At 61.9% G+C, this 54,963-nt stretch carries 58 protein-coding genes and 1 tRNA gene (2 of these 59 cut by a window edge); 31 read left to right on the plus strand and 28 right to left on the minus strand.

Going from position 1 to position 54,963, the window contains the following annotated elements:
* Positions 1-781: the 5' portion of a DNA repair protein NreA gene (gene nreA, locus GJR99_RS05685; protein ID WP_151110131.1), read on the minus strand. The gene continues 485 nt to the left of window position 1, outside the view; the window shows 781 of its 1,266 coding nt (coding positions 1-781); the start codon lies at positions 779-781; the stop codon falls past the left edge of the window.
* A 120-nt stretch (positions 782-901) separates the two neighbouring features.
* Positions 902-1,885 carry a transcription initiation factor IIB gene (locus tag GJR99_RS05690; RefSeq protein ID WP_151110133.1) on the minus strand — a complete coding sequence of 328 codons (984 nt, stop codon included), beginning with the start codon at positions 1,883-1,885 and terminating at the stop codon, positions 902-904.
* A gap of 117 nt (positions 1,886-2,002) precedes the next feature.
* Between GJR99_RS05690 and rnhA the strand changes: the two genes are divergently transcribed.
* Both rnhA and GJR99_RS05700 read left to right on the plus strand, forming a co-directional pair.
* Positions 2,003-2,596 carry a ribonuclease HI gene (gene rnhA / locus GJR99_RS05695; RefSeq protein ID WP_151110135.1) on the plus strand — a complete coding sequence of 198 codons (594 nt, stop codon included), beginning with the start codon at positions 2,003-2,005 and terminating at the stop codon, positions 2,594-2,596.
* Positions 2,589-3,149, plus strand: coding sequence for a DUF7108 family protein (locus GJR99_RS05700; RefSeq protein WP_151110137.1), 561 nt, complete (start codon positions 2,589-2,591; stop codon positions 3,147-3,149). The genes rnhA and GJR99_RS05700 overlap by 8 nt, the downstream gene beginning before the upstream one ends.
* Positions 3,150-3,173: 24 nt before the next feature.
* Here the strand turns inward: GJR99_RS05700 and GJR99_RS05705 are convergent, their stop codons facing one another.
* Positions 3,174-3,533, minus strand: coding sequence for a PadR family transcriptional regulator (locus GJR99_RS05705; protein WP_151110139.1), 360 nt, complete (start codon positions 3,531-3,533; stop codon positions 3,174-3,176).
* Between the two features lie 339 nt (positions 3,534-3,872).
* Between GJR99_RS05705 and GJR99_RS05710 the strand changes: the two genes are divergently transcribed.
* The 4 genes from GJR99_RS05710 (at position 3,873) to GJR99_RS05725 (ending at position 7,524) form a co-directional block, all read left to right on the plus strand.
* Complete coding sequence (locus tag GJR99_RS05710) at positions 3,873-4,406, plus strand: inorganic diphosphatase (protein ID WP_151110141.1); 534 nt, start codon at positions 3,873-3,875, stop codon at positions 4,404-4,406.
* Positions 4,407-4,870: 464 nt separating this feature from the next.
* Positions 4,871-5,785 carry a rhomboid family intramembrane serine protease gene (locus tag GJR99_RS05715; protein ID WP_151110143.1) on the plus strand — a complete coding sequence of 305 codons (915 nt, stop codon included), beginning with the start codon at positions 4,871-4,873 and terminating at the stop codon, positions 5,783-5,785.
* A gap of 1 nt (position 5,786) precedes the next feature.
* Positions 5,787-6,581, plus strand: a complete 795-nt coding sequence (locus GJR99_RS05720) for an endonuclease V (protein WP_151110145.1) — start codon at positions 5,787-5,789, stop codon at positions 6,579-6,581.
* Positions 6,582-6,681: 100 nt separating this feature from the next.
* A complete protein-coding gene (locus GJR99_RS05725; protein WP_151110147.1) occupies positions 6,682-7,524 on the plus strand; it encodes an SDR family oxidoreductase in 843 nt (280 codons plus the stop codon).
* A 38-nt stretch (positions 7,525-7,562) separates the two neighbouring features.
* Here the strand turns inward: GJR99_RS05725 and GJR99_RS05730 are convergent, their stop codons facing one another.
* Positions 7,563-8,768 (minus strand): ArsA family ATPase, encoded by a 1,206-nt coding sequence (locus GJR99_RS05730; protein WP_151110149.1) that lies wholly within the window; start codon positions 8,766-8,768, stop codon positions 7,563-7,565.
* Between the two features lie 130 nt (positions 8,769-8,898).
* Here GJR99_RS05730 and GJR99_RS05735 point away from each other — a divergent pair, with 130 nt between their 5' ends.
* The gene (locus tag GJR99_RS05735; protein ID WP_151110151.1) at positions 8,899-9,432 is read left to right on the plus strand and encodes a CinA family protein; all 534 of its coding nucleotides are present in this window, start codon (positions 8,899-8,901) and stop codon (positions 9,430-9,432) included.
* A 92-nt stretch (positions 9,433-9,524) separates the two neighbouring features.
* Positions 9,525-10,052, plus strand: coding sequence for a metal-dependent hydrolase (locus GJR99_RS05740; RefSeq protein ID WP_151110153.1), 528 nt, complete (start codon positions 9,525-9,527; stop codon positions 10,050-10,052).
* A 21-nt stretch (positions 10,053-10,073) separates the two neighbouring features.
* Here the strand turns inward: GJR99_RS05740 and GJR99_RS05745 are convergent, their stop codons facing one another.
* Positions 10,074-10,808 (minus strand): PHP-associated domain-containing protein, encoded by a 735-nt coding sequence (locus tag GJR99_RS05745; protein WP_151110155.1) that lies wholly within the window; start codon positions 10,806-10,808, stop codon positions 10,074-10,076.
* Between the two features lie 128 nt (positions 10,809-10,936).
* Here GJR99_RS05745 and GJR99_RS05750 point away from each other — a divergent pair, with 128 nt between their 5' ends.
* Positions 10,937-11,239, plus strand: coding sequence for a DUF7565 family protein (locus tag GJR99_RS05750; protein WP_151110157.1), 303 nt, complete (start codon positions 10,937-10,939; stop codon positions 11,237-11,239).
* A gap of 166 nt (positions 11,240-11,405) precedes the next feature.
* Here the strand turns inward: GJR99_RS05750 and GJR99_RS05755 are convergent, their stop codons facing one another.
* The 6 genes from GJR99_RS05755 to GJR99_RS05780 all read right to left on the minus strand — a co-directional run bounded on the left by GJR99_RS05755 (position 11,406) and on the right by GJR99_RS05780 (position 17,298).
* Positions 11,406-11,858 carry a transcription elongation factor Spt5 gene (locus GJR99_RS05755; RefSeq protein WP_151110159.1) on the minus strand — a complete coding sequence of 151 codons (453 nt, stop codon included), beginning with the start codon at positions 11,856-11,858 and terminating at the stop codon, positions 11,406-11,408.
* 1 nt (position 11,859) lies between these two features.
* On the minus strand, positions 11,860-12,033 hold the full coding sequence (locus GJR99_RS05760; protein WP_004044219.1) for a protein translocase SEC61 complex subunit gamma: 174 nt from the start codon (positions 12,031-12,033) through the stop codon (positions 11,860-11,862).
* A gap of 146 nt (positions 12,034-12,179) precedes the next feature.
* Positions 12,180-13,313 carry a cell division protein FtsZ gene (ftsZ, locus tag GJR99_RS05765; protein WP_151110161.1) on the minus strand — a complete coding sequence of 378 codons (1,134 nt, stop codon included), beginning with the start codon at positions 13,311-13,313 and terminating at the stop codon, positions 12,180-12,182.
* A gap of 187 nt (positions 13,314-13,500) precedes the next feature.
* Entirely contained in the window at positions 13,501-14,820 is a 1,320-nt protein-coding gene (locus tag GJR99_RS05770) for a D-aminoacyl-tRNA deacylase (protein ID WP_151110163.1), read from the minus strand.
* A gap of 60 nt (positions 14,821-14,880) precedes the next feature.
* Positions 14,881-16,239 (minus strand): sodium:calcium antiporter, encoded by a 1,359-nt coding sequence (locus GJR99_RS05775; RefSeq protein WP_154325946.1) that lies wholly within the window; start codon positions 16,237-16,239, stop codon positions 14,881-14,883.
* A gap of 87 nt (positions 16,240-16,326) precedes the next feature.
* Positions 16,327-17,298: a calcium/sodium antiporter gene (locus tag GJR99_RS05780; protein ID WP_151110165.1), complete on the minus strand. Its 972-nt coding sequence runs from the start codon at positions 17,296-17,298 to the stop codon at positions 16,327-16,329.
* 145 nt (positions 17,299-17,443) lie between these two features.
* On the opposite strand from GJR99_RS05780, the gene GJR99_RS05785 reads away from it, so the two are divergent.
* From GJR99_RS05785 to GJR99_RS05805, 5 genes are read left to right on the plus strand one after another with little or no spacing between them, the layout of a single operon-like run.
* Entirely contained in the window at positions 17,444-18,253 is an 810-nt protein-coding gene (locus GJR99_RS05785) for a shikimate dehydrogenase (protein WP_151110168.1), read from the plus strand.
* Positions 18,254-18,298: 45 nt separating this feature from the next.
* Positions 18,299-19,180 carry a helix-hairpin-helix domain-containing protein gene (locus GJR99_RS05790; RefSeq protein WP_151110170.1) on the plus strand — a complete coding sequence of 294 codons (882 nt, stop codon included), beginning with the start codon at positions 18,299-18,301 and terminating at the stop codon, positions 19,178-19,180.
* Between the two features lie 57 nt (positions 19,181-19,237).
* Complete coding sequence (gene pabB, locus GJR99_RS05795; RefSeq protein ID WP_151110172.1) at positions 19,238-20,734, plus strand: aminodeoxychorismate synthase, component I; 1,497 nt, start codon at positions 19,238-19,240, stop codon at positions 20,732-20,734.
* Positions 20,735-20,753: 19 nt separating this feature from the next.
* On the plus strand, positions 20,754-21,431 hold the full coding sequence (locus GJR99_RS05800; RefSeq protein ID WP_151110174.1) for an anthranilate synthase component II: 678 nt from the start codon (positions 20,754-20,756) through the stop codon (positions 21,429-21,431).
* Positions 21,428-22,312 carry an aminotransferase class IV gene (locus tag GJR99_RS05805; RefSeq protein WP_151110176.1) on the plus strand — a complete coding sequence of 295 codons (885 nt, stop codon included), beginning with the start codon at positions 21,428-21,430 and terminating at the stop codon, positions 22,310-22,312. The genes GJR99_RS05800 and GJR99_RS05805 overlap by 4 nt, the downstream gene beginning before the upstream one ends.
* 47 nt (positions 22,313-22,359) lie before the next feature.
* Here the strand turns inward: GJR99_RS05805 and GJR99_RS05810 are convergent, their stop codons facing one another.
* Positions 22,360-22,776 (minus strand): Rieske (2Fe-2S) protein, encoded by a 417-nt coding sequence (locus GJR99_RS05810; protein WP_151110178.1) that lies wholly within the window; start codon positions 22,774-22,776, stop codon positions 22,360-22,362.
* Between the two features lie 233 nt (positions 22,777-23,009).
* Between GJR99_RS05810 and GJR99_RS05815 the strand changes: the two genes are divergently transcribed.
* Entirely contained in the window at positions 23,010-23,471 is a 462-nt protein-coding gene (locus tag GJR99_RS05815; RefSeq protein WP_151110180.1) for a hypothetical protein, read from the plus strand.
* A 341-nt stretch (positions 23,472-23,812) separates the two neighbouring features.
* Positions 23,813-24,211, plus strand: coding sequence for a hypothetical protein (locus GJR99_RS05820; protein WP_151110182.1), 399 nt, complete (start codon positions 23,813-23,815; stop codon positions 24,209-24,211).
* A gap of 232 nt (positions 24,212-24,443) precedes the next feature.
* Here the strand turns inward: GJR99_RS05820 and GJR99_RS05825 are convergent, their stop codons facing one another.
* The 4 genes from GJR99_RS05825 to GJR99_RS05840 form a co-directional block, all read right to left on the minus strand.
* The gene (locus GJR99_RS05825) at positions 24,444-24,743 is read right to left on the minus strand and encodes a hypothetical protein (protein ID WP_151110184.1); all 300 of its coding nucleotides are present in this window, start codon (positions 24,741-24,743) and stop codon (positions 24,444-24,446) included.
* Between the two features lie 489 nt (positions 24,744-25,232).
* A tRNA-Met gene (locus tag GJR99_RS05830) sits at positions 25,233-25,307 on the minus strand.
* Positions 25,308-25,367: 60 nt separating this feature from the next.
* Positions 25,368-25,835 (minus strand): GtrA family protein, encoded by a 468-nt coding sequence (locus GJR99_RS05835; protein WP_151110186.1) that lies wholly within the window; start codon positions 25,833-25,835, stop codon positions 25,368-25,370.
* A complete protein-coding gene (locus GJR99_RS05840; RefSeq protein WP_151110188.1) occupies positions 25,828-26,613 on the minus strand; it encodes a glycosyltransferase in 786 nt (261 codons plus the stop codon). Before GJR99_RS05840 ends, GJR99_RS05835 begins: the two co-directional genes overlap by 8 nt.
* 96 nt (positions 26,614-26,709) lie before the next feature.
* Between GJR99_RS05840 and GJR99_RS05845 the strand changes: the two genes are divergently transcribed.
* Positions 26,710-29,055 carry a DUF2298 domain-containing protein gene (locus tag GJR99_RS05845; protein WP_151110190.1) on the plus strand — a complete coding sequence of 782 codons (2,346 nt, stop codon included), beginning with the start codon at positions 26,710-26,712 and terminating at the stop codon, positions 29,053-29,055.
* Here GJR99_RS05845 and GJR99_RS05850 read toward each other — a convergent pair.
* Positions 29,052-29,315: an HAH_0734 family protein gene (locus tag GJR99_RS05850; protein WP_151110192.1), complete on the minus strand. Its 264-nt coding sequence runs from the start codon at positions 29,313-29,315 to the stop codon at positions 29,052-29,054. The two genes, GJR99_RS05845 and GJR99_RS05850, sit on opposite strands and share 4 nt — an antisense overlap.
* A 270-nt stretch (positions 29,316-29,585) precedes the next feature.
* Between GJR99_RS05850 and GJR99_RS05855 the strand changes: the two genes are divergently transcribed.
* From GJR99_RS05855 to GJR99_RS05875, 5 genes are all read left to right on the plus strand, one after another.
* Positions 29,586-29,867, plus strand: coding sequence for a 50S ribosomal protein L44e (locus tag GJR99_RS05855; RefSeq protein WP_058572609.1), 282 nt, complete (start codon positions 29,586-29,588; stop codon positions 29,865-29,867).
* Between the two features lie 4 nt (positions 29,868-29,871).
* Positions 29,872-30,066 (plus strand): 30S ribosomal protein S27e, encoded by a 195-nt coding sequence (locus tag GJR99_RS05860; RefSeq protein ID WP_151110194.1) that lies wholly within the window; start codon positions 29,872-29,874, stop codon positions 30,064-30,066.
* Positions 30,067-30,084: 18 nt separating this feature from the next.
* Positions 30,085-30,885: a translation initiation factor IF-2 subunit alpha gene (locus GJR99_RS05865; RefSeq protein WP_151110196.1), complete on the plus strand. Its 801-nt coding sequence runs from the start codon at positions 30,085-30,087 to the stop codon at positions 30,883-30,885.
* Positions 30,885-31,070, plus strand: coding sequence for an RNA-protein complex protein Nop10 (locus GJR99_RS05870; protein ID WP_151110204.1), 186 nt, complete (start codon positions 30,885-30,887; stop codon positions 31,068-31,070). The genes GJR99_RS05865 and GJR99_RS05870 overlap by 1 nt, the downstream gene beginning before the upstream one ends.
* A 109-nt stretch (positions 31,071-31,179) precedes the next feature.
* Positions 31,180-31,947 (plus strand): proteasome assembly chaperone family protein, encoded by a 768-nt coding sequence (locus GJR99_RS05875; protein ID WP_151113876.1) that lies wholly within the window; start codon positions 31,180-31,182, stop codon positions 31,945-31,947.
* Between the two features lie 42 nt (positions 31,948-31,989).
* Here the strand turns inward: GJR99_RS05875 and GJR99_RS05880 are convergent, their stop codons facing one another.
* Positions 31,990-32,889 (minus strand): PhzF family phenazine biosynthesis protein, encoded by a 900-nt coding sequence (locus tag GJR99_RS05880; protein ID WP_151110207.1) that lies wholly within the window; start codon positions 32,887-32,889, stop codon positions 31,990-31,992.
* 100 nt (positions 32,890-32,989) lie between these two features.
* On the minus strand, positions 32,990-33,160 hold the full coding sequence (locus tag GJR99_RS17400; protein WP_191967076.1) for a DUF7563 family protein: 171 nt from the start codon (positions 33,158-33,160) through the stop codon (positions 32,990-32,992).
* Between the two features lie 211 nt (positions 33,161-33,371).
* On the opposite strand from GJR99_RS17400, the gene GJR99_RS05885 reads away from it, so the two are divergent.
* Together GJR99_RS05885 and GJR99_RS05890 are read left to right on the plus strand one after the other, a co-directional pair.
* Entirely contained in the window at positions 33,372-34,085 is a 714-nt protein-coding gene (locus GJR99_RS05885) for a phosphoribosyltransferase (protein ID WP_151110209.1), read from the plus strand.
* 117 nt (positions 34,086-34,202) lie between these two features.
* Positions 34,203-35,183 (plus strand): AEC family transporter, encoded by a 981-nt coding sequence (locus GJR99_RS05890; protein ID WP_151110211.1) that lies wholly within the window; start codon positions 34,203-34,205, stop codon positions 35,181-35,183.
* A gap of 86 nt (positions 35,184-35,269) precedes the next feature.
* Here GJR99_RS05890 and GJR99_RS05895 read toward each other — a convergent pair whose 3' ends face one another.
* Positions 35,270-36,874 carry a Na+/H+ antiporter NhaC family protein gene (locus tag GJR99_RS05895; RefSeq protein WP_151110213.1) on the minus strand — a complete coding sequence of 535 codons (1,605 nt, stop codon included), beginning with the start codon at positions 36,872-36,874 and terminating at the stop codon, positions 35,270-35,272.
* A 298-nt stretch (positions 36,875-37,172) separates the two neighbouring features.
* Between GJR99_RS05895 and mtnP the strand changes: the two genes are divergently transcribed.
* The 3 genes from mtnP to GJR99_RS17405 all read left to right on the plus strand — a co-directional run bounded on the left by mtnP (position 37,173) and on the right by GJR99_RS17405 (position 39,197).
* Positions 37,173-38,033, plus strand: coding sequence for an S-methyl-5'-thioadenosine phosphorylase (gene mtnP, locus GJR99_RS05900; RefSeq protein WP_151110215.1), 861 nt, complete (start codon positions 37,173-37,175; stop codon positions 38,031-38,033).
* A 165-nt stretch (positions 38,034-38,198) separates the two neighbouring features.
* Positions 38,199-38,573 (plus strand): CBS domain-containing protein, encoded by a 375-nt coding sequence (locus GJR99_RS05905; protein ID WP_191967077.1) that lies wholly within the window; start codon positions 38,199-38,201, stop codon positions 38,571-38,573.
* Positions 38,574-38,651: 78 nt separating this feature from the next.
* Complete coding sequence (locus tag GJR99_RS17405; protein WP_191967078.1) at positions 38,652-39,197, plus strand: DUF5518 domain-containing protein; 546 nt, start codon at positions 38,652-38,654, stop codon at positions 39,195-39,197.
* Between the two features lie 99 nt (positions 39,198-39,296).
* Here GJR99_RS17405 and GJR99_RS05915 read toward each other — a convergent pair whose 3' ends face one another.
* The 4 genes from GJR99_RS05915 to GJR99_RS05930 all read right to left on the minus strand — a co-directional run bounded on the left by GJR99_RS05915 (position 39,297) and on the right by GJR99_RS05930 (position 45,843).
* Positions 39,297-40,292: a segregation and condensation protein A gene (locus GJR99_RS05915; RefSeq protein WP_151110217.1), complete on the minus strand. Its 996-nt coding sequence runs from the start codon at positions 40,290-40,292 to the stop codon at positions 39,297-39,299.
* Positions 40,285-43,977: a chromosome segregation protein SMC gene (gene smc, locus GJR99_RS05920; RefSeq protein ID WP_151110220.1), complete on the minus strand. Its 3,693-nt coding sequence runs from the start codon at positions 43,975-43,977 to the stop codon at positions 40,285-40,287. The genes GJR99_RS05915 and smc overlap by 8 nt, the downstream gene beginning before the upstream one ends.
* An 83-nt stretch (positions 43,978-44,060) precedes the next feature.
* Complete coding sequence (locus GJR99_RS05925; protein ID WP_151110222.1) at positions 44,061-44,363, minus strand: DUF7518 family protein; 303 nt, start codon at positions 44,361-44,363, stop codon at positions 44,061-44,063.
* A 157-nt stretch (positions 44,364-44,520) separates the two neighbouring features.
* Positions 44,521-45,843, minus strand: coding sequence for an amidohydrolase (locus GJR99_RS05930; protein ID WP_151110224.1), 1,323 nt, complete (start codon positions 45,841-45,843; stop codon positions 44,521-44,523).
* A 151-nt stretch (positions 45,844-45,994) separates the two neighbouring features.
* Between GJR99_RS05930 and gatB the strand changes: the two genes are divergently transcribed.
* A complete protein-coding gene (gatB, locus tag GJR99_RS05935) occupies positions 45,995-47,485 on the plus strand; it encodes an Asp-tRNA(Asn)/Glu-tRNA(Gln) amidotransferase subunit GatB (RefSeq protein ID WP_151110226.1) in 1,491 nt (496 codons plus the stop codon).
* Between the two features lie 84 nt (positions 47,486-47,569).
* Here the strand turns inward: gatB and GJR99_RS05940 are convergent, their stop codons facing one another.
* The 3 genes from GJR99_RS05940 to GJR99_RS05950 form a co-directional block, all read right to left on the minus strand.
* Complete coding sequence (locus GJR99_RS05940; protein ID WP_151110228.1) at positions 47,570-47,749, minus strand: hypothetical protein; 180 nt, start codon at positions 47,747-47,749, stop codon at positions 47,570-47,572.
* Positions 47,750-47,823: 74 nt separating this feature from the next.
* On the minus strand, positions 47,824-48,504 hold the full coding sequence (locus tag GJR99_RS05945) for a hypothetical protein (RefSeq protein ID WP_151110230.1): 681 nt from the start codon (positions 48,502-48,504) through the stop codon (positions 47,824-47,826).
* Between the two features lie 78 nt (positions 48,505-48,582).
* Entirely contained in the window at positions 48,583-50,010 is a 1,428-nt protein-coding gene (locus GJR99_RS05950; RefSeq protein WP_323849364.1) for an MATE family efflux transporter, read from the minus strand.
* A gap of 230 nt (positions 50,011-50,240) precedes the next feature.
* Here GJR99_RS05950 and GJR99_RS05955 point away from each other — a divergent pair, with 230 nt between their 5' ends.
* Both GJR99_RS05955 and GJR99_RS05960 read left to right on the plus strand, forming a co-directional pair.
* Positions 50,241-52,763: a DNA topoisomerase I gene (locus tag GJR99_RS05955; protein WP_151110234.1), complete on the plus strand. Its 2,523-nt coding sequence runs from the start codon at positions 50,241-50,243 to the stop codon at positions 52,761-52,763.
* 124 nt (positions 52,764-52,887) lie between these two features.
* A complete protein-coding gene (locus GJR99_RS05960; protein WP_151110236.1) occupies positions 52,888-53,613 on the plus strand; it encodes a phosphoglycerol geranylgeranyltransferase in 726 nt (241 codons plus the stop codon).
* A 41-nt stretch (positions 53,614-53,654) separates the two neighbouring features.
* Here the strand turns inward: GJR99_RS05960 and GJR99_RS05965 are convergent, their stop codons facing one another.
* A complete protein-coding gene (locus tag GJR99_RS05965; RefSeq protein ID WP_151110237.1) occupies positions 53,655-54,386 on the minus strand; it encodes a DUF4013 domain-containing protein in 732 nt (243 codons plus the stop codon).
* Between the two features lie 155 nt (positions 54,387-54,541).
* On the opposite strand from GJR99_RS05965, the gene aspS reads away from it, so the two are divergent.
* On the plus strand, positions 54,542-54,963 hold the 5' portion of the coding sequence (gene aspS, locus GJR99_RS05970; protein WP_151110239.1) for an aspartate--tRNA(Asn) ligase. 883 nt of this gene lie beyond the right edge of the window; the window shows 422 of its 1,305 coding nt (coding positions 1-422); it begins with the start codon at positions 54,542-54,544; its stop codon lies beyond the right edge, outside the window.

Raw genomic sequence — 54,963 nt, forward strand, 5'->3', positions numbered from 1 at the left:
CGTTGTCGATGGTGTTCGCGTGTTTGACCGTCCCTCTGAGGTACTGGCCGAGTGTGTCGTCGACGGCCGTAATCGACCAGCGCGTGGGGACGAGTCGGCGCTGTTCGGTCTGGCCGAGTGCGCCGGCCGAGAGGATGGTGTTGATGTCGTAGACGTCGAATCCGCGTCGGTAGAGATAGGTCATCGCCCCCTGTGCGTTCCAGTCGTCGTCTTCGAGCGTCTTCTTCACTGCTCGTGGAACGTGCGGGTTCTCCGCGAGGTCGGCAGACCGAGCGTGGGCGCGGGGGCCAACCGGTGTCGCCACGTCGTCGGTGTGGGCGTCGAGATTCAAATCCGGTTTGCCGTCGAGGCCGATTTCGACGGTGACGGGGCGGTCGGCGATGGCGACTTCCCGTTGCGTGCCCAGAAAGCCGTCCCACGAGTCGGCGACGTTCGTGACTTTCGTCCCACGATTCGAGTTGAGAAGCGAGGTCCGGCGCTGAAACACGTCGGAGATACTCACGCCTTCGTCGTACCACGCGGCGCTCGTCTCGAAGGTGTCGGCGTCTTCGTCGTGCCCGACGGGCGAGAGGATACCCGTCGAGACGCGCGGGTAGTTCGACCGCCCGACGAAAATCGACGGCGAGACGCCCCCGTAGAGTGAGTCCCCCTGCACCGTCTCCTCGAATCGGTCTTGAAACGTTTCGAGGTGGTCGAGGATGCCGTAGGACTTCTCTTCAGCGAGGCGGCGGCGCTCGGCGCGCTCGTCCCGCTCGATGTCCATGAACTCGTCGAGCCGCATCATCGGATGTGCGTCGTCCGCGGGTATGAACCTTCGGCGTCGGGGGCGTCGTCCGATTCAAAACGAGTCGGCGTGGTCGGGATGGGTATGGACAAGACACCCGAAGGACCGGGCTTCCTGTCAGGCGTGGATGTCCATCGCTTCTATCTGTTCTTGGTAGCGGTTCCGGATGGTGACCTCGGTCACCTGCGCGACGTCTGCGACTTCGCGCTGGGTCTTCTTCTCGTTGCAGAGCAACGACGCCGCGTAGATTGCGGCGGCGGCGAATCCTGTCGGCGATTTCCCCGAGAGCAAGCCCTGTTCGGCCGTCGTCTCGATAATCTCGTTCGCCTTCGACTGCACCTCTTTCGAGAGGTCGAGTTCCGACGAGAACCGTGGGACGTACTTCTTGGGGTTGACTGGCCGCATCTCCAACCCGAGCTCTTGAGAGACGTAGCGATAGGTCCGCCCGATCTCTTTCCGTTCGACGCGCGATACTTCGGCGATCTCTTCGAGTGAGCGGGGGATTCCTTCTTTTCGACAGGCGGCGTAGAGCGTCGAGGTTGCGACGCCTTCGATAGACCGTCCGCGAATCAGGTCCTCGTCGAGTGCGCGACGATAGATGACGGAGGCGACTTCGCGGACTGCCCGTGGGACACCGAGCGCAGACGCCATGCGGTCGATTTCGCTGAGCGCGAACTGGAGGTTGCGCTCGCCGGCGTCTTTCGTTCGAATGCGTTCTTGCCACTTGCGAAGGCGGTGCATCTGCGAGCGTTTTTCGGACGACAGCGACCGACCGTAGGCGTCTTTGTCCTTCCAGTCGATGGTCGTCGTCAACCCCTTGTCGTGCATCGTCTTCGTGGTGGGTGCACCGACGCGCGACTTCGACTGGCGTTCCGAGTGGTTGAACGCGCGCCACTCCGGGCCGGGGTCGATTCGGTCTTCTTCGATGATGATACCCGTCTCCTCGTGAATCAACTCACCATCTGCCGTCCGTCTGACCTCGTCAGAATCGAGGTTTTCGAGGTCCAACTCGCCTTCGTCCGCCGTCTTGTCGTCTTCCGACTCGTCTCCCCATCGAGTCCGGTCGTACTCACGTTCCCGCTGGCGTGTAGGCCGTTTCATCGCATTTATATAGTGTCTGTCCACTGATACTTGAAAGTTTTCCCTGATATGTATCGGTGGTGTGTCGCTGCGCCGACGAACGGAGCGCCTATACCGAGGCCCCAGCGAGGTGGAGGTATGCCGACGGTCGAGTGTGACCCAGACGAAGCGCGACGACGACTCGAAGAGGCCGGTGTACCCGTACAGTCCGGCAACACAGAGTACGAACGCTGGCGCGCCGCGCGAGGTGACGCGAGCGCAGTCGCCTACGACGAGAAAGTCGTCGTTCAGGGGAGCAACCCGACCGACTTACTGGCGCTCTTGCAACCGAAGGGTGGGCGCGCACACGTCTACTTCGACGGTGCGAGTCGGGGGAATCCCGGACCCGCCGCGGTCGGGTGGGCCATCGTGACGAGCAACGGAATCGTCGCCGAAGGGTCGAAACGCATCGGGAAGACGACCAACAACCGCGCGGAGTACGAGGCACTCATCGAGGCGCTCTCTGCGGCCGCAGAGTACGGGTACGACGAGGTCGACGTGCGCGGTGACTCACAACTCATCGTCAAACAGGTTCGTGGCGAGTGGAAGACGAACGACCCCGGACTCCGTGAACGCCGTGTGAAAGCCAACGAACTGCTCTCTCAGTTCGACCGCTGGTCGTTAGAGCACGTACCGCGAGAGATAAACGACCGCGCCGACTCTTTAGCCAACGAGGCCCTCGACGATGCCTGACTCAGAACTCCCCCAAGAGATATTACAAGAGACAGAGCGGTTGACCCGACTAGCACGTGATGCCATCGACCCCGGCGAACGCGAGACGTATCTCTCGGCCCGAGACGAACTCGTCGAACCGTACGACTTCGTCGCCCGTCACCGGGAAGAAGACGACGTACTCGTCCTCCACCCTGCAGAGTGGGTCGACGACGAGGGGACGGTTCGCCCGTCGCAGATAGACGACGTCGACCGTGGGATAGAACGCCCACTGTCGGGGACGGGTGAAGACTACGAGTGGAGTGCCGTCGAAGAACACAACGCTGCCGTCGTCGAGGCCGTCGCCGACGAACACGGAGACGACCACGCAGCGAACGCGCGGGCGTTCGCAGATTTCCTCGGGAACCACTACGTTCGGCGGATAGAGACGGCTGGCGCTCCGGAGGTTCGTGAGTTCGTCAAAGAATATTATCCACGCAATGCGTGGCTGACCGCCGAACAGCGGTCGTTACTTTCGGATTCGCTCGAATTCGTGTTCGACGCCGTAGACGCCGAATTGCCCGAATACGAGTAGAGCGAAACCGGGGTTTTCTACTGATTACAGCTTGGCTTCGATGAGCTCGGTGACCATCTCGCCGCGTTCGTCGTCGGTGACGAACTTCGAGAGCATCCAGTCGAAGCGGTCGAGGACGGCCTGGAGGCCGTCGTCGGTCAGTTCGTACTGGTTCGTACGCTTGTCGAGTTCGCTCTTTTCGACGAGACCCATCTCGACGAGGTCGTCGAGGTTGGGGTACAGACGCCCGTGGTTAACCTCGGTGTCGTAGTACTCTTCGAGGTGACGCTTGATTGCAAGACCGTACATTGGTTCCTCGGCGAGGATGACGAGGATGTTCTGTTGGAACGCGGTGAGGTCCCGAGCCGCACCGGATTTGTTGCCAATAGTTTGTGCCTCTGACATGCATGTGGAAATGTCATCTACCTATTTAAACTTTGTCAACGCGCAATCGGTTTGACGAACAGACGACCCCGAAATAGCGGGGGTTCTGACGGTATTGAACATCTGTGTAGGGATTTGGACAAATGTACGTGGTTATGAAGTTCAGTACTTTCGATACAGTTGTTAGTGGTAGCATACTGGAGGAATATTCAGTTCGGCATCGAGAGCGGACTCGAGGATTCTCTCGAGAATATATCTAGAGTTGGGTACATCTGCGAGACGGCGAGACACCGAGACCGATACCAGCACCACGAGAGCGATGCCGAAAGTACTTTTGCCCGTTTCGAGGATGGGTTCAATATGGCGAATCTTTGGGAAGACATGGAAACCGGCCCCGACGCGCCGGACGTCATCTACGCAGTTGTCGAGTGCCTCAAAGGCGAGCGCAACAAATACGAGTACGACAAGGACATCCCCGGCGTCGTCCTCGACCGCGTGCTCCACTCCAACGTCCACTACCCCTCGGACTACGGCTTCATGCCGCAGACGTACTACGACGACGAAGACCCCTTCGACGTGCTCGTCCTCGTCGAAGACCAGACGTTCCCCGGTTGCGTCATCGAAGCACGCCCCGTCGCACTCATGAGGATGGACGACGACGGCGAGCAGGACGACAAGGTCATCGCCGTCCCCACCGAGGACCCACGCTACGACCACATCGAGGACCTCGACGACATCCCACAGCAGCTGCAAGACGAGATTGACGAGTTCTTCTCGACCTACAAGAACCTCGAAGCAGGCAAAGAAGTCGAGACGCTCGGGTGGGAAGACAAGCAGGCCGCGAAGGACGCCATCGTGCACGCGATGGAGCTCTACGAAGAGAACTTCGCGTAATCCCTCGCGTACGCGGGCCACTAGTAGACCGTTTTTTGGCGTCGAATACACCAGCGATAGCACGCAGTATCGACCAGAACCCGTCTTCGCCTCGCTCCCGGTCGGCAGTACCCAAAACTGGTGGCCGCGGGGGAGGCAGATACGCCGCAGTTATTCTCGCCACGCCACCAGATAAATTATGCGCATGAGTAATTATTAGTCCGTGGGGAGCCAAGTGAGAAGTGAGTATGGCAGCCAAGCAACCCCGACTCGGGCTCAACCACCCGACTGTCGTCCCGACGAACTTCACGCCTCCTGCCACGGCAGAGAGCGATGCCGACGAAGAGGCCGAAGACGACGCCTGAGTCTTTCTGTGCCACGTGACGAGCGTTCGTGAGATGCATCGCTGAGTCTCGAATCGAGGTGTGCAAATACGACGCGCTGGAGGCAACCCCTTTTTATCTCGCCGCCGCAAGTCGTGAGTAATGGCTATCTGCGACGTGTGCGGCAAAGACGAGAGTCTGCCGTACAGCTGTTCGCGGTGTGGCGGTACGTTCTGTTCCGAACACCGCCTTCCCGAGAACCACAACTGCACGGGCCTCGCGGAGTGGAACGACCCATCCGGCGTCTTCGAGAGCGACTTCGATAGCTCGGCCGGCACGAGCCGGGGGCGCGCGAAGGGTGCCCTCGACTCACTGACGGGTACCGGCGGAGTACTCGGCTACTTCCGTGGGAACGTGTCCTACCTGTTCCTCGCGATCATGTGGGTGACGTTCCTCTTAGAGTGGGTCGTCCTCCTCGTGACGAACTCGAGCGTGCTGTTCAGCGCGCTGTTCACACTGAGTTCGGAGAACCCTCTGTACGTCTGGACGTGGGTTACCTCCGTGTTCTCGCACAATCCGTTCTCGTTCTACCACATCGTGGGGAACAGCATCGTGCTGTACTTCTTCGGCCCGCCGGTCGAACGGTACATCGGGTCCCAGAAGTTCGCCGCGCTGTTTATCGGCGCTGGCGTCCTCGCAGGACTGTCCCACATCGGGAGCGCCCTCATCTTGACGCCCGGCGTCCCCACGTCGGTCCTCGGAGCCTCAGGTGCCGTCTTCGCCGTCCTCGGCGTCCTGACGGTGTTGAACCCGAACCTCCGTATCTACCTGTACTTCCTCATCCCCATCCCGCTGTGGCTCTTTACCTTCGGGTTCGCAGCACTCTCGGTCGTCTTCTTCCTCGCGCCGGGTGCTGCAGCGACGGCCGGACAGGGTAACGTCGCCCACTTCGCCCACCTCGTCGGCCTCGTCATCGGTCTCGCGTACGGACAGCGCGTGAAAGGCAAGCAGCGCGTCCCCAGCGAGATGTCGCTCGGCGGCGGGATGCGTCGCGGCCCCGGCGGCGGCCGCTTCTGAGATGCGGCAGGTCCATCCAGAACTCGCACCACGACCCGGTCTCTCGAAGGCCGAGATGGAGTCACTGCAGCGCCGTGTCGCGGAGACGGCCGTCTTCGAAGACGACCTGTCGTTCGACCCGGCGAGTATCTCGCTGGCCGACTCCGGAACCACGACGCTCACAGGCGACACAGACCCACCGCTCGTCGCCGGCATCGACCAGTCGTTTCTCGACGACCGAGCAGTGAGCGCCGTCGTCGTTCTCCGCGGGGGAGCAGTCGTCGAACGCGTCCACGCCGTCTCCGAACTCGACTTACCGTACGTTCCCGGCCTCCTCTCGTTCCGTGAAGGCGGCCCAATCCTCGACGCCCTCGCAAAACTCGACAGCGACCCCGACCTCCTCGTCTTCGACGGGTCGGGGCGCGTCCACTTTCGACAGGCCGGCCTCGCCACACACCTCGGTGTCGTCTACGACGTTCCGAGCATCGGCGTCGCCAAATCGCTCCTCTGTGGCACGCCCGACGAAGACGTCGATGGCCGTCCCGAAGGCTGGCAGACACCGATTCGGGCAGACGACTCGGTCGACGCTGTCGGTGGCCACCCCGCCACCCCCGAGACGGTCATCGGCTACGCGTTCCAGTCTCGACAGTACGATTCTCGCCCGATAATCAACCCGCTGTACGTCAGTCCCGGCCACCGTCTCTCCGCGGAGACGACCGTCGACGTCGTCTCCCGTCTCTCGGGCGACTACAAACTCCCCGAACCGACGCGACTCGCGGACGCCTACGCCGACGAGGCGAAAGCACAGTACGAGTGACGCCGAAGCGGACGTCAGACGCCGAAGCGAACGTCACACCCCTTCCTCACCGTCGTGCCGAACCGCGAACACTTAACAGCGCACGGTTCGACCTACCGACGTGCATCAAAAAACGGTCCTCATCACCGGTTGCTCCTCGGGAATCGGGCGCGCGGCAGCGCTCGACTTCCTCGACGAGGAGTGGGAGGTTTACGCCACCGCCCGAAACCCGGCGGACATCGAGACGCTGGGCGAACGCGGCGCGAACATCGCGACGCTCGACGTGACCGACCAGGGAGACGTCGAACGCGTCGTCGACCGCATCGTCGACGAACAGGGACGCATCGACTGTCTCGTCAACAACGCAGGCTACGGCCAGATGGGCCCCCTCGAAGACGTGCCGACCGAGATGGTCCACGAGCAGTTCGACGTGAACGTCTACGGCCCACACCGACTCGTTCGTGCCGTCCTCCCGCACATGCGGTCACAGGGCGAGGGGACGATTATCAACGTCTCCAGCGTCGTCGGCCGCGTCTCGTTCCCCGGCGGCGGCGTCTACGCGGGGTCGAAGTTCGCCCTCGAAGCGATGACCGACGCGCTCCGTGCCGAAGTCGACGAGTACGGCATCGACGCCGTCCTCATCGAACCTGGGCCGGTCGAGACGCAGTTCGCCAACCGTGTCGAAGCAGAGGTCAACGGCGGCGAGGAACACGACGGCATCGAGCGCTCGGGTGCCTACGAGAGGTTCTACAAACTCTTCGAAGACAGAGACGCACTCGGCGGAACCATGCCCGGCGCAATCCCACCGGAGCGAGTCGCTGAAGACATCGTCGACGCCGCGAGTTCGACGAAGCCACACGCTCGCTACCAACCCGGAACCGTCGCTCGCGTCACCGTCCTCGGTCGGTTCCTCCCCGACTCGTGGCGCGACACGCTGTTCGAATTCGCTCGAAAACTACCGTAAAAACCGGCCGACGACCGTTTCGTGACCCGAGTTTCCCCCTAGTCGAGACAAGACGCGACGACACGGAGTGCGTCTTCTCCCTGTACCTGGTCTGCGAGAAGCGGGACTCGTTTGACGTCGCGGCCACGGAACAGGTCTGTCGCGGAGCGAAGCGCTTCCTGTTGGACCTTCCACCGGCGCTGACAGAAGCCACAGTTCTCGAGGTCGGGTGACTCGAACCACGAGGAGTCCACGTCTGCGACGTCGTCCACCTGCTCCATGACGCGATTGACGACGAGCGTCTGGACAGGAATTCCAAACTCGTCGAGGCGGGCGACGAGGCGCTTCGACTCGACGACGCTCATCTCTTCGGGAATCATGACGACGCGGAAGTCGGTCTTCGAGGGGTCACGGAGGACGGCCCGGAGGCGCTCGATACGCTCTCTGAGTTCGTCGAGGTCGGCCATCCCTGCCTGTGGGTCGTCCGGGCCGCCGCCGAACATACCCTTGACGCTGTCCATCATCCCCGAGAACTTGTCGCGCATGCGGACGATACGGCCGAGCATCGAGTCCATCATCTCGGGGAGTTCGAGCAGTCGGAGCGTGTGGCCGGTCGGCGCGGTGTCGATGACGACACGGTCGAATCGCGGGTCGTCCAGATATTCGAGCAGTTGCTGCATCGCCGCTGCCTCGTCGGCACCGGGCATCGGGCCACCCATGCCCATCGGTCCGTCGCCGCCGAGGAGGTCCTCGAACCCACCCATCGCGTCGCCCATGCCGCCGAACGGTGAGTTTCCGCCGTCGTCGCCGACGAACGGGTTTTCGTCGTCGTACTCGCTCGTGTCGTACGCCGTCTCGTCTGCTGGCGTGTCGCCGCCACCGGCGAACGGGCCTTCCATCACGGAGTCCGGGTCGATTTCGGCGGCGTAGAGGGGGATGTCTTCCCGGATTCGTGTGGGTTCGGCAGGGAGTGAGGTACCGAGTGTGTCCGAAAGTGAGTGTGCAGGGTCCGTCGAGACGACGAGTGTCGCCGTTCCGTCGGCGGCGCTGGCGAGTGCCGTCGCCGCCGCCATCGTGGTCTTTCCGACGCCACCTTTCCCGCCGTAGAGGACGTAGTCCGGCGCGTCGATACCGCGTGGCAGGTCCGCGCGCTCTGTCGTCGTCGTTTCTGGGTCGGTGGCTTCGACTTCGATCTCCGCTGGTCCCTCGTCGCCAGCGTCGTCCGTCTCCTCGGGGCGGTCAGTCGGCTCCACGTCGATGTCCATGTGGGACCCGAAACGGTCCTGCTTTGTGTACTTCTCGGTCTCGGAACCCTGTGTTGGATGCCACGAGCGGGAGGGAAGAGCCCAACCAGTGCCGCCCAAGTTTTTGTCGCATCCGGTCGTTGGCAGGCGTATGCGCGAGTTCGCATCCGACCCTCCGGAAGAAGAGCGCGTGGGCGACGCCCTCCGCGACGCGGGCCACACCGTCGCCGTCGCGGAGTCCTGTACCGGCGGCCTCGTCGGGTCGCTCCTCACCGACGTGCCGGGGTCGAGCGAGTACTTCGACCGGTCGCTCGTCGTCTACTCGTACGACGCCAAGCGCCACGAACTGGCCGTCTCGCGTGAGAGTCTCGACGAGTTCGGGGCCGTCTCGGAACCCGTCGCACGCGAGATGGCCGCCGCCGTCCGCGACGTTGCCGATACGACGTGGGGCGTGGCGACGACGGGTATCGCAGGACCGGGTGGCGCACTCCCCGGCAAGCCCGTCGGAACCGTCTTCGTTGGCATCGCCTTCGCCGCGCCGTGGGGGTCCGAAGCGTCGTACACGCGCGTCGAACGGTTCGAGTACGACGGGTCGCGGACGCAGGTGAAAGAACAGATTGCGCGCGGGGCGCTGGAACTGCTCCGCGAGGAGGTCGAATCGGTCGGTGAACGCGACGGCGATTGAGATTCGACGCGGATGACAGCCTCGACGAGGACGGAGCGCAGTCGGGCGGTTCTGTGGGAAACCTTTGTATCCCGGCAGGCCAGTTTCAGTCCATGAACAAGAAGGGGCACGTACTCAATGCCATCCTCTTAGCACTCGGTCTCGGCGTCATCCTCAGCGTCGACCCTCGGACGTTTCAACCGAACGACGTCGAAAGCTACCTCAGCATCGCCGAGAAGATTGGCCAGTTGTCGCTCCCAATCGTCCTCGGTGCGCTCTTTCCCGACGTGGACACCGCCTTCGGGAAGCACCGTAAGACGCTCCACAACCTGCCGGTGTTGGTCACGTTCCTCGTCTTCCCGCTCATCTTCAACAACCTCCACTTCGTCTGGATCGGCGTCGCCACGCACTACGTCCTCGACATGGTGGGGTCGAAACGCGGTATCGCGCTGTTCTACCCCCTGTCGCCACAGGAGTACGACCTGCCGACGGGCGTCGCGACGAGTTCGAAGTACGCCGACCCCGTGACCCTCGTCGTCACCGTCGCTGAACTCGGCGTCCTCGCTGGCGTCCACTACTATCTGTTTTCGCTCGACGTGTCGCTCGCGGCGGCCGCAGCGTCGTTCAGCGCGATACTCTAACTCCGCGGGAGGTCTTCAGAATCAGTAGACGCTCACGTCGTCGAACTGGCCGTCGTACGCGATGTGGTTCGGGTGGGTTGGTTCCATCCCAGACAAGAGCAGTCGGTCTATCTTCCCCCACGAGTTCTCGTAACCGAGGTGGGCGAATTCGACGGTGCCCCGAAGGGTGTGCGAGAGGCCGGAGCGTCGTTTCACGCGGCGGCCGGCCCCCTCTCGGAGTGCTTCGACGAGGGCGGCCTCGGAGTCGATGTCGCGGTCGAACTCGGTCCACGCTTCTCCGATGGTTCCTCGAAGGTGGGCGTACGACGACCCGAATCCCGGCATGTCAGCCTCGCGGGCGATTTCGCGACCACGTCGATTGTGTCGCGCGAACGCTTTGGCGTTGTACGTCTCGACAGCGTGGAGGGCCTCGCGGTGTTCGACGACGTCGTCGACGGTGAGACTCACCGTCAGGAGTTCCGGGTGCGGAACGAGGACGGCCGCGCCCTGTCGTTCGAACTCGTCGAGTGCGCCATCGAGCGTGATGAAGTCGGGAACCGGGTCGGAGAGACCGAGTGCGAGGAGGTGTTTTCGGTCGTTCCACCCGCCGGTGAACACCTCGCGTGCAGGGACGACGAGGAGTTCGTCGTCGGAGAATCGCTCGGCGCGAGCACGGATATCGGGGAGGCGGACGAAGTGAGGGGCGTACACCAGCACGTCGATACCACGTGCTTTCGCACGTGAGACGACTCGCTCGTCGAGAATCTTCACGTGCATATCTACCCGAGTCGTCGTACTCGCGGTCACACGACCATTTCCGGGAAGACGATAGTTAGTGGTTGCTATTTCTAAGACGCCAATAGACCGAAGAAACGGTTTTGTCCCCCACGTCCGTCGAAGAGAATATGTCCAGGTGGAAGTGCGGTGTCGAAGGGTGCGGTGGTCGTTTCGAGGACGTCGAAAGTGTCATCATCCACCAGACGACGGACCACGAACGACACGAATGCAAAGTGTGCGGAACCATCGTCCCCGAGGGATACTTCGCGATTCGCCACGCGTTCGACGAGCACACTCGCGCGGAGTTCGTTCGGGCGTACGAGGCAGACTCGACGGCGGTCCGTATCCGAGAAGACGTCAAAGCGACCGTCGAGGAGGAAGCCAACCTCAACAACGTCGTCCAGACGCTCCGCAAACAAGGAGCGCTGTAGGGGACACCCGCGCCGGAACGGACCTGGCGCTCACCAACCGGAACGGACCTGGCGCTCACCAACCGGAACAGACCCCGGCGCTCACCAACCGGAATAGACCCCGGCGCTCACCAGTGGTGGAGACGCGACGTGAAGAGAGAGATACAAGAGACCCAGCGAGCGGGACTTACCGTTCTTCGGAGTCGAGGACGCGAATCTGGTCGCCGCGGACGGTGACCGGAATCGGGACTGTCGCCTCGTAGAGTTCGACAGTGACCTGGTCTTTGGTTTCGTCGATACGCTGGACGCGAGCCTTCTCGCCTTTGAACGGGCCAGCGATGAGTTCGACGATGTCGCCTTCTGCAATCCCTTCGACGTCCGGCGTCGGCGAGAGGAAGTGCTCGACTTCGGACATACTGGAGGTGCCGACCATCCCACCGCTCTCGACGAGGCCGCGAGCGTGCGGAATCTCTTCGAGAACACGGGTGACGATGCCGTCGTCGTCGGCTTCGACCATCACGTAACTCGTCAGTGAGTCGGGAGCGAGGACGGCGTGAATCTCCGCGAAGTCCTTCGTCGCGATCATGTCTGCGACCGTTCGCTCCTGTCGAGCGGTCGTCTTTACGGCGAAGATTGGCATCTCAGACGCCCCCAGGGAGGAAGCTCATGACCGCGAAGATGATGAAGCCGAGCAACCCGACGAGGAAGATACCCGCACCGGCAATCTTGGAGATTTGAGAGAACTCCTGCCAGGAGGGTGTGCTCGCGAGTTTCAGCACGCGAACGTAACTGTTCAGATCGTACTTGACGTCCATGTTGGTGGGGGCTAAGACGGCCGGCTTTTTCTATCTATTGATGCAGATTGCCGCGAACTCGCGAGTCGCTGTGTCAGCGGCGTCTAAAAATCGAGTGTGTTCGCGACCGACCGAGTCGTCTCGTCGGAATCGCGGTCCGAAGTCGATTACTCGACGTAGTCGATATCTTCGAGACGTTCTTGGGCCTGCTGCTGGACCTGCCCGTTTCGACCGTAAATCTGCGGCGACTCGACGCCCGTCACGACGATCATCGTGCGCATCATGCCTTCGAGGTCGTCGTCCACGGACGTCCCCCAGATGATACGTGCGTCGGGGTCGATGCGGTCGTAAATCTCCTCGACCACACCTTCTGCTTCTTCGATGCTCATGTCCGAACCACCGGTGACGTTGACGAGTGCGGAGTTCGCACCGGAGATGTCCACGTCGAGAAGCGGAGAGCGGAGCGCAGATTTGACGGACTCCTGCGCCTTGGACTCAGAGTCAGACTCACCGAGACCGATCATGGCGACGCCACCACGTTCCATGACCGTCTTCACGTCGGCAAAGTCGAGGTTGACGAGGCCGGGTTTGGTGATGAGTTCGGTGATACCCTTGACAGAGCGCATCAGCACTTCGTCAGAGACCTTGAACGCCTGGCGGACGGGAAGCTTCCCGACGGCGTCGAGCAGGCGGTCGTTCGGAACGACGATGACCGTGTCAGAGACGTCACGGAGTCGTTCGAGACCCGCCTCGGCGTTCGTGCGTCGAACTTCACCCTCTGCCGTGAACGGCGTCGTCACGATAGCGATAGTGAGCGCGCCAGATTCGCGTGCTGCCTTGGCGACGACCGGGGCAGAACCAGTCCCGGTCCCCCCACCGAGGCCGGCCGTGACGAACACCATGTCGGAGCCCTCGATAGCGTCGTAAATCTCCTCTTGGGATTCGAGTGCGGCTTCTTCACCCACCTGTGGAAGCGAGCCAGCACCACGGCCTTGCGTCTTCTGTTCGCCCATGAGAATCTTCGTGTCCGCCCCGATTTCGACGAGGTGCTGCACGTCGGTGTTCGCGGCGACCAGTTTGGCTCCCTTGATTCCTTCGTCGTGCATTCGGTTGACGGTGTTGCCACCCGCACCACCGCACCCGACCACCGTAATGTTGGTCTGAAGGTCCTTGAGAACCGCTTTCAGTTCGTCGTCAGTCATCGTGCCAGACCGGTTGATGTTCTCTGGGCCGCCGACTTCGGTCGCCCCATCCCCCATGTCCTCGGCCTCATCGATTGCGTCGTCGACGATTGAGTCCATATTTGAGCAGATGGTTTACGAGGATGACTAATTATCTTTCCCCCTTGTGTCAGACATGCGTCTGACAGCAGCGATATTTTGGGCCATTTAATGGATACTGATTGTCACAAACCGCCGATTAACGGACAGTCGCAGGTAACTGATAGCAAACTGAGTCAGATTACGTACTAAGTGATAGCTAACTGAATCAGATTACGTACTCGATGACTCGCTCGCGCGAGACCTCCGCGGGGGTAATCGTCTCGCCCTCGACGTCCACCGACTGTCCGGACGAAAGCTTTCCGAACGCCGGCCCCTCGGGGACGCCTCGCTCTCGGGCGGCCGACGGGTCGAACGCGCTGACAGTCGCCGTGACGCGGCCGTCTTCTCGATTCACAGTGTCGTACTTCTGGCGCAGAATCTCACAGAGACGCTCGACGAGTTCGTCGTAGCCATCGTCCGTGACGGCGGCGTGTCCAACGGCGCGGGTCCCCCCTTCGGTCGTGTGAAAGGCCACCGTCGTCTCTGTGACTGCCTGGAGCGCTGCGTCGAGGTCGATGCCCTGTGCCTCGCCCAAGAGGCCATCCGGGAGCGAGACGGTCTCGTAAGAGTCGGCGTCGATGTCCGCGCCGAACCGAAGACCGTCTTCGATGCGCGTGACGTCGGATTCGAGTTCGCGGACACGTTCGAGCGCGACATCGGCAGTCTCGCGGACCCACGTCTCGGAGACGACCCGGTAGCCCTCGTCTTCGAGGACGGCCGCGAGTTCGTCTCGGTCGCCATCGACGAGTGCGGTGTCGGACGCCGACGCTTCGAACGCGCGACGGATGACGTCGCGGTTCTCGTCGGGGTCGCCCATCGCCTTCAGTTGCCAGTCTGCGGCGATGTGGCCGACACACCAGTCCGTGTCTTCGAGGACGCGGAAGAAGCGTGGTGCGTAGTGACCGCCGCCGAATCCGACGAGTTGGCGGTCTGTATCGGGTTCGACACCCTCGATGTCGAGGACGGCGGCCGCGACGGCGCGCGCACCCTCCGGGTCGGCCCACTCGTCTTCGCCGCTCCCGAGTTCGACGAACATCGATGGAACGGTGGTCTGTGTCGGGCCGTGGTGTGTCGCTTCGATACCGACTTCGTATCCGTCTGGCGCGTGTTCTTCGAGCGCCGCGACGACCGCCCGTTGCGCGTTCGGACAGGCACGAGCGAACTGGCCGGATTCGCCACCGTACTCGGCGGGGCCGAAGTTACCCGTGAAATGTGCGGTCAGGAGTGCCCCCGTCTCACCGGAGTGCCGAGAGACGACGGCGAGCACGTCGATGTCTGTCGAGAACGCGTCGGCAGGGTCGTCGATGTAGATGTGCAAGTCGTCGAACTCGCGGAGTTCGAACCCGTCACGGCGATAGAACTGCCCGCCTCCGTCGGCGTCCGGCCGCTCGTCGTCCGTCTGTACGTCCCAGTCGGCGAGCGAGAGGAGGTGCTCACCGATGTGAACCGATGCGCTGTCGGCGCGGCTGACGACGATTCCAATCACGAATCGTGAGTCGCCGAGTGCGGCGAAAAGGGCGTCGGAACCGGCGAGCGGCCAGTTCGCTCAGTCTTCGGTGGGGGAGACCGTGTCTCCCGGAGGGTCGGTGAAGTCGCCTCTCACTCGCCGAATCGACCGCTTGGCGACCGAGACGAGTTCCCGCCACCGGAAGACGAAGAGCCCCGTCCCGAGCACCATGTAGACGACGGAGAACGCGATGAGCGACGTGGTTCCGTCGAAGGTGACGAGGCCGAGTCCAGGAATGGGAAGCGAGAGCGTCGTCTCCGTGACGGCGTAGAGGAACTGGGCGAAAAAGAGGCCGAGAAGGACCAGTGCCTCACGGACGCTGATGGTGAGCGAGATGAGGACGGCGATTGCGAAGTAGCTCTGTGCGGCGGTCAGCCAGATTTCGCCCATCTGGTGGTTGTCGAGGGGAAGTGGGCCGTAGTAGCCGAGCGAGAGACTGTAGACGAGGACGAGCGTCCCGATGAGGAGCGTCCACTGGTTGAGCTTCGACGAGATGAGGGCGTTGAACCCGGCGGTCGACCGCGCTTTGTTGACGAGGTAGGCGACGACGATGAGTTCGGGGCTCTCACTCGCCAACGGGGCGACCCACTGAATCATCAAGAACGGCGGGATGCCGACGGCAGTGCCGAGTTCTTCGAGACCGTGCGCGAACGGTTCGACGGCGACGAGGATGACGAATCCCGAGAAGAAAAACAGTGTGAGCGTCGTCGCGATTCGCTTCGGTTTGACGTACGACTGGAGATACGCCGGGACGCCAATCTGCTCTTCGTGTTTGTGGGGAGAGTTCAACGCGACGAGGATGTACGAGACGTAGAGACCGACGAGGACGAACATGTCGAACGCGCCGATGCCAGCGCCGAGGGGGACGAAGAACGCGAACACCGTCGCAGCGAAGAGGAACAGAATCTCGGTCGAGATGTCCTTGTCGAGGCGGACGGCGTCCGCGAGGAATCCGGGACGCCTCTCGACTGCCTCGTCACCGGTTTCACGCGCCCGATAGACGGTGAAGAGGGCGATTGCGGACCAGCCGATACCGATGAGGATGCGGTTCGCGCCGGTCATGTTGGCGACGGCGAGACTCGCGGCCTCTGCAGACTCGGGTGTCCCCGGATTGATACCGGCCTCCCACGCGTAGAGAGCGTCGACAGCGTACTCGGGGGCGACGGCGAGGACTGCGAGAATCGCCAGCGCGAAGGCGCGCGGTACGTCGGCCTCTGCCGTCTCGGCCCCCCACGCGAGGAGGAACGACGCGCCGAGGACGGCGATACCGCTCAGTGCGACGGTGACACCAGTCTGTAACTCGATGCTAAACACCGTGTGAAGCCCCAACCACGGCAGTGTGAGGAAGGCAGCGCCGAACACCGCAACCAACGGGTGGCCCAGTCGTCGTCGTACCATCGTGGTACAAGTGTGACTGGGAGCCCAGTATCTCTTGCGTTTCAATCGTGTGAGATGAATCTCACCAAAATCTAGGAGAACGCTCCGTTACGGGAGGATGAGCCAGAAGAATACGAGGTAGCCACTGACGAGAATCCCGCCGTCGAGTCGAGACACGTCGCGGTTACGGAGCATCAGTGCGATGACGCCGAACGTGAACACGAGGAGTGCGGGGAAGTCCAGTGCGATGGTACTCGCAGGGACGTTCACCGGAACCATGATGGCGAGGATACCGAGGACGGCGACGACGTTGTAGATGTTCGACCCGACGACGTTCCCGATACTGAACTCGGACTCCCCGCGAACGGCGCTGATGACGGACGCAGCGAGTTCCGGCAGCGACGTCCCGAACGCGAGAATCGTCAGTCCGATAAAGCGCGTGCTGAAGCCGTAGGCTTCGAGGAGTCCCTTGCCGCCCTGGATGAGCCAGTTCGACCCGATGAACAGCAGGAGGAGTCCTGCACCGAGGTAGAGGACGTCCTTGAGTTGCGCCGAGACCTCGTCTTCGTCGTCGATGTCGATTTCGTCGGCTCCGATGGCGTCGGCCTTCGCAGACCGGGCGCGGTAGAGCAGGAACGCCGTGAACGCCACGAGGATGACGAGGAGGACCCCACCGTCGAGTGCGCTCAGGTTCCCGTCCATCCCGAGCACGACGAGCGTGACTGCCGCGGCGACCATGAAGGGAACGTGGCGCCGAAGGGTCGCAGTCGAGACGCCCATCGGTTGGATGAGCGCGGAGATACCTAACACGAGACCGATGTTGGCGATGTTCGAACCGATGATTGCGCCCAGTCCGAGTTCAGAGCTGTAGCCAAGTCCACTCAGCACGGCGACGAACAGTTCCGGCGTCGTCGTCGCGAACGCGACGATGGTCACGCCGACGATTGCTGCCCGGAGACCGAGACCGATAGCAAGACGTGAGGCACCCTCTACGAGCGCCTCGGCCCCGAGATAGAGTGCGACGATACCAGCCACGAGGAGGGCGGTATCGAAGGAAAGCAGGGTTGCGAGTGCCGACATAAGCGGGAGTAGACCGACGGGAGAACAAAAGCACGCCGGTACACCGTGCCGTCGGTATCGGTTGTCATAGTATCCTCGCGTGACAGTCGCGGCGGAATCCGACGCAGACGGGCGAATTATATCGACGGCGAGACTCCTCAAATCCATGCAAGTGTACGGTCTCGTCGGCAATCCCGTCGGGCACTCGTTGTCACCGCCGATGCACGAGGCGGCCTACGATGCGACCGGCGTCGATGCACGATACGTCACCTTCGAACCGGAACGGTCGGCCATCGCGGACGCTATCGCCGGCGCAGACGCTCTCGGTATCGCCGGGTTGAACGTCACCATACCGTTCAAACAGGACGTTCTCGAACTCGTCGACCCCGACCCGCTCGCGGAACGAATCGGTGCAGTCAACACCATCGACTTCGGGCCGGACGGGCCGAAAGGATACAACACCGACGCCGCCGGCGTGACGCGGGCATTCGAGCGCCACGACGTCGAACTCGACGGTTCGGTCGCTGTCGTGGTGGGTGCCGGTGGAGCAGGCCGCGCTGCCGCGTTCGCACTCGCTGACGCCGGTGCGGCAGTCCACATCGCCAACAGAACGGCCGCGAAAGCCGAAGAGCTGGCGAGTGTCGTCCCCAGGGCCACCGGCGGCGGGTTGGACACGCTCGAACGAATCGCCGACGCCGACGTACTCGTCAACGCAACGAGTGTCGGAATGGAAGCACCCGACGAGACACCAGTGCCTGCGTCGTATCTCCACGCGGACCTCGCCGTTCTCGACGCGGTGTACACACCAATCGAGACGAAACTCCTGGGAGACGCCTCTAGTGCTGGTGCGGTCACCATCGACGGCGCGTGGATGCTGTTGCTTCAGGGCGTCGAAGCGTTCGAGTTGTGGACCGGACTCGAAGCACCCATCGACAGCATGAACGACACCCTTCGTTCACACCTTTCTACCGACTGAACTGTGCCTGTTTTTAAATAACGGGGTTGCATAGAAGAAACCAATATGGGCATTATCGACAGTATTCGGTCGCTCGTGAATTCGATATTTGGTGGCGGTACGTCGTCCTCCGATGCCGGCGAACGTGACGAGACTCCGACCGTTACGAAAGAACGGGAAGCACGTGACAGAAGCGGTGAAGCAACCGTCGAGAACGAAGCTGCAGTGAAAGAGCCTGTTGAAGAGACAGAGGAAACCGAAGACGTCGAAGAAGCCGAAGAGGCCGAAGAAACCGAAGCCGTCGAAGAAACTGAAGACGTCGAAGAAGCCGAAGAGGCCGAAGAAACCGAAGCCGTCGAAGAAGCCGAAGAGGCCGAAGAAACCGAAGCCGTCGAAGAAACTGAAGACGTCGAAGAAGCCGAAGAGGCCGAAGAAACCGAAGCCGTCGAAGAAACTGAAGACGTCGAAGAAGCCGAAGAGGCCGAAGAAACCGAAGCCGTCGAAGAAACTGAAGACGTCGAAGAAACTGAAGACGTCGAAGAAACTGAAGAAACTGAAGAAACTGAAGAAACCGAAGCCGTCGAAGAAACTGAAGACGTCGAAGAAGCCGAAGACGTCGAAGAAGCTGAAGAAACTGAAGAAACTGAAGAAGCCGAAGACGTCGAAGAAACCGAAGAAGCTGAAGAAACTGAAGACGTCGAAGAGGCCGAAGAAGCTGAAGAAGCCGAAGACGTCGAAGAAACTGAAGAAACCGACGAGGACGAGTCAGCGTCGGCCTCCGTCGATACGATTCGCGGAATCGGCCCGGCCTACGCCGACCGACTCACCGACATCGGCATCGAGACCGTCGCCGACCTCGCGGGCGCAGACGCGGACGACGTTGGCGACGCCATCGACGTCTCCCCGAAGCGAGTCCAGCGCTGGATCGACCGGGCGAACGACGCGTAAGCAGGACGGCTGACACGTCACGAAACCGTTTACCTGTCGCGCCGATTGGAGCGAGTAATGACCGCACCGACCGTCGTCACCGACCGCGACGACTTTCGCGAAACTGCCGGGGGCGCTCCCGACGGCGCACGTGTCCCCGTCGAAGTCCGGGTCCGAGTTTCGGACCCCTTCGACGCCTATCGGCGTAGCCGGCGGGATTCGGGTGGATTCTTCTACGAGACGACCGGCGGCCAATCCGGTTGGGGCGCCTTCGGCGTCGACCCTGCAGAACGCCTTACTGTCGGTCCATCGGCCATCTCTCGAGACGACGCTGCACCGACCCTCGCCGCGCTCGAAGGACTGACAGACGCAGAGACGCTCGTCCGCGGTTCGTGCGACGTTCCCTACCCCTGTGGCCTGTTCGGGTGGCTCTCGTACGACGTGGCGCGCGAACTCGAATCGCTCCCCGAACACACTGCTGACGACCGACACCTTCCGCACCTACAACTCGGCCTGTACGACCTCGTCGCGTCGTGGGAAGAACCACGCACCGACGGCGACACCCTGCTTCGAATCACCTGCTGTCCCCGAGTCACCGACGACTCGAATCTGGACGCCGTGTACGACACCGCCCGTGACAGAGCGACTGCACTCGCAGTCGACGCAGTCGACGGAACACCCGACCCAGTCGAATCACCGGTCGAGTCACACGAAGCGGAGTTCGAGAGTGAGTGTGGCCGTGAGGTGTTCGCCGACCGTGTCCGAACGGCAAAACAGTACATCCGCGACGGCGATACGTTCCAAGCGAACCTCTCGCAGCGACTGGTCGCACCTGCGGCAGTCCACCCGGTCGATGCGTACGCCGCCCTCCGAGCAGTCAACCCAGCACCGTACTCGGGACTCCTCGAACTCCCCGGTCTCGACCTCGTGAGCGCCAGTCCCGAACTCCTGCTCCGTATCGACGGCGACAGACTCGTCACCGAACCGATCGCTGGAACCCGTCCACGGGGCGCAACCCCCGAAGAAGACGACGCGCTGGAGGCCGACCTGACGACCGACGAAAAGGAGCGAGCAGAACACGCCATGCTCGTGGACCTCGAACGAAACGACCTCGGGAAGGTCTCGGAGTACGGGTCGGTCGAAGTGACCGAGTACCGCCGGGTCGACCGCTACTCGGAGGTCATGCACCTCGTCTCACTGGTCGAAGGCCGCCGACGCGAGGGGACGACGCTGGCAGACGCCATCGCGGCCGTGTTCCCCGGTGGGACCATCACCGGCGCACCAAAGCCCCGGACGATGGAGATTATCGACGAACTCGAATCGACTCGTCGCGGCCCGTACACCGGGAGCATGTTCGCCATCGGATTCGACGACCGAGCGGTGCTGAACATCGTCATTCGAACGCTCGTCCGCTTCCGCGACGAGTACCACCTCCGAGTCGGCGCGGGAATCGTCCACGATTCGGACCCCGACAGCGAGTACGACGAGACGCTGGCGAAAGCCCGCGCACTCGTCACCGCCATCGACGAGGCACTGGGTGAACGCGCCAAGATGACCGTAGGTGCAGACCGATGACGCCCGTGGAGGCCGACCGATGACGCAAATCCTCGTCGTCGACAACTACGACTCGTTCGCCTACAACCTCGTCCAGTACGTCGGTGAGTTCGCAGACGAGGTCGTCGTCTACCGAAACGACGCCGTGACGACCGAGGACATTCGAAACATCGACCCCGACGGAATCGTCGTCTCACCGGGACCAGGAACCCCCGACGACGCGGGCGTCTCAGTCCCTGTGTTCCGCGACCTCGACTCCCCGACGCTCGGCGTCTGCCTCGGGCATCAGTCGCTGTGCGCTGCCCTCGGTTCCCACGTCGGCCACGCGCCCGAAGTCGTCCACGGGAAGCCATCCGTCATCGAACACGACGGGAACGGCATCTTCGCCGGGCTCCCAGACCGAATCGAAGTCGGGCGCTACCACTCGCTCGCGGTCGAACTCGACGACATCCCAGACGAGTTGGTCGTCACCGCATCGACCGTCGGTGCCGACGATGGAGACACGACAGGCGACGAAACCAACACGGACGCCGACGAACCACAGGTCGTGATGGGCGTTCGCCACCGCGAGAAACCACACATCGGCGTGCAGTTCCACCCCGAGAGCATCCTCACAGAGTCGGGGAAGGACATCGTCCGCAACTTCGTCGCACTCGCCGCAGGCGAGGGGCCGGCGATGGAAGCATGGACCGCGCGGAACCCGGAGACTGACCAATGAGTGACGACTCGGACAGTCTGTACTACGTCGACGGCGACGTGGTCCCTGCCGACGAGGCGTCGATTCCCGTCACCGACCGTGGATTTCTCTACGGTGACGCAGCCTTCGAGACGCTTCGAGCGTACGGCGGCGACGTGTTCCACTGGGAGGCCCACGCAGAGCGCCTCGCCGAGACCTGCGACGTCCTCGGGATGGACCACGGCCTCTCAGACGACCACCTGAAAGGGGCAATCGACGAGACGCTGGCGGCAAACAACCTCTCGGACGCCTACGTCCGCCTGTCGGTTACGCGTGGCAGTCAACCCGGCCGCCTCACCCCTGCGGAGGACGTGGACCCGAGAGTGGTCGTCATCGTCGAACCGCTCCCACGCGGCGGACGTGGGTCAGACCCAGTCTGGGACGGCCCGGCGACAGTGCAGACAGTCCGCACCCGCCGGATTCCGGACCGCGCCCTCCCGGCACGAGCGAAGACACACAACTACCTCAACGGCATCCTCGCCCGAACGGAACTCCGCGTCACCGGCGCTGACGAGGCGCTCATGTTGGATTCCGAGGGATACGTCACCGAAGGCGCGACGAGCAACCTGTTTTTCGTCGACGACGACGCCCTCTGTACGCCGAGTCTCGACGGCCCGGTCCTCCCCGGAATCACCCGTCGGGTCGTCTTGGACCTCGCCCGTCAGGAGAACATCCCGATTCGAGAACGGCGCTTTACCCCCGACGACGTGCGCGGCGCGAACGAAGCGTTTCTCACGAACTCGACGTGGGAACTCCGCCCCGTCGAGACGGTGGATGGAATCGGTGTCGGCGACGGACCGGTGACGACACTCCTCTCACGCCTCTACGACGACTACGTCGAGCGACGACACTACGAGAAGTAAGCGAGTGTGGAGTAGAAGCGACCGAGAGAACAGAAGCGAGCGAGGGGTCAGAACTCGACGTTCGACTTCGAACTCCGGTCGGCAGGGTCGGTTTCGATGCCACCCGTCGCCTCGAAGGAGACGTCGTCGTCCGAGAGAAATACGTGGTCGCCGTCGATGGTGATGTCCAGTCCGTCGAGGACAGCGCCCTCACACGGGCCGTAGTTGCAGTAGCCGGAGTCGGCTTCGAAGTACGCGCCGTGGTTCTCACAGATTATTTCGCCGTTGCGCATCTCTGCACCCGACCCCTTGTCGAGTTTGATGTGCGTCAGGTGCATACAGTAGTTCAACCAGCTTTTGATGTCGCCGTCGTCCCGGACGAGGATGGCCTCGCGTACCTCGTCGTCGCCGTCGCGGACGCGAAAGAGAAACGTCGTGTCCGATGGCACGTCGTCGACCGAACAGATTCGTTCGAGGTCACTCATTGGGCTTTCGTTGGATTGAGGGAGAAAATCTCCTTCGGAAGTGGATGGAGAGACGGGACGTGCACGACTTTGCGGAGTATCACCGGAGGGAGTTCTGTTAAACTCCTCAGAACATGACAGGATGTGCGTGACACAGACAGAGGATGAGTTCAGCAGGGAAACGATGCGTTATTGGACAAATCATCGTTTGAACCACCAGTAGTACCTTACAAGCCTGTGTCATACAGAGGCTTATGAATCGTCGTACCCTCCTCGGTGGACTGGGTGGGTTGCTCGCCACGGCGGGGTGTATCGGTCAACTCACTCCCGAGTCTGCTGCGATTGAAAGCAAAGAATTGGCCGCATACGACCCCGAAGACGCTTTCTTCGATGAAACACCCGGTGTGCGTGACCCCCCGAAAATCGCCTTTGTGGAAACCGAGTCACAAGTCCGCGTCACCGGAAAACTGTACGTCGGCTCAAGTAACTGTAATAAGGCGGCGTTCAAAAAAGTCAGCTACAACGAAAAAACGGACACACTCCGTCTAACAGTCGGTAGTGGCGAGAAAGAGAATTCTGGGAACTTCTGTACCGGAGACGAGAGTGTTGACGCCTATCGCGCCATCATCACCTTCAGAAATCAATTGCCCCAGACCGTCGTCGCCACCGAGGAAGACGGAGGCACTAAAACCAGCGCACATCCCAGCGGCCAATAGCATATTAGAGTGCCAACTCTGGTCTCACATCCGCTGACACTGAATGAACTGGGTAGCCTGATTCTGTCGTTCCTCCATGCTGCATATGCGCCGTATTCCTAACATCGAGACCGGAGGGGTGAGTGACCGACTCGCGCCCTGTATTCAGCACGCCCACAGAAACGTCCCCGGATGCTGTCAGAATTGGCGTGTTGAATCTAGAGGGTGAGTTCAGCAGCAGATTACGTTGATTCAGGATTATTTGATCGAACCTGCCGTGGGTAAACCAACTAGTTGCCCTGCTCGGCGACAAAGCAAATATGACGAAACTGTTTCCACATCGGCATAATTACTACTCAAATATGCGCGCCCTCCACCAGCTTCGTCCCTTGCTTTCGGTTTTTGTGTACTTCGTGGCGGCCACTCTCGGAACCGGCGTTCTGGTAGTGAATCCTGTTCGTACTCTACTAGTCGTACCACTCCTGACTGTTGTCGTACTTCTCGGTCACGCTGTGAAGACCACCCATCTGGTTCAGTTCGGACACGCGACGCTATGGCTGTGGGGTACTATCCTCACTCTCATCATTTGCGGGCTCACGGTTGAAAGATTCGTGATTCATCAAAACACTCCAGCGCTAGTTGAAATACCAGTGGTTCGGTTCTTCGGGACATTAGGGCTCATCGCTGTTCTCGTCATCGGCTATATGCGTGGCATACAGGGAGCAAGACGAGATGATATTGGGGAGTTGTCCACAGCCTGAAAATTGAACGTCGAACCTTCGGTACACCCTACAGACGCACTCTCTCGGATGAGGAAGATAGCTCCTTTCTCAAGCATCATCTGTTCCAGATACGCGCTATACATGCAGCACGACAGTAGAAACCCCCCAAATGCTGTCAGAAGCGTGGTGACCGACTCAGAGGTGTATGCAGCAGGTTACTTGTGAGAACAGCGCTCTCACAACGCCGGTGGACTCGAAGGCCTTCCATCTATTACGCAGTAATGAGGTCGGGTGCGAAGAAGATGATCACGAGGAGACTCACCAGTACGGTAATCGCCGTCAGTCTCAGGACACCGGCTTCCAGTCGGCGGGGTTTCGGCAGGGACTCGGCAATTCCGGAGAGGGCCATCCCGGCGATCACAAACAGTACAGCGTAGAACGGTGTCGCCCCTTCTACAATGACGTAGTACCCCTGCTGCCCGGCCAGCAGGAGTGCGCCACAGAGGAAGACCAGTCCAAGGGGACGACCAGAGGGCTCGCTGAACAGCGTTTGGTCGATGATGGAGGGCATCGAGCGCGTATTCATCCACGTGGGATAAATATGGACTGTGTTCGCCCGCCTGCTGCAGGGGTTTTCATAGCTGTGCCGAGCGAACGGTGCTGATGGCGCTGACCGACTAGCGCTCTCTATTCAGCATAGCTTCGACAAACTATCATAATTCGTCCATTTCAACAGGTCCTGAGAGACGGATATGACCTCGTGCAACGACACGTCACGTGCTTATCCGCTCACTTCGGCGGGTACCTCACTCGCAACGCTTCGCGCTGCTCGCTGGTTCAAGTCTCCTCGTTGCAACTCTCACAGAATCAAGTCGGAACGACGCGATAAAACGCGCCGCTTGGATGTGTGAGTTCCGGAGAAGTAGCGGGAGGTAGATTTGAACTCAGGTCGCTCCTTACAGTCGCTCCCCAGTTCAAATTACCCCGAGCTATGACACCGACCTCGGTGGGTCACGCCGAGACGAAACTCGGCGTTCAGGAGTCGAGGTCGGCAAAAACATAGCGGGAGGTAGATTTGAACTACCGATCTCCGGGTTATGAGCCCGGCGGAATCTCCTGGCTATCCCATCCCGCTGAATCAACAAAAGCGACGTTTATTGTTAAGGCTTCTGTTTCGCTAGCCGTGTGTCAATTTTCACCGTGAGTCACGGTGACTCGAACTAGCGCCGATACGCCACGTGAACAGACTCTCGGCGACGTAGTTCAGGAACATCGACGCGCCGATTGCGATGGGGAGTGGGATGAGTTGCCAGAGGTCGATACCACCGACTGGAATCGACAGCGGAACCTCTCTGAGGAGGCGGACGACGATGACTTGCACGGCGAGTCCGCCACTCCTGACGAGGTTCGACTTCACGAACCGACGAATCTTCGCCACGAGGTGGTCCGCCCCTGCGTCCGCGAACGTCCAGCGGTCGTTGATGACGAACATGATGACGATGGCGACCTCGGCACCGACGAGTTTGGCCACCTCGCCGACGACACCGAACAAGACGATGAGCAGACTGCTCACGGTCAAGTCGAAGACAGCGCCGACAGCACCCACGGACGCGAACTTCCCGATTCGAGCACCCGACAACAGCGCAGAAAAGCGGTTAGTCATCCGTGACCTCTGGCGAGGAGTCGTCGACGAGGGTCCGTTGGTCGTTGCGGGCGGCGATGAACGAGTGGATTCTATCCTCACGAATCGTCCGCGCTCGGTGACGTGCACGGACGAGGCCACGGCCCATCTTGAGTGTCGTGTCGACTGGTGAGACCGTCGAGTTGGGTTGGTCTTCCCAGACGACCGGTACTTCGGCGATTCGGTGGTCGAAGGCGCCCGAGACGGCGACGAGTTCGATGTCCCACGCGAATCCCGGTTCGTAGAGGTGTGTTCGCACGTCCGCCCACGCCTCGGCGGTGATAGCCTTCGCGCCACACTGGTAGTCGTACAACGGGACTTCGGTGAGGTGTCGCGCCAACCACGCGAATCCGTCGCCGAGATAGCGACGAGCGACCGTCTGGTGAGAGGCGACCGTCGCGTCCGGATGTCGCCGCGACCCGACCGCGAGGTCGGCACCCTGAGAGATTGCATCGACGACGTGAGCCATCGACTCCGCCGGAGTACTCCCGTCGGCGTCGGCGAAGGCGAGAACGTCGGTCTCGAGTGCTTCGAATCCGGCAGTGATGGCGGCGCCCTTTCCGCGGCGGCCATCGACAGCGTTCACCTCAGCAATCGGTGGGAGGGCGTCGAGGGCGTCGAGTGTCTCCGGAAGGGGTGCGTCGAGTTCGACACGGACGACGTCGGGGTCCAGCGCCTCGGCGAGCGCGTGAACGTACGGAACCAGACGGTCGGGGTCGGGCCGATAGGCAGGCACCACCACCCCGACAGACTGCAACATGTACGTCCATTCTGCAAACGGGGTAAAAAGCAAACCGCTCTCGTGCGCACCGGTCATCACAAAACGTATTGCGTCGGCCGAACCTTCCACGGTCAGATGGAGTACGCCCTCGTGGTCCGTTGGCTGGTGATGTTCGCGGCCCTCTGGGCAATCGGTCTTCCCCTCGCTGCCCGGTTGTTCCGCCGCCTCCCCGGCCACGGCGCTGGATTCACACTCCCCGTCTCGCTCGTCGTCGTGACGTTGCCGGTCTACTACGTCGGCCACGTCTGGTTCGGCCCCGCGACGTTGCTGGTCGGTCTCGTCGCCCTCGTCGTCGCCTCTGCGGCGAGTGGTCTCGACGTGTCGGCCCTCCGCAGTGGCGAGTTACGTCTCGCACCCGACCTCGACATCGACCGGCGAGCAGTCGCGGAGGCAGCAGCAGTCTTCGCCGTCGCGTTCCTCTTCGCCGTCGGACTCCGCGCTCTCGACCCGGCAGTCCACGCTGGTGGCGGCGAGAAGTTCCTCGACTTCGGCCTCCTCCAATCGCTCGCTCGGGCGTCGGTGCTCCCCCCCGAAGACATGTGGTTCGCCGGGGAACCCGTTCGCTACTACTACGGCGGCCACCTCGTGTCGATTCTCTTGGCGTGGTCGACGGGGACCGAACCCGAGTTCGCGTACAACCTCGCGCTAGCCGGGTTCTTCGGCTTTCTCGTGACGGCGGCGTTCGAACTGGGTCGCGGCATCTCGCGTGCGACAGGAGCAAGTGGGCGACTCGGCGGTGTCCTCGCCGTGTTCTTCGTCGGGTTCGCGAGCAACCTCGTCACTGCGGGACGGTTCGTCCTCCTCGCGCTCCCCGAGGGAGTCCAACGGCCAATCGCGCAGGCCGTCGCGGAACGCTCTCGGTACAGTGTTTCACAGATTCTCGCCAGCGCTTCCGACTTTTCGTACTGGGACGCGAGTCGAGTCATTCCGGGCACTATCAACGAATTTCCGCTGTTCGCGTGGCTCAACGGCGACTTACACGCACACATGATGGGAACGCCGTTTTTGCTCCTCGCGGCGGGCCTGGCGTTCGCCTACTTCCGCACGCCAGAGTCGGCAGTCGGAGAACGCCGGTTGCTCGTCGGCGTCACCGCCCTCGTCGGCGGTCTGCAAATCGTCGTGGACACGTGGAGTTTCCCGTCGGTTTTCGGTGTCTTCTTCCTCGGAATGGTCTTCGCACCGTCGCGCCCATCGACACTCGTTCCCGGCAGTGCGCGACTTCGAACACTCACCGACCGCAACCCAGTGACGCGAGAGGCAACGAGAGTCGTCGGAACCACGACCGTCGTCGGACTCGCAGGTGCGCTCGCCGTCACCCTCGCGATTCCATTCCTCCTCGGAAGCGTCGCTGGCGGCGGGAGTACCCGAACCATCGAGATTCTCTCACCTGACCAACGAACCGGGTTCGGGGCGCTCGTCCTCGTTCACGGCGCGTTCCTCGGCGCGTTCGCACTCCACTACGCCAAACGACTCGGACCACGACGCCTCCTGCCAGTGGTCGCCGGCCTCGCTGCAGTCGTCGTCGTGGCAGTCGTCCACTCCTTTGCGGCGCTCGCACTCGTCGTTCCGTTCGTCCTCGTCGGATGGATTATCCTCAGACTCGCCGACTCTCCTCGCTTCGACACGGTGCTCGTCGTCGCGGGTGCGGGCCTCGTGATGCTCGTCGAACTCGTCTTCGTCAACGAACAGGCCGGGCCAGGGCGGATGAACACCGTGTTCAAGACGTACATGCAGGTGTGGGTGCTCTGGGGCTGTGCGATGGGGCCAGTGCTCGCCGGGTTCGTCCGCGACACGGCAGACGCCGCCGACCTGTCGCTCCCCAACACGGCGTTTTTCGTCCGCAGTGAGGCGATTCGAGCGCTCGGCGTCGTCGTCGTCGTCCTGCTCGTCGCCTCGACCTCGGTGTACGCCGGGCTCGCCGTCGCAGACCACACGCAGACGCCCCGAGAAGAAGTGACACTCGACGCGACGGCCTTCGCAGAGTGGTATCACGCAGACGAATCGACCGCGATTACGTGGCTCGACGAGAACGTCGAAGGCAATCCGACGATGCTCACTGCGCCCGGCACGAAGTGGTCGGCGACAGTCGAGGATAACCGAGAGTACGTCATGTACGCGTGGCGTGGGAATCCCGAATCGAGTCTGACGGGCGTCCCGACGGTCGCAGGGTGGGCACACGAAGTCGGCTATCGCGGCCCCGAAGCGTACTACGACCGGGTGCGTGACGTCGACGCGATGTACGTCGGGAACGAATCGACCCGGACACGCCTCGTCGAGGCCTACGACGTGCAGTACGTCTGGGTCGGCCCCGGCGAACGCGCCCGCTACGGAGAGATAGACACCGACGTCCCGTGGTTGACGCCGGTCCACCGCTCTGGGTCTGTCGTGGTCTACGAGGTAGAAGAAGCGAGACTACCTTAGGCCGCTTGGCCGCTCTTTCGAACGACTTCGATAGCCTCGGCGTCGACGCCCTCGGTTTCGAGCCAGTGAGGGACGAACTCGCGCTTTTCGAACGCCTCGCGCTCGTCTTCGGTGCCGACCGTACACCAGAGCTGGACGCGGTCCGGACCGTGCCAGTCGCCCTGCCGGTCGATGGCGAAGCAGACGTACTCTTCACCGTCGTGTTTGATGACGGCGTCGCGCCGAATTCCGGGGTCGCCGTGGATGATGAGCTTCTTCATGTGCCGGGATTGGCACAGTCACCGCTTAATCGCTTCGGCTTTGGGCGTGGAGTGACGGGCCCACACTGTTTCTTCTCACGCCCGCGTGCGATGTCCTCGTCGAAGGTGGGGTCGAACCACGTCGAAACGCGAGTATCGAACCAGAGGTCTCGGTGCCTGCCCACACGTACCACAGGGGGTGAACTGGGCTTCGAGAGCGGGTTTGGCGGTCGCGGCGAACCAAACGGGTTTTAACGGGCGACACCAAACCCATCCACAAGGTCGATATCTATGCAGATGCCACGCCGTTTCAACACGTATTGCCCTAACTGCAAGGGTCACCACGAGCACGAAGTCGAAAAAGTCCGCAAAGGCCGTCCGACCGGCATGAAGTGGAACGCCCGTCAGACCCGACGCGGCAAGGCCACCATCGGTAACGCCGGTAAGTTCTCCAAGGTTCCCGGTGGAGACAAGCCGACGAAGAAGACGCACCTGAAGTACATCTGCTCTGACTGCGGTAAGGCCCACATGCGCAAGGGCTGGCGAGCAGGCCGTCTCGAGTTCCAGGAGTAAACACATGGCAGGAAATTTCTACAAAGTCGCGTGCAGTGATTGTGAGAACGAACAGATCGTCTTCGGAAAGGCCTCCTCGGTCGTCAACTGTGCCGTCTGTGGCACGACCCTCGCGACCCCGACCGGCGGCAACGCCGAGTTCCACGGCGAAGTCGTCGAGACGGTCGAGCGCCGAGACACCGACGGACTTGAGGCGTAACGTCCTGGAGGACTTCTCATGAAGTACAGCGGATGGCCTGACTCCGGCGAACTCGTCGTCGGGAAGGTAGACGACATCACTGACTTCGGTGTCTTCGTCGACCTCGAAGAGTACGAAGACAAACGTGGGCTTTGCCACATCAGCGAAGTCGCGAGCGGATGGATCAAGAACGTCCGCGACCACGTCCGCGAAGGACAGACCGTCGTCGCCAAAGTGCTCGACGTCAACGAGAGCTCGCAGCAGATAGACCTCTCCATCAAGGACGTCAACGAGCACCAGCGCAAAGAGAAAATCCAGGAGTGGAAGAACGAGCAGAAGGCGGACAAGTGGATGGCCATCGCCTTCGGCGAGGACATCGACGACGAACAGTACGGCGCTATCGCCAACGCCCTGCTCGCCGAGTTCGACTCACTCTACGACGGGTTCGAACAGGCCGCAATCCACGGCACTGAAGCACTCGCCGACGTCGAGTTGGACGACGACGAACTCGACGCCATCGTCGATACCGCACGCCAGAACGTCTCGGTGCCGTACGTCAACGTCACCGGCTACGTCGACCTGCGCTCACCCGCGGGCAACGGCGTCGACGACGTCAAGGAGGCCCTCAAGGCCGCCGAAGGCGACGGTGAAGTCAGCGACGAGATCGAACTGACGGTCACGTACGTCGGTGCGCCCGAATACCGCATCAAGGTGAAGGCACCCGACTACAAGACCGCCGAATCGGAACTCGACGCGAGCGTCGCTCGCGCCCGCGAAGCCATCGAAGCGGCCGGTGGAACCGCAGAGTACCACCGCGAACGCAGCGGCGACGACGAGTAATGAAATCTGACATCCGGGTGTGTGGTGTGTGGCGCGACCGTCACGAACGCCCGGTGTACACACTCTCTTCTTCGTGTCCTGAGTGCGGCGCACCCACAGAGAACAGCGCGCCCGCTCCGTTCAACCCCGAAGACCCGTACGGTGAGTACCGCCGTGCGCGGAAGCGCCGGGTCGCCGACGAGTAGCTGGCCGTCGACGAGTCGTCGTCGTGAGGTCGACGCCGGCCGCCTACCCGTCTGGGATTCGGATTCGGCTACCGACGCCCTCTTTACCGGTGCGTTCGGCACTACGTGCATGGACGACATCGAAGTCGAGGCTGTCGCAGAGGCTGACCTCACCGACCCCGTCTTCATCGAGGGACTGCCGGGCGTCGGAAACGTTGGAAAACTCGCCGTCGAGCACCTGCTCGAAGAGTTCGAGGAAGCCACGTTGGTTCGTCGCATCTACGCCGACGTGTTCCCACCGCAGGTGAGTCTCGACGACGGCGTCGCTGAGTTGACGCACGCCGAAGTTCACGCCGTCGAGACACCGGGCGACGGGCCAGACCTCCTGTTGCTCACCGGTGACCACCAGGCACAGTCGAACGAGGGACACTACCACCTCACCGACGCCTTCCTCGACGTCGCCGAGGAGTTCGGTGCCGAGCGACTGTTCGCACTGGGCGGCGTCCCGACCGGCGAACTCGTCGACGAACCGTCGGTGCTCGGTGGCGTCACCGACGAGTCGATGCGCGAGACGCTCGAAGACGCAGGCGTCGAGTTCCGTGAAGACGAACCAGCAGGTGGTATCGTCGGCGTCTCCGGACTGCTTCTCGGCCTCGGTGGCCGTCGAGGCTTCGAGGCGGCGTGTCTGATGGGTGAGACCAGCGGCTACCTCGTCGACCCACAGAGCGCACAGGCCGTCATCGAAGTTCTGCAGGACCTCCTCGAGTTCAGCGTCGACTTCGAAGCACTCGAAGACCGGGCAGAGGAGATGAAAGAAGTCGCCGCGAAGATTCAGGAGATGCAGCAGCAACAACAACAGAACCTCCCGAGCGACGACGACCTGCGGTACATCGGATAACCGAGCCGTCGATTTTTACCGTCGGGCGCCGGCACGCGGGGGTCAGGCCTCGATAATGTCGTCGTCTTCGAACTCGGGGACGGCGAGTGTTCCATCGAGCGACTGCACCGCCCGCCCGCCGACTCGAATCTGTTCGTCGACTGTGACGCGGACGAGACTCGGTCGGTCCACGAAGTGCCCCTGTTCGAACCGAAGTTCGTCGGGGACGGAGTCGAACGCGCCCGTCTGTCTGAGGTACGCACCGCAGGCACCACTCGCGGTGCCAGTCGCTGGGTCTTCGGTGATACCGACACCGGGAGCGAAACAGCGGGCGTGGAGCGTCGAGTCGCGGTCGATGGCGTCGAACGTGAACGCGTAGATGCCCGCGGCGTCGTGTTCTGATGCGAACTCGGCGATACCGTCGACGTCGGGAGCGGCCGCAGAGAGATGTTCGAGGAAGTTCACCGGCACGAGGACGAACGGAACTCCCGTCGACGCGAGGGCTATCGGGAGGTCTGCGCCGACGTCTTGGAGTGCGGCGACGTCGATTCCGAGGAGTTCTGCGACCCGTTCGTACTCGACGTCGAGCGGTCGAACCGTCGGTGCGTCCTGTGTCATCCACACCTCTCCGAGTTCTCCGATTTCGATATCGAGCGTTCCGACGTTCGTCTCGAGCGTGTGGCTTCCCGGTTCGATAGCCTGGTCGGCCGCGAGGTGGGCGTGGGCCGCAATCGTCGCGTGGCCACAGAGGTCGACTTCCTGTGTCGGCGTGAAATAGCGGATTCTGCGGTCGGCGCTGGCGGACGAGCAGACGAAGGCCGTCTCACTCGCGCCGAGTTCGGCCGCGATAGCGCGCATCTGCTCCGCGTCGAGGCCGTCGGCGTCGGGGACGACACCGGCGGCGTTGCCTGACAACGGTTCGGTCGTGAATGCATCGACGAGGAGGGCGCGTCGGCGGTCCATGAGAGTGCGCACTGTCTGGGGCTGTATCAAACCCGTGGGTCGGACGTCGTGACAACCGTACGAAGGAGAGCGAGATAAGAAAGCGGGTCAGGCGGCCGACTCACGCACGAGTCCAGCGGACGCGACTTTCTCGGGTTGCAGCGCCGTTGCCCTGCATCACTTCTCGCATGTTCATACAGGCGGGACAGCCGACGACCTCGTCCATGTCGTTGCCGAAGACGCGGACGAAGTCACGGGACACGAACTCACCACAGTTACCACACGTGTGCATACGTTTTTCACCTACGAACTCGGGTACTCGCTAATCCCACATAACTATGCACATTGTTAACATGGGTTATAGAGTGGCTGAATCCGTCTTCGGCCGTTTAATGGCATCTTAATGGGATTTTTCCGTATGTTGTGACTGTCCCACATGGTCGAGACGAGTCGTACAGATTAAAGGGAGTCAGGCCCCCCAATACGGACGGTGAACCGAAGTTATGGGCGATCTCCCCGACGAATTTAAGTGCACCATCACAAACTGGGAGTACATCTACGGACTCTGTCGAGACGTCTCGGACGACGTCAAATCGTCAGAGTTCGAACCCGAAGTCATCGTCGCGCTGGCACGCGGCGGTTGGTTTGCGGGGCGCTGTATCTGTGACTTCGTCGGTCTCGACGACCTGACGAGTCTCAAGATGGAGCACTACGTCGGTACTGCTCAGAAGTCGAACGAACCGGAAGTACGCTACCCCATGCCAGAGGGGAGCGTCGAAGGCAAAGACGTACTCATCATCGACGACATCGCCGACACCGGCGGGTCGATCGAGCGGGCCTACGAGTACGTGACCGACCGAAACGCAGGTGAAGTCCGCACGGCGACGCTCCAACTCCTCCAGACGAGCGAGTTCGAACCCGACTACGTCGGCGAGCGTCTCGAAGAGTGGGCGTGGGTCGTCTACCCGTGGAACTTCATCGAAGACATGATAGACCTCATCTCTGGTGTCATGTCGAAGGCCGACGAAGAGACCTTCGAGTTGGACGACATCCGTCACTACCTCTCTGAATTCCACGACGTAGACCGTATCGAGATGGAGATTGCCCAACCCGACCGGATGCAGGAAGTCATCGCCGAGATGGAACGGCGCGACGTCGTCGAGTCCGCCGGCAACGGTGCGTGGCGCCTCCTCGACGACGACGGCCTCGGTGCCTAAGCGCCCCGACGACGTCTCGATTCGACACGACGTTTCAGGGAGCGCCTCGAGTCTCTACGGGACTCTTTTGGAGACGGAAGCGAAACGTTGGAGAGTGTAACATCCGTCGCCACGCATATGTCGCTTCTCTCTATCTTCGTCACGGCACTCTTGCCCATCCTCGCCATCGGCGCGGTGGGGTTCGTCTTGGGGCGCACCCGTGACGTAGACCCAGACCCACTCAACACCGTCACGGTGTACGTGCTCGCGCCAGCACTCGTGTTCTACAGTCTCGCGACGACAGAACTCGCCGGGGCGACACTGGCGACCATCACCGCCGGTGTCGTCGTCTACCACGTCGTGATGATTCTCGTCGCCGGGGGAATCGCTCGACTCGCCGGCATCTCTGAACCACTGTTAGGCGCACTCGTTCTCGTTTCAGCCTTTCCTAACTCTGGAAACTACGGTATCCCCGTCAGTTCGTTCGCCTTCGGTGACACCGGGCGTTCGACAGCAGTCGTCTATCTCGCGGTACAGGGTGTGCTCATCTACACCCTGGGCGTCTACATCGCTAGTCGAGGTGCAACCGGGACGTCCGAAGGAGACGACGACCCTCCGGCGTGGCGCGTGGGCATCGCCCGTGTCCTCAAGATTCCCCTCGTCTACGCCGTCGTGGCCGCACTCGCTGCACGGTGGCTCGGTGTCGTCCCACCGACCACGATTCCCGCCATGCAGACGCTGAAACTCGTCGGGGACTCCTCGATTCCGGTCATGCTCCTCATCCTCGGTATCCAACTCGCCGGTGCGGACCTCGGGTCGACGCTTCGAGAAGTCGGTCTCGTCGCGGTGTTGAAGATGGCCGTCGCGCCCGCCGTCGCCGTGGGAATCGTCCTCGTCACCGGCTTCGGCGACCCAGTCGTCGCCCGGACGTTCGTCCTCGAATCTGCGATGCCCGCCGCGGTGACGCCGCTCATCCTCGTCGGTGAGTTCGGTGACACGGCCGGGTCGACCGTCCCAGTGGCCGAGTTCGTCTCTGCGGCCGTCTTCGCGACGACGCTGCTCAGCGTCCCGATACTCTCGATTCTCATCTTCCTTCTCGACGCAGGCGTCGTCGTCTAAGCACAGAGTCGGTACAGAGACCGTCCCTCGTCCCTCTCGAGTGTGCGAGTGGTCTGTGACTACGGAAAAAGTGGGGTGATGCGGTGTTAGTCGTCGCTGCTCACGTTTCTCGTGGACGCGTTCGACGAGGTCGGTTTCGCCGAGAGGTCTTTACGCCGAGCGTCCAGTTCGGAAAAGCCGTAGACCAGGCCGACGAGCGTGAGAATCCCGACCGGAAGCAACACGAGTGGACTGACGTTCGTTGCACCGTACAGTAAGTAGACCACGATGGTTGCGAGGAGGACGGTGAACGCGTAGTACATCTGTGTCCGAACGTGGTCGATGTGGTCCGCCCCTGCGAACGTCGACGCGAGGACGGTCGTGTCCGAAATCGGCGAACAGTTGTCACCGAAGATGGCACCGCTGAACATGGCACCGATAGCGACGGCGATGAAGCTCGGGTCGTTGCCACCAATCGTCCACGCCAATGGGATGACGATGGGCGTCATGATGGACATCGTCCCCCACGACGTCCCGATCGCGAAGGAGATGAACGCCGAGGTGACGAAGACGACGACAGGAACCATCGTGGGCGAGACGACACCCGTCGCGTACTGCGTGACGTACGCCCCGGTCCCCAACGCACTCGCGACGGCACCGATAGACCACGCCAACACCAGGATACTGACCGCCGGGAGCATCGTCCCGAATCCGTCGAGAATCGTCTCCATCGCCTGGCCGAGCGACATGATGTCCTCACTCACCCCGACGACGACGGCCATCGTGACCATCGCGAACGACCCCCAGACGAGCGCTGTCGCGACGTCGGTGCTGCTGACCATCTCGACGAGTGTCCGGTCAGGTGCGTAGCCCATCGTCACCGCCCCACCGATGACCACGGAGACGAGCGCGACGACCGGGAGGAAGAACACTCGAAGTGGGGCAGTATCAGAGAGCGGTTCACCTAGTTCGTCCTTGATGTTCTGGAGCGGTTGGGCGTCCTCACGGATGACGTTCCCCGTCCGCTGGGCGCGTGCCTCGGCGTCGAGCATCTCGCCGAAGTCCCGTTGCGTGACGACGATGATACCGACCATCGCCACCGCGAGAATCGCGTACACGTTGAACGGGATGCTCTGGATGAACGTCGCGGCAGCAGAAGGCGTCTCCGCCTGGATACCGAGTTCTTCGTACTGGTTGGCGATAAGGCCGATTTCGAAGGCGACCCAACTCGAGATGCCGATAGTCGCGACCGGTGCGGCGGTCGAGTCGAGCAGATACGCCAACTTCTCGCGCGACATCTTCAACTCGTCGGCGAGGTTCTTCATCGAACTCCCGACGATAGCGTTGTTCGCGTAGTCGTCGAAGTTCCACAGGATGCCGAGTAACCACGTCGCGATACCGATCTTCCTGTGTGAGTCGATTCGTTTCGTCGCGAAGTTGGTGATAGCGACAGCACCCCCTAACCGCCAGATGAGTGCGATTCCGGCCCCAATCTGGAGCGTGAATACCAGAATCTTCGCGTTGAACGTACTTCCACCGATGGAAGAGACGATCCAGTCGTACAACTGTGCGACACCGGTACCACCAGTGTAGATGACTCCACCGACCCAGACGCCGAGGAAGAGTGACAACATCGCCCTGCGGGTTGCAACCGCCAGCACGATCGCCAACAGTGGTGGTACGAGCGACAGTACGCCGAATTCTGACGCCATGCTAATTGGTTACATAGAACATTCATTATATATCTTATTGATTTTTCCCTGTCAGGATTTGTGGGGTTGACCGGTCAACACTGCTGGTCACCGGCAGTACGTCTGGTCACCGGCAGTACGTCTGGTCACCGGCAGTACGCCACGAGTACGTGTCTGCGGCCGTCTTCGTGACGACGCTTCTCTCGTCCCAGTGGACTCAATTCTCATCTTCCTCCTCGACGCAGGCGTCGTCTAGTCACAGAGTCGCCGAGAGACGGCGATTCGCCACGATTTTGTGCGTCCTCTCCGACTTTCGAGTATGAAAATCGGATTTATCGGCGGCAGCGGTATCTACGAAGCACTCCCCCTCGCAAACACCCGTGAGGAACCGGTCGACACACCGTTCGGTGAACCCTCGACGACGCCAATCGTCGGCGAGTTCGGCGACACCGGGCGCGAAGTCGTCTTCCTGCCGCGACACGGCCCCGACCACCAGCACTCGCCGACGACGCTCCCGTACCGTGCGAACATCTTCGCGCTCAAGAAACTGGGCGTCACCCACATCCTCGCCAGCAACGCCGTCGGCAGTCTGAAAGAAGACCTGCCACCGCAGACGCTGGTCGTCCCGGACCAGATTTACGACCGCACGAAACACCGCCCACTGACGTTCTTCGACGAAGGGATGGTCGTCCACCAGCCGTTCGCGATGCCGTACGACGAAGAACTCGTCTCTATTCTCGCCGAAGCGGCCGAAGAAGCGACCGACGCGAAAGTCCAAGAGGGCGGCACCTACGTCTGCATCGAAGGCCCGTCGTACTCGACGAAGGCCGAGAGCGAACACTACCGCGCACAGGGGTGGGACATCGTCGGCATGACCACCATCCCCGAGGCGAAACTCGCACGTGAGGCCGAGATCGCCTACGCGACCATCACCGGCGTCACCGACTACGACGTGTGGAAAGAAGACAGCGAAGTCACCCTCGACGAGGTGCTGAAGAACGCCGCCGCCAACGAGGAGTACATCAAAGAGACCGTCGAGGCCGCCATCCGAAAGATTCCCGACGGCCACGAGACGGACAGTCACTCCGCCCTCGAAGGCACCATCAACACGCCCGACGAAGCCATCCCCGCCGAGACGAAAGAGAAACTCGAACCGCTCATCGGAACGTACGTCGAGTGAGCGACCGCCCGTCTCGAATTCGGACGACTCGAGTGTACTCACCAGAGGGCGAATCGCCTTCGACGTATCTCTGAGCAGAGCGCGACAGAGACCGTACACCAGCTGTTTGCCAGATATCGGGTTTCGAGTAAACTTTCATAACCCTTCAACTCCGTTCTGTACGTCATGAGTTCTACAGACAGAGTGAAAGTCAAAGACGTCATGTCCTCCCCGCTCGAGACGATCGCGAAAGATGCCACCGTGATGGAAGCCGCACAGCAGATGCGCGAAAAAGACATCAGCGCCCTGGTCGTCCGGACCACTCCCCGTGCAATCGTCAGCAGTACAGACGTACTCGACGCCGTCGCCGACGGCAAAGACGTCTCGAAGTTATCGGTGACAGACGTGATGACCAGGGACGTCGAAACTGCCACTCCTGACCTCTACATGGAGGAAGTCGCGGCGATGATGACCACCTACGGAATCAAACATCTCCCAGTCGTCGACGACGACTACGTCGGGATGATTTCCTCGACGGACGTCACGGCTCACCTGTCGTAAACACGTCGTACCCACCACAGTCGGCCGATAGAGCCGCGCCACTCGTAGCTATTTGAATTCTCGAAGCCTACTACTAGCATGTCTGCAGAGTCACCCACCCAACTCACGCCGGAACCGACGGAACTCCCCACTCGTGGCGAGAACTTCTACCTCCACGCGCTATTGGGCGCTGTGGTCACCTTCTTCACGGCCATCATCCCGTTTTCACCCGTCATCGGCGGGGCCGTTGCGGGCTATCTCCACGCCGAGGGAACAGACCGCGGGATACGGGTCGGAGCGGTGTCCGGTCTCATGGCGTCGCTCCCACTGGTTGCGATATTCCTCCTCCTGTTTACGGTCATGTCTATCGGGTCGCTCGTGACCGGTGAAGTCGCCGGCCCCGTGTTCGTCATCGCTATCGTCGGCATCACCTTCGTCCTGGGCGCGTTGTACACCGTCGGCCTCAGTGCGGCCGGTGGCTACCTCGGCGCATCGTACGCCGAATCGAAGGCCGAGAAACTGGCCGCAGAAGCCACGCACGCGACCCACGAGGACGAGCAATCCATCGAAACTGAACCTCTCGATAGCGACGAATCGATACCCAGCGACGACGAATCCACGGCCACTTCCGACGAGGAGAATTAGACTCCTCGGGGATATCGCCACGCGACTGGAGGACGAGAGGCAGTGAAAGGAAGAGATGCAGTAAAGCGACGAGACGCAGCGAACGGACGAGACGGCGAGTCAGTCGTCTGCGACGGCTTCGACTTCTCGTTCGGTCTCGCGTGAGTCGTGTCCTTCGGCGTCGTCGAACGCCTCGGGGTTCCGAATCCAGAGGTCCCCGAACAGTTCGTCTTGCTGGAGGCGGACGATGCTCCGGTGTGCTAAGAACAGGAGCGCGAGATACGTCGTCATCACGGTGTCGGCGACGTGGCGAATCTCGGCGAACAGCACCTCGTCGCGGCCCTTCTCGTAATGGGTCGAAAGCACGTCACCGACTTCTTCGACGATAGCTTCGATATCTTCGTTGTGGGCAGTTCCCGTCACGTCGTCTTCCGTCGGTTCACCGGCACCGCGCATGTCACCGGCGGCGTGATAGTCGAGCGTCTGTGTCCCGCGCGAAAAGCCACGGGGGGATTCAGACGTGTCGTACTGACGGCGGCGCTTCCACCACGACCCGCGTTCCGCCTCGCGGAGTTCGTGAACGAGTTCGTCCAGCGTCTCGGGCGACCCGCGGGCGTGTTTGCGGTCGAGTCGACGGTCCATCTCGTCTTCGAGCGCACTGATGGGGTCGAATCCAGACGCGTCGTCGCCAGGATGACCACCCTCGCCGCCGCCCTGCATGGCGAGTTCCCACGGTTCGAGTTCCTCTTCTTCGGGTTCGTCCGGTGCCAGCAGTTCGTCGGACTTCATCCGCAAGAGGACGCTCGCGTAGAACAGTGCCCGACCGGTGGTCCGGAGGTCCATCGCGTCGAGGCGTTCGAGGAACGCGTCCGTCACGTCGACGATGTCGATGTCCCACGGGTCGATTTGTCCCTCTTTGGCGAGTTGGACGAGGAGTTCGACCGGCTCGACTTCGTCGTCGTCTGACTCCGAGACGTCGTCCGGAAGCACGTCGTCGACAGCGTCGTGTTGCTCGTCCGAATCGAGGTCGGAGTCACCCGAAAACGAGAACGTCTCGCTGTCGTCGGACTCGCCACGGTCCCGTGAGAGGTTCAGTTTCGGGATGTCGTCAGTCATCCGCCGGAACCTCCGGTTCCGTCACTTCGTCGTCGCCGTCACCACCGCTGGTGTCGGTTCCACCGTCTTCGTCTCCGCCATCATCGCCGTCGTCGCCGTCGGTATCGACGCTCTCGTCGCTTGCCTCGCTTCCGCCGAACTGGATGCCGGTGACAGCGCTGACGTTGTCGCCTTGCATCGTCACACCGATTGCGCGCTCGGCGCGTTCGAGCAGGGCAGAGCGATGCGAGACGACGACGAACTGCGCGTCGCCCGCCAAGTCGTCGACCATCTGGCCGACGCGTTCGGCGTTCGCGGCGTCGAGGAACGCGTCGACCTCGTCCAGTGCGTAGAACGGTGCGGGGTTGTGACGCTGGATGGCGAAGATGAACGCGAGCGCCGTCAGCGACTTCTCGCCACCGGACATCGCGTCGAGTCGCTGAATCGGCTTGTCGCCGGGTTGAGCTTTCATCGTCAGGCCCTCTTCGAACGGGTCTTCGGGGTTCTCCAGGTGGAGGTGGCCCGTCCCGTTCGAGAGTCGCTCGAAGATTTCGGTGAAGTTCTCCGCGATTGCGTCGAACGACTCCATGAACGTCTGCTTCTTCTGTGACTCGTACTGCTCGATACGCTCGCTGATGGCGTCACGTTCTTCGACGAGGATGTCACGCCGTTCCTGGAGGTCTTCGAGGTCCGCTTTCACGTCGTCGTACTCGTCGATAGCGAGCATGTTGACGGGTTCGAGCGCCTCCATCTCCTCGGTCAAGCGCTCGATTTCGGACTCGACCGTGCCGTGGTCTGGAATCTCGTCGGGGTCGTAGTCGCCGACTTGGGAGGCGAGTTCGTCTATCTCCCACTCTAGCCGGTCGGCGGCCGACTGCATACTCTCCAGTTTGGATTCGACCGCGTTCACCCGGTCTCTCTTCTCGTCGCGGGCCGACCGCGCCTCACGCACTTCCGTTTGGAGTTCGCTGCGGTCTTCTTTGAGGTCGACTAGTTCCTCTTCGAGTTCTGCAACCGCGTCGCGTCTGTCTTCGAGGTCGCCTTCGCGGTCTTCTATCTTCGACTCGGCTTCCGCGATGGTTTCGCCCGCCTCTGCCTTGCGGTTCTGGGCGGCCTCGACCGTGTCGTGGAGGTCGTCCACTGCGTCTTCGGCGTACTGTTTCTCGAGTTGCACCTCGTTGAGACGGCCGTCGAGCGTCGACATCCGGTCTTCGAGTTCGTCGATATCGGCGCGAATCTCGTCGGCCTTCGCGGTGAGTTCGGGAATCTCCGAGTCCGCGAGTTCCTGTTCGATGTCCGCGATGTCGGCTTCGACCGCCGTAATCTGCTCGTCGAACTCGGCAATCTCGTCGTCGAGGGCCGACATCTGTTCGTCGACCGATTCACGTTCGGACTGGAGTTCGTCGAGGCGGTCGTTCAACCGGTCGATTTCGGCTTCTGCCGCGTCGATGTCTTCTTCTGCGTCTTCGATTTCACGCTCGATTGCGCGAACACGGTCGGCGGCGTCAGAGGCTCGTCCACGGGCGTCTTCCAGGTCGTCGTCGATGTCGCGAATCTCGCCGTTGAGCGAGCGACGGCGGTCTTCGAGTTTCGTAATCTCCTTGGCGATGCGTTCGAGACGGCCTTCGCCCGACTTCGAGAAGGAGTACCGAGAGCCACCGCCGGACCCCCCGGTCATCGCACCGGAGCGTTCGACCAGGTCACCGTCGAGGGTGACCATACGGTAGTCGCCCATGAGGGCGCGAGCGGTCTGCATGTCTTCGACGACGAGCGTCGACCCGAGGACGTACGAGAAGATGGATTCGTACTGGGAGTCGTAGTCGACGAGGTTGCGTGCGAAGTCCACGACACCAGAGTGATTTGGCTTGCGCGGCAGGCCACGGTTGTCCATCTTCGTGATGGGCAGGAACGTCGCCCGACCCGCGTTCCGGGACTTCAGGTGGTCGATACAGGACGACCCGACGCCGTCGTCGTCGACGACCACGTTTGCGAGACGGCCACCGGCGGCCGTCTCACAGGCTTTGGCGTACTCGCCATCGACCGACCCGAGTTGGCCGACTGCGCCGTGGACGCCCGAGAGACCGGCGTTGAGGATGGTCGTGACCGCCCGTGGCCACGAGTTGTCACCGTCAGACCCAGCACGTGCTTCGAGACGGGCGTACTCGCTTTGCTTGGTCTGGAGTTCGTCGTTGACCTCCGAGAGGTCGTCTTTCAACTCGGCCTTCTCGGCTTGCAGGTCTTCGATGATTCCGTCTATCTTCGCTTTGTTCTTCTCGGCGGTGTCGAGTTCGCTGTGCAGGTCAGAGAGCGTCGCCTTCAGTTCGGGAATCCGGTCGTGGGCGGCCTCGATATCTGCTTGCGTCTCAGAGATTTCGTTCGAGCGCCGGCGAGCGTCGTCGAGGAGTCGGTCTTTCGCCCGCTGGCGGTCGTTCTTCTCGTCTTTGAGTTCGTCGAGCGCCTCTTTTTTCTCCGTGAGTTCGGATTTCAGTTCGTCGAACTCGGTGTCGACCGAGTCGATTTCGGCCTGCACTTCGGAGAGTTCGACCTGCTTGGACTGAATGTCGCTTTTGACCGACGCCTTCTCGACTTTGATTTCGCGGATGTCGCCGGAGAGGTCGTCTATCTTCTCTTGTTTGCGGTCGATGTCGACGAACGCCTTTCGTCGCTCCGCTTCGGCGTCGTCGCGTTTCTCCTCGGCCGCTTCGATGGAGTTCTCGAGGCGTGCGATGTCGCCTTTTATCTCCTCCATCTCGGATTTGATGCGGAGTTGTTCGTCCTCGCCCTTGCGTTCGATTTCGTGGGTGAGGTCTTCGAGGTCCTCTTCGAGACGGGTGACTTTCCCCTGTTTCTCGTCGAGTTCGGCCTGGAGGGTTTCGAGTTTGGATTCGGTCGACTCGATACGAGATTCTGTGCGCGATAAGTCGTCGCGTTTGTCCTCGAGTTCCGCCGCCTTCAGGTACCCTTCGTACTCTTCTTTCTCGTCGCGGAGGTTCTTGTACTGGAGCGCAGTCTCTCGTTCGTCCGCGAGTTGGTCGAGACGTGTCTCCTTTTCTCCGATTCGAAGGTCGGCCTCGTCGACGCGCTCTTCGACCGCCTCTAACTCCTCGTAGGCGGCGTCTTTCTTCGCGTCGAACTCCGCGACGCCGGCGATCTCGTCGATGATGCCCCGGCGCTGATAGGGCGTCATGTTGATAATCTCGGTCACGTCGCCCTGCATGACGACGTTGTAGCCCTCCGGCGTGATACCGGCCTGCGCCAGCAGGTCTTTGATGTCCGAGAGGTTGACCGAGCGCTCGTTGAGGTAGTAGTACGAGTAGTAGTTGTCCGGCGTCTCCTTGACGCGGCGCTTGATGGTGATTTCGTCGACGTTGCCGACGTTGTCTGTGCCGGCGGCGTTGACGACCTGCGAGCGGTCGAGCGTCCCCTCGGAGTTGTCGAGGACGACGGTGACACTGGCTTCTTTCGGCTGTTTCGCCGCCTCGTCACTCCCGTCGGCGTGACCGGGGTTGTAGATGAGGTCTGTTAGCTTCTCGGCGCGAATCCCGCGGGTACGGGCGAGGCCGAGGGCGAACAGGACGCCATCGATGATGTTCGACTTCCCGGAACCGTTCGGGCCCGTAACGACCGTGAAATCCTCGTAGAAGGGGATACGGGTCGGCCGCCCGAAGCTCTTGAAACCGTCAAGGACGAGCTCTTTGATGTGCATGTGTTGGTGTTCACGCGGGCGACGCCCGCAAGGGAACGCGCCGCATGGACACGAGGGCGCGTTAACGTAGTCAGCGCGCCCGATTACGCGACGATGATGTCGTCGTCGGGAGTCTGACTTTCTTCTTCGTCAGAAGCGTCGGCCTCATCCGGTTTAGTCTCATCGCCGTCGGCCGAGTCCGCCGCGGGGGCGTCCTCGGACGCGGTCTCTTCGGCAGGAGTCCAGTCGCCGCGTCGGCGTGCGGCGCGCGTCGGCACTTCCACGTCGTTGGCGTCTTCGAGTTGTCGAAGTCGCTCTTTGGATTCGACGAGTTCCTCGGTGAGTCCGTTCACCGCGGCCTGCAGCTCTGCAACTTTAGATTCGAGTTCCTCCACCCGATTACTCATGGGTACAATAGCCCCGCGCGTGAGACATAAATGTGCGTCAGACAATCACCGGAAATGTGATACGTGTGTGACGGGATACTGGCTGCTTCGGCCGCCTCGCGGGTCGAGTGGCAGTCGGGTCGGGGCCCGAACTCAGTCGCGGGACGAATCCACGGTGTTACTCACGATACGATTCAGTCGTCGTCGCACGGAAAGCGCGAACTGCTTCGAGGTAGTCATCTCGTGTCCGTTTCTCTGCTTTCGCGTCCCGGAGTTCGTCCATCGCTTCGGGGTCGGTGAGCACGTCGACGAGCATGCACGCCGTGAGTTTGGCCGGGATGACGTACGCCATCTCCTCGTCGACGACGCGGAAGTCGCGGGCGTGGACCGCACCCTCGAACCCGCCAGTCCACGGGTGGATGCCGGGGACGAGTTGCGTGACGTCGCCCATATCTGTCGACCCCGAGAGGTGTGTTTGCCCCTCGGTGACGGCGTCTGGGCCGACGATATCGCGTGCGTTCTCGTCGTACAGCGCTGCGAGCGTCTCGTTCGTCTGCAACGGCATGTAGCCGGGATAGTCTTCGATACCGACGTCGCCACCGACGCCCATCGCACCGGACGCGAGTGCGCGGTTGACCGACTGATTCACCTCCGAAACGGCTTCGATGGAGGCCGCGCGGACGTACGACTCCATGGTCACTTCGGCCGGAACGACGTTCACTCCGTCGCCGCCGCGCGTGACGATTGGATGCACGCGAACGTGGTCTTCGTCGCGGAAGGTCTCTCGCTGGGCGTGGACTGCGTTCATCCCGAGCGTCGCCGCGTTGAGGGCGTTGATACCTTCCTCTGGGGCAGCACCCGCGTGGGCTTCGGTTCCTCGGTACGTGACGAACTTCCCGACGAATCCGTTGGTCGAGAAGCTACTCGTAATCGTTCGCTCCGGCGTGTTGCTGCCGGCGTGCATCATCGCGGCGACGTCCCAGTCGTCGACGTAGCCGCGACGAATGAGTTCTTGCTTGCCACCGAAGAACTCGATGTCCCCCGCTTCGAGGAGTTGTCGCCGGTAATCGAGGTCGAGATACTCTTCGGCAGGGACGGCCACGAACTCGACTGCGCCGTCGAGGTCGTCGACGACACCGCTTCCGACGAGGCCGATGGCTGAGCCGACGAGGTGGGCGAGTTGGGCGTTGTGGCCGCAGGCGTGGACTGCGCCGGTTTCGGGGTCTGCGAGCGGGTGGTCGGGGTTGACCAACGCGTCGAGTTCGCCGAGAACGGCCGCGACGAAGTCTCCAGACCCCGCACGGGCACGGGCACCGGTAATCGCGAGTTCCGTCTCGACGTCGAGGTCGAGAGATTCGAACAGCGAGACGACTTTCTTCGTCGTCTCGACTTCTTTGTAGCCGAGTTCGGGTTCGGACTGCACGTCTTTCGCGAACGCGACGATATCGTCTGCGCGGGCGTCGATAGCGTCGCAGACACGCGTTTTGAGTTCCTCGGTCATCTGGGCTACGCGTCGAGAGGAAGTGCGACGTGATAAGTGGAACCACCCCACGTTCCGATTCGAACGCGAGTGGAGTCGAGTGGCCGACGACGACCCACCCGCACGCGCCCGTCCCGTTAGTCTTTAGCCCACCGCCGTCGAAGCGCGCCCAATGACTGCGCAAGCGCTCGAACAGCGCGAACTCGCGGTCGTCATCGGGTTGGAAGTCCACGTTCAACTCGAGACGTCCACGAAGATTTTCTGTGGCTGTTCGACCGAGCCTGCTGAAGACGAGGAGCCGAACACCCGCGTGTGCCCGGTCTGTCTCGGGTTACCGGGTGCCCTCCCAGTACTCAACGAGAAAGCCGTCGAGTCGGCGGTGAAAATCGGTAAGGCGCTCGACGCCACGATTGCCGAAGACACCCGGTTCCACCGGAAGAACTACTACTACCCCGACCTGCCGAAGAACTTCCAGATTACGCAGTACGACGCGCCAATCTGTGCCGACGGGACCATCGAAGTCGCCGTCGAAGGCAAGCGACGCGACATCGGCATCACACGCGCCCACCTCGAAGAGGACCCCGGAAGTCTCCAGCACAAAGGCGGGAGCATCGACACCGCAGACTACACCCTCGTCAACTACAACCGCGCCGGAACGCCGCTGATGGAAATCGTCACGGAACCCGACTTCCGCAGTCCGCAAGAGACCCGCGCGTTCCTCGCGAAACTCGAAGAGGTCCTCGAATATCTCGGTGTCTTCGACGCCACCCGTGACGGGTCGCTCCGTATCGACGCCAACATCTCGCTCGTCCCCGCCGACGAAGTCGCAGAGGACGGTTCTATCTCCGACGAGACGCTCGAAGCGGCGAACCGGACCGAGGTCAAGAACATCTCGAGTCACAAGGGTGCAGAGAAGGCCCTCGCCTACGAGGTCACGCGACAGAAGAACGCCGTCAAGCGTGGCCGGGCTATCGAGCAGGAGACCCGCCACTGGGACGAATCCCGCGGCATCACCGTCTCGATGCGCTCGAAAGAAGAGGAGAAAGATTACCGCTACTTCCAGGAGGCCGACCTCCCGCCGCTTCAGGTCGCCCACTGGAAAGCAGAGATTCCGATTCCGGAACTCCCAGACGCTCGACGCGACCGGTTCCAGACCGAGTACGGCCTCGACGAGGAATCCGCCTCGAAACTCACCTCCACGAAGGAAGTCGCAGACTTCTTCGAGAACGTCGCTGCCGAGTTCGACGCCGACCTCGCCGCGACGTGGGTCGCCGACAACCTGCTGGGCGAACTCAACTACCGCGACATGCTCATCACCGACGTGTCCGACCGACTCGACGAGTTCACTCGCCTCGTCGAACTCGTCGACGCCGACGAGGTGACGACGAAGAACGCCGAAGAAATCGTCCTCCGCAAGATGCTCGACGAGGGCACCGACCCCGACACCATCGTCGAGGAAGCAGGCCTCGGCAAGGCCGACGACGACGAAATCGGTGGGTTCGTCCAGGACGCTATCGACGAGAACCCCGACGCTGTCGCCGACTACCACGAAGGCGAAGGCGGCGCGCTGAACTTCCTCGTCGGACAGGTCATGCAGAAGTCCAAGGGGAGTGCCGACCCCGGCACGGTGAACCAACTGCTCCGCGAGAAACTCGACGAATAATCTGCGCGGCGGCCCGACATCCGTCGGTCACCTCACCGACTCTTCTCTTTGGTATCTCTTCCGACCGGTGACGTCGAACAGTCGTCAGTCCGTCTTGTGGCGGACGTACTGCTCGAACGCGACGAACTCGGTCGACCCACAAGCCGCGCACTCGTCGGGGGCGCTGTAGTGGTACGTTCCGCCGTCGTGCGAGACTGTTCCGGCGTACACCGAGTGGCAGTTGTCACAGACGTATCGCTCTGGCAGTTCAGGGGTGTGCGACATAGGAGTGTATTGGACGCCCAAGTACATGATACTAGGCTGCCACGACGTTCGAACAGATGAGATGACACAACCAGTCAGTCACGACTGAGGAGCATCGCCACCCCGTAGACGACGGCGAAGAACGACAGGATGGCTTCGGCCGTCGGGTTCGACGCCATCCCGCTCGAACCGGACTGGTAGACCACGTAGTACTCGCCGTCGAGTTCGAACACGCGACCCTCCCCTTCGGCTGTCCAGAGTGGTTCGTCAGTCTGTATCCGTTCCTGTCGAATCGCCCGCTCGGCAGCAGAATCCGGATAGTTCGAGAGCGACTGGGCGACGTCGTCGAGGGCGGTCTTCGCTGCTGTCCGCTCCGTCGAGAGGACGAACTGGCCGTCTTCCCACGTCGAATTGTACGCGTAGACTCGGCCGTCACTGTACGCGAGATACTGCTCGTCGGTGGCGAGATAGCCCGACGTACTCGACGTGATGGTGGGATGGTCGATTTTTACACTCTCGTTCAACGTCAGCGCTTCCAGCGTGCAGTACCGCGTGTCCGCCGTCCCCAGCCAACAGTCGAAGCCGTCGATGCCGTGGTGCATATCGTATCGTGCGCTCCCGTCGAGGACCTCCAGACGGTTCTCTTCGACCGTTATCTCGGTCGATTCGTAGACGTAATCGGTGCCGGTCACGTCGAGTGCAGGCCCCCAAAACGGGTTCGTCACGAGAAGGAGGGCGACGAGGAGGCGACGCGTCTGGCGGGAGGGCAGTCGCATACGCACTCGCCACACTCTCGCGAAAAAGTCGTTTCGGCTGTCAGGTGGCGTGCAACGTCCCGCGGCCGAAGGCGACCCTCAGTCGTCGTCCGCCGCCGGCACTGGGTCGTGGTCCAACACGCCCTCACGCCAGGTTCCGACGCGGAACCACGCGACTGCGACGACGAACGACCCGACTGCACCCGCGACGTAGGCCCACCAGAGCCCCTCCACGCCCCACCCGAGACTGGAGACGGGACCGAGTCCAGGAATCGTGACGGTCCACGTGAAGGCGACCGCGACCGCGACAGGGACACGGAAAATCCACCGCGAGAGGAACGACAGCGCCATCGCGGCTTTCGTGATACCGGCACCACGGAAGGCACCTTGTATGACCATGACGCCGCCGAAGAACGCCCACGACGGAGCGACGATACGGAGGAAGGTGACTCCCTCGTCGATGACGGCCTGTTCGTCGATGAACAGTCGCATGGCTTCGACGGGGAACACCACCACGAGTCCGGCGGCGGTAAAGAGAAGCGCCATCGTCGCCGCCATAGCGGTCCACGTGACCGTCGCGGCGCGGTCCGGTGTTCGCGCACCGAGGTTTTGGCCGACGCCGGTCGAGGTGGCCTGTCCGACTGCACCCGAAACCGACCACGAGACAGACATCAGCCGGACACCGATACCGTAGGCCGCGGTGGCGATGGGGCCGAACCGGGCGACGAACGCTGCCATGACGACAGCCGAAAAGCTCCGTGCCCAGCCGTCGAGCGTCGCCGGAGACCCGATGTCGACGAGTTTCTTCAGTCGCTTCGGGTCGGGGCGCAGGTCTTCGAGGTGGAGTTTGACCCCCCAGTCACCGCGCAGGAGGATGTAGACACCGACTGCCGTCGCGAACAGTCGTGCGACGAACGTGGCGATGGCCGCACCACGCGTCCCCATTCCTGAAATCGGCCCATAGCCGAGGATGAGAATCGGGTCGAGGACGACGTTCAAGCCCGCCGAGACGACCATGAGCCACATCGCCGTCTTGGTGTCGCCTGCGCCCTGCAACGCCGCACGAAACGCGAAGAAGAGGAACGTAAGCGGGAGCGAGAGGAAGATGACCTCGATGTATGCGAGCGCTTCCGTGTAGACGGCTCCTTGCGCGCCGATGAGGTCTAACAACGGGTGTCGGAAGACGAACCCGAGCGTCGCGAGCGCGACCGAGACGGCAATCGTCAACAGAATCGTCTGTCCGACGACGTGGTCGGCTTCTCTGTCTTCACCAGCGCCGACGTGCTGGGAGACGAGCGCAATCGTCGCCGCAGTGATTCCCATGGCCGTCGAGACGAACATCCAACTCATCGGAAACATCAGCGAGACGGCGGCGACGGCGTCTGCTCCCACTCGACCGACCCAGAACACGTCAGCGAGATTGTACAGTGTCTGGAGGAGGTTGCCGGCGACGAGAGGCCACGAGAGGGCGAACAGTTTGGGGGTAATCGCCCCATCTGTCATGTCTATTCGCGAATCACTCGACACGTTCGCACGGTTAGTGCGCGCCGCGTTAAGGATGTGGGTCTCGGAACTCGTCGGAGAGAACCGCCGCCACTGGTACCAGATAGAACCACCGCCACGGGTACCATTCACCTCTCGCGCGCGAGGCGTGCGCGCCCTCACTCGCACATGCCCGTATACGCACGTATTGGGGCTTCTATGGGCCGAATACGGGCACGAAAGGTTTAGGACGCCCCCCGACTAATCGCCGGCCAATGAGTCGTGGCCCCGACCTCATCATCACGGAGAAGGACAACGCCGCGAGGCGTATCGCCGACATCTTGAGCGGCGAGACGGCCTCTGCAGAGCGAATGAACGGCGTGAACGTCTACAAGTGGGGCGGCAAGCGCTGTATCGGCCTCTCTGGTCACGTCGTCGGTGTGGACTTCCCACCGGAGTACAACGACTGGCGTGACGTCGAACCGGTCGAACTCATCAGCGCTCCCGTCGAGAAACACCCCACACAAGAGAACATCGTCGCTGCCCTCCGACGACTCGCCCGCAAGGCTGGCAACGTCACCATCGCGACAGACTACGACCGCGAGGGAGAACTCATCGGCAAGGAGGCGTACGAACTCGTCCGCGAGGTGAACGAAGACGTCCCCGTCGACCGGGTTCGCTTTTCGTCCATCACGAAACGCGAAGTGACAGACGCGTTCGAGAACCCCGACGAACTCGACTTCGACCTGGCCGCCGCCGGCGAGGCCAGACAGATTATCGACCTCGTGTGGGGGGCCGCACTGACGCGGTTCCTCTCGCTTTCGGCCCGGCAACTCGGAAACGACTTCATCTCTGTCGGCCGGGTGCAGGGACCGACGCTGAAACTCATCGTCGACCGCGAGCGCGAAATCGAAGCGTTCGACCCCGAAGACTACTGGGAACTGTTCTCTAAGCTGACGAAGGACGCCGACGGGGCCGCCGAATCCTTCGAAGCCCAGTACTTCTACCTCGACGACGACGGCACCGAAGCAGAGCGTGTCTGGGACGAGGAGGCCGCCGAGTCGGCCTACGAGACGCTCCTCGGTGTCGATTCTGCCGAAGTTACGGCGGTCAAGCGACGCACCCGAACCGACAAGCCACCCGCGCCGTTCAACACCACGCAGTTCATCCGCGCCGCCGGGTCGATTGGCTACTCTGCCCAACGGGCGATGAGTATCGCAGAAGACCTCTACACCGCAGGGTACATCACCTACCCGCGGACCGACAACACGGTCTACCCGGAGGACTTGGACCCGCGCGAACTCCTCGGCGCGTTCGAGGGTGACCGCCGGTTCAAAGACGACGCGGAGTCGCTCCTCGAACAAGAGGAGATAGAACCGACCGAAGGCGACAACGAGACGACCGACCACCCGCCAATTCACCCGACGGGCGAACTTCCGTCGGCGTCTGACCTCTCCGAAGACGAGTGGGACGTGTACGAACTCGTCGTTCGGCGCTTCTTCGCCACCGTCGCTGAGGACGCCGTGTGGGAACACCTCCGCGTCGTCGCCGAGGCGGCCGGCCTCTCTCTGAAAGCCAACGGCAAGCGCCTCCTCGAAGCGGGCTACCACGACGTCTACCCGTACTTCAACTCCACCGAGTCGTTCGTCCCGGACGTCGAAGAAGGCGAGTCGCTCGCCGTCACCGACACCCACCTCGACGCCAAGCAGACGCAACCGCCGCGTCGCTACGGGCAGTCGCGTCTCATCGAGACGATGGAACAGATGGGTATCGGGACGAAAGCCACCCGGCACGACGTGATTCAGAAGCTCTACGACCGTGGCTACATCGAGAGCGACCCGCCGCGTCCGACCCGCCTCGCGCGGGCCGTCGTGGAGTCGTCCGAGGACTTCGCCAAACTCATCGTCAGCGAGGAGATGACCTCGCAACTCGAATCCGACATGATGGCTATCGCCCGCGGCGAGGCCACACTCGAGGACGTGACCGAGGAGTCCAAAGAGATTCTCCAGGACGTGTTCGAGGGTCTGATGGAGTCACGCGAGGAACTCGGCAAGCAACTCCAAGATTCCCTGAAAGCCGACAAGACCGTCGGGCCGTGTCCCGACTGCGGCGGCGACCTCGTCGTCAGAAAGAGTCGCCGCGGGTCGTACTTCATCGGGTGTGACTCCTACCCCGACTGTACGTACACACTCCCACTGCCATCGACCGGGAAACCACTCATCATGGAAGATACCTGCGAGGAACACGACCTCCACCACATCAAGATGCTCGCGGGACGCAAGACGTTCGTCCACGGCTGTCCGCTCTGCAAGGCCGAAGAGGCCGACGAAGAAGAGGACCTGGTCATCGGTGCGTGTCCCGACTGCGGCGAAGAAGAAGGTGGCGAACTCGCAATCAAACGCCTCCGCTCCGGGTCGCGTCTCGTCGGGTGTACGCGCTACCCCGACTGCGACTACTCGCTTCCCCTCCCGCGTCGGGGCGACATCGAAGTCACCGACGACTCGTGTGAAGAACACGACCTGCCGGAACTGCGTATCACCTACGACGGTGACCGCGAACCGTGGGAACTCGGCTGTCCCATCTGCAACTTCCGCGAGTATCAGGCCCAGCAGAACAGCGCAAGCGGGTCCGAGTTAGAGAGCATCAAAGGAATCGGTTCGAAGACCGCCGAGAAACTGAAAGACGCCGGGTTCGAAGACGTGAAGACCCTGAAGGCGGCCGAACCGGACGACGTGGCAGCAAAAGTCGAAGGCATCGGTGCGGACACGGTTCGGAAGTGGCAGTCGGCGGCTGATTAAGAACCGCTGGCCGAACGCCACCACGACGACGCCGTTTTGCAGAATCTACCGAACCTGTTGTTTAGCTCACGACTCGCTAATTCATCCGCACGCTTTTTAGGCCCCCTCCGGCATAGACGGACTAATGAGCTATCCGTGGGAAGACTGGGACCACATCACCAAAATCGACCCAGACAAAGACCTGGTCGACGGAGAGACGTTCGAAGACGTGTGCCAGACCGGCACCGACGCGCTCGAAATCGGTGGCACCCTCGACATCACCGAAGAGAAGATGGAGCGCGTCATCCAGGCGACGTCGAAGTACGACGTGCCAATCTATCAAGAGCCATCGAACCCCGGCGTCGTCATCGACGACCCCGGACTCGACGGCTACCTCATCCCGACGGTGTTCAACGCCAGCGACTCCTTCTGGATTACCGGCGCGCACAAAGAGTGGGTCCGCATCGAAGACGGTCTCGACTGGGACCGCACCCACACCGAGGCGTACATCGTGATGAATCCCGAGTCGTCGGTCGCCGAGTACACCGACGCAGACACGGACCAGTCCGCCGAAGACGTGGCCTCGTTCGCGCGCGTCGCCGAGAAGATGTTCGGCCAGAACATCATCTACATCGAGTACTCTGGAACGTACGGCGACCCCGAGAAGGTCGGTGCGGCCCACGACGCCCTCGACGACGCGACGCTGTTCTACGGCGGCGGCATCCACGACTACGACACGGCCTACGAGATGGGTCAGAACGCCGACGTCGTCGTCGTCGGCAACCTCCTGCACGACGAAGGCGTCGACGCAGTCCGTGAGACCGTCGAAGGCGCGAAAGACGCGTCTGCAGAACTCGTCGGCGCGGAGTAACGCCACGGCGAACCGGCCACTCTCTCAGTCTCTCTTCTCGATTACGCCGACTCGACTCCAGCGAAGGCTGGTTGCTGGTCTGTCCAGGTGTCAACTTCCGACTGTCTCATCCCTCGTCCGAGGAGCGTCGCGGCCGCGACGAGCGTCAGAAACGACACACATGCGGTGAACACGACGCCGGCCACGGGCGACGTGCCAACGAAGAAGCCGAGCAGTCGACCACCGAAGACGACGAGCGCGGACGCAGAGACGACCGACACGAACGAGGTGTCGGACGCGAGGCCACGAATCAGTGGAATCGATGCGGCGAACGAGCGTTCAGAGGCGAGCGCGACGGTCGCTGCGGCGGTGAGATACGCCCCACCGAGCGCGGCAATCCCCGCGAGGGCGAGACCGAGTACGTCGAACACCGAGACGTCGAGATACTGGAGTATCTGCGGGTCAGACACAGCGGCGGCAACGGTGAGGGATGCACTCGACGAACCGAGAACGAGTGTCACGAGCGCAAGTGCAGGGAGTTGGAGCACCACGAAGACTGCCGAGAGGCGGGCCCCCTCGACTGCCATGTCCGCGAGGTCGTCGAACAGCGGAAGTGCAGACGCGCCACCGAAACCAGCCCGAACGAGTCGGACGACGTAGCCGGCGAGGAGTACACCGGCCAGCGGTGTCGTGAACGACGCGAGCGTCACGAGACTGCCGACGACGACGGTGTCGAGCGACGAGTCTCGGGCGAAAGGGAGCGAAAACGCGGCTTCGAAATCTGAACTGTCCATGTCTGGGGCGGAGTGGTCCCGGTTTCGTATATAAACCTAGACCCGTTGGTCTGGTCTCGCAGACACAGCCGTCGTCAGACAACGTGACATGGTACTGAGTGACGCTCGAAGTCGAAACGACCGTATTTATACCGGACGGTCGGGAAACACGTCGTATGCGAAACCGAACGTACACGGCCGACGCCGAACCCGGCGACACGGTCACCGTCGCCGGCTGGGTTCACGAGATTCGTGACCTCGGCGGTATCGCGTTCCTGATTCTCCGCGATACGACGGGCAAGATTCAGGTCAAGTTCGAGAAAGACGACATGGACGAGGAACTCGTCGAGACGGGTCTCGGCGTCCACCGCGAGAGCGTCATCACCGTCACCGGTGAGGTCGCAGAAGAACCCCGCGCACCGACGGGCGTCGAAATCACGCCCGAGAGCCTCGACGTCGTTGCAGAGGCAGAAGCGCAGCTCCCGCTCGACCCCTCCGGGAAGGTCGACGCCGAACTCTCGACGCGCCTCGACAACCGCACGCTCGACCTCCGCAAGGACGAAGTGAAGGCAATCTTCGAGATTCGCGCCGAAGTCCA

The organism is Haloferax marinum, assembly GCF_009674625.1.
In the GTDB taxonomy this organism is placed as follows: domain Archaea; phylum Halobacteriota; class Halobacteria; order Halobacteriales; family Haloferacaceae; genus Haloferax; species Haloferax marinum.

Excerpts from the sequence above, each read along its gene's own strand:
- GJR99_RS05690 (WP_151110133.1), bottom strand. The coding sequence starts at position 1,885 with ATGAAACGGCCTACACGCCAGCGGGAACGTGAGTACGACCGGACTCGA.
- rnhA (WP_151110135.1), top strand. The coding sequence starts at position 2,003 with ATGCCGACGGTCGAGTGTGACCCAGACGAAGCGCGACGACGACTCGAA.
- GJR99_RS05700 (WP_151110137.1), top strand. The coding sequence starts at position 2,589 with ATGCCTGACTCAGAACTCCCCCAAGAGATATTACAAGAGACAGAGCGG.
- GJR99_RS05705 (WP_151110139.1), bottom strand. The coding sequence starts at position 3,533 with ATGTCAGAGGCACAAACTATTGGCAACAAATCCGGTGCGGCTCGGGAC.
- GJR99_RS05710 (WP_151110141.1), top strand. The coding sequence starts at position 3,873 with ATGGCGAATCTTTGGGAAGACATGGAAACCGGCCCCGACGCGCCGGAC.
- GJR99_RS05715 (WP_151110143.1), top strand. The coding sequence starts at position 4,871 with ATGGCTATCTGCGACGTGTGCGGCAAAGACGAGAGTCTGCCGTACAGC.
- GJR99_RS05720 (WP_151110145.1), top strand. The coding sequence starts at position 5,787 with ATGCGGCAGGTCCATCCAGAACTCGCACCACGACCCGGTCTCTCGAAG.
- GJR99_RS05730 (WP_151110149.1), bottom strand. The coding sequence starts at position 8,768 with ATGGACATCGACGTGGAGCCGACTGACCGCCCCGAGGAGACGGACGAC.
- GJR99_RS05735 (WP_151110151.1), top strand. The coding sequence starts at position 8,899 with ATGCGCGAGTTCGCATCCGACCCTCCGGAAGAAGAGCGCGTGGGCGAC.
- GJR99_RS05740 (WP_151110153.1), top strand. The coding sequence starts at position 9,525 with ATGAACAAGAAGGGGCACGTACTCAATGCCATCCTCTTAGCACTCGGT.
- GJR99_RS05745 (WP_151110155.1), bottom strand. The coding sequence starts at position 10,808 with ATGCACGTGAAGATTCTCGACGAGCGAGTCGTCTCACGTGCGAAAGCA.
- GJR99_RS05750 (WP_151110157.1), top strand. The coding sequence starts at position 10,937 with ATGTCCAGGTGGAAGTGCGGTGTCGAAGGGTGCGGTGGTCGTTTCGAG.
- GJR99_RS05755 (WP_151110159.1), bottom strand. The coding sequence starts at position 11,858 with ATGCCAATCTTCGCCGTAAAGACGACCGCTCGACAGGAGCGAACGGTC.
- GJR99_RS05760 (WP_004044219.1), bottom strand. The coding sequence starts at position 12,033 with ATGGACGTCAAGTACGATCTGAACAGTTACGTTCGCGTGCTGAAACTC.
- ftsZ (WP_151110161.1), bottom strand. The coding sequence starts at position 13,313 with ATGGACTCAATCGTCGACGACGCAATCGATGAGGCCGAGGACATGGGG.
- GJR99_RS05775 (WP_154325946.1), bottom strand. The coding sequence starts at position 16,239 with ATGGTACGACGACGACTGGGCCACCCGTTGGTTGCGGTGTTCGGCGCT.
- GJR99_RS05780 (WP_151110165.1), bottom strand. The coding sequence starts at position 17,298 with ATGTCGGCACTCGCAACCCTGCTTTCCTTCGATACCGCCCTCCTCGTG.
- GJR99_RS05785 (WP_151110168.1), top strand. The coding sequence starts at position 17,444 with ATGCAAGTGTACGGTCTCGTCGGCAATCCCGTCGGGCACTCGTTGTCA.
- GJR99_RS05790 (WP_151110170.1), top strand. The coding sequence starts at position 18,299 with ATGGGCATTATCGACAGTATTCGGTCGCTCGTGAATTCGATATTTGGT.
- pabB (WP_151110172.1), top strand. The coding sequence starts at position 19,238 with ATGACCGCACCGACCGTCGTCACCGACCGCGACGACTTTCGCGAAACT.
- GJR99_RS05800 (WP_151110174.1), top strand. The coding sequence starts at position 20,754 with ATGACGCAAATCCTCGTCGTCGACAACTACGACTCGTTCGCCTACAAC.
- GJR99_RS05805 (WP_151110176.1), top strand. The coding sequence starts at position 21,428 with ATGAGTGACGACTCGGACAGTCTGTACTACGTCGACGGCGACGTGGTC.
- GJR99_RS05810 (WP_151110178.1), bottom strand. The coding sequence starts at position 22,776 with ATGAGTGACCTCGAACGAATCTGTTCGGTCGACGACGTGCCATCGGAC.
- GJR99_RS05815 (WP_151110180.1), top strand. The coding sequence starts at position 23,010 with ATGAATCGTCGTACCCTCCTCGGTGGACTGGGTGGGTTGCTCGCCACG.
- GJR99_RS05820 (WP_151110182.1), top strand. The coding sequence starts at position 23,813 with ATGCGCGCCCTCCACCAGCTTCGTCCCTTGCTTTCGGTTTTTGTGTAC.
- GJR99_RS05825 (WP_151110184.1), bottom strand. The coding sequence starts at position 24,743 with ATGCCCTCCATCATCGACCAAACGCTGTTCAGCGAGCCCTCTGGTCGT.
- GJR99_RS05835 (WP_151110186.1), bottom strand. The coding sequence starts at position 25,835 with ATGACTAACCGCTTTTCTGCGCTGTTGTCGGGTGCTCGAATCGGGAAG.
- GJR99_RS05840 (WP_151110188.1), bottom strand. The coding sequence starts at position 26,613 with ATGTTGCAGTCTGTCGGGGTGGTGGTGCCTGCCTATCGGCCCGACCCC.
- GJR99_RS05845 (WP_151110190.1), top strand. The coding sequence starts at position 26,710 with ATGGAGTACGCCCTCGTGGTCCGTTGGCTGGTGATGTTCGCGGCCCTC.
- GJR99_RS05850 (WP_151110192.1), bottom strand. The coding sequence starts at position 29,315 with ATGAAGAAGCTCATCATCCACGGCGACCCCGGAATTCGGCGCGACGCC.
- GJR99_RS05855 (WP_058572609.1), top strand. The coding sequence starts at position 29,586 with ATGCAGATGCCACGCCGTTTCAACACGTATTGCCCTAACTGCAAGGGT.
- GJR99_RS05860 (WP_151110194.1), top strand. The coding sequence starts at position 29,872 with ATGGCAGGAAATTTCTACAAAGTCGCGTGCAGTGATTGTGAGAACGAA.
- GJR99_RS05865 (WP_151110196.1), top strand. The coding sequence starts at position 30,085 with ATGAAGTACAGCGGATGGCCTGACTCCGGCGAACTCGTCGTCGGGAAG.
- GJR99_RS05870 (WP_151110204.1), top strand. The coding sequence starts at position 30,885 with ATGAAATCTGACATCCGGGTGTGTGGTGTGTGGCGCGACCGTCACGAA.
- GJR99_RS05875 (WP_151113876.1), top strand. The coding sequence starts at position 31,180 with ATGGACGACATCGAAGTCGAGGCTGTCGCAGAGGCTGACCTCACCGAC.
- GJR99_RS05880 (WP_151110207.1), bottom strand. The coding sequence starts at position 32,889 with ATGGACCGCCGACGCGCCCTCCTCGTCGATGCATTCACGACCGAACCG.
- GJR99_RS17400 (WP_191967076.1), bottom strand. The coding sequence starts at position 33,160 with ATGCACACGTGTGGTAACTGTGGTGAGTTCGTGTCCCGTGACTTCGTC.
- GJR99_RS05885 (WP_151110209.1), top strand. The coding sequence starts at position 33,372 with ATGGGCGATCTCCCCGACGAATTTAAGTGCACCATCACAAACTGGGAG.
- GJR99_RS05890 (WP_151110211.1), top strand. The coding sequence starts at position 34,203 with ATGTCGCTTCTCTCTATCTTCGTCACGGCACTCTTGCCCATCCTCGCC.
- GJR99_RS05895 (WP_151110213.1), bottom strand. The coding sequence starts at position 36,874 with ATGGCGTCAGAATTCGGCGTACTGTCGCTCGTACCACCACTGTTGGCG.
- mtnP (WP_151110215.1), top strand. The coding sequence starts at position 37,173 with ATGAAAATCGGATTTATCGGCGGCAGCGGTATCTACGAAGCACTCCCC.
- GJR99_RS05905 (WP_191967077.1), top strand. The coding sequence starts at position 38,199 with ATGAGTTCTACAGACAGAGTGAAAGTCAAAGACGTCATGTCCTCCCCG.
- GJR99_RS17405 (WP_191967078.1), top strand. The coding sequence starts at position 38,652 with ATGTCTGCAGAGTCACCCACCCAACTCACGCCGGAACCGACGGAACTC.
- GJR99_RS05915 (WP_151110217.1), bottom strand. The coding sequence starts at position 40,292 with ATGACTGACGACATCCCGAAACTGAACCTCTCACGGGACCGTGGCGAG.
- smc (WP_151110220.1), bottom strand. The coding sequence starts at position 43,977 with ATGCACATCAAAGAGCTCGTCCTTGACGGTTTCAAGAGCTTCGGGCGG.
- GJR99_RS05925 (WP_151110222.1), bottom strand. The coding sequence starts at position 44,363 with ATGAGTAATCGGGTGGAGGAACTCGAATCTAAAGTTGCAGAGCTGCAG.
- GJR99_RS05930 (WP_151110224.1), bottom strand. The coding sequence starts at position 45,843 with ATGACCGAGGAACTCAAAACGCGTGTCTGCGACGCTATCGACGCCCGC.
- gatB (WP_151110226.1), top strand. The coding sequence starts at position 45,995 with ATGACTGCGCAAGCGCTCGAACAGCGCGAACTCGCGGTCGTCATCGGG.
- GJR99_RS05940 (WP_151110228.1), bottom strand. The coding sequence starts at position 47,749 with ATGTCGCACACCCCTGAACTGCCAGAGCGATACGTCTGTGACAACTGC.
- GJR99_RS05945 (WP_151110230.1), bottom strand. The coding sequence starts at position 48,504 with ATGCGACTGCCCTCCCGCCAGACGCGTCGCCTCCTCGTCGCCCTCCTT.
- GJR99_RS05955 (WP_151110234.1), top strand. The coding sequence starts at position 50,241 with ATGAGTCGTGGCCCCGACCTCATCATCACGGAGAAGGACAACGCCGCG.
- GJR99_RS05960 (WP_151110236.1), top strand. The coding sequence starts at position 52,888 with ATGAGCTATCCGTGGGAAGACTGGGACCACATCACCAAAATCGACCCA.
- GJR99_RS05965 (WP_151110237.1), bottom strand. The coding sequence starts at position 54,386 with ATGGACAGTTCAGATTTCGAAGCCGCGTTTTCGCTCCCTTTCGCCCGA.